The sequence below is a fragment of the Streptomyces sp. NBC_01546 genome (assembly GCF_045208355.1).
Taxonomy (GTDB): Bacteria; Actinomycetota; Actinomycetes; order Streptomycetales; family Streptomycetaceae; genus Streptomyces.
Genome location: NZ_CP109379.1, coordinates 5,151,374 through 5,206,857 on the forward strand (window position 1 = coordinate 5,151,374; position 55,484 = coordinate 5,206,857).

General features: G+C 71.4%; 53 protein-coding genes, 3 tRNA genes and 2 pseudogenes (2 of these 58 running past the window's edge). 28 read left to right on the forward strand and 30 right to left on the reverse strand.

All coding sequences use genetic code 11. The features are described from left to right. The 3 genes from OHA89_RS23565 to OHA89_RS23575 form a co-directional block, all read left to right on the forward strand. Positions 1–557, forward strand: the 3' portion of a protein-coding gene (locus OHA89_RS23565; protein WP_215147630.1) for a lytic polysaccharide monooxygenase. 37 nt of this gene lie to the left of the window's left edge; only the last 557 of its 594 coding nucleotides appear in the window; its start codon lies beyond the left edge, outside the window; the stop codon is at positions 555–557. A 26-nt stretch (positions 558–583) separates the two neighbouring features. Beyond that, a complete protein-coding gene (locus tag OHA89_RS23570; RefSeq protein WP_406367035.1) occupies positions 584–2,263 on the forward strand; it encodes an AMP-binding protein in 1,680 nt (559 codons plus the stop codon). A 70-nt stretch (positions 2,264–2,333) separates the two neighbouring features. After that, positions 2,334–2,407 (forward strand) — tRNA-Lys (locus tag OHA89_RS23575). A gap of 73 nt (positions 2,408–2,480) precedes the next feature. On the opposite strand, the gene OHA89_RS23580 is transcribed toward OHA89_RS23575, so the two are convergent. Beyond that, on the reverse strand, positions 2,481–3,239 hold the full coding sequence (locus OHA89_RS23580) for an IclR family transcriptional regulator (protein WP_266609609.1): 759 nt from the start codon (positions 3,237–3,239) through the stop codon (positions 2,481–2,483). 251 nt (positions 3,240–3,490) lie between these two features. On the opposite strand from OHA89_RS23580, the gene OHA89_RS23585 reads away from it, so the two are divergent. The 4 genes from OHA89_RS23585 (at position 3,491) to OHA89_RS23600 (ending at position 7,697) form a co-directional block, all read left to right on the forward strand. Beyond that, complete coding sequence (locus tag OHA89_RS23585; RefSeq protein ID WP_266609610.1) at positions 3,491–4,603, forward strand: LLM class flavin-dependent oxidoreductase; 1,113 nt, start codon at positions 3,491–3,493, stop codon at positions 4,601–4,603. 255 nt (positions 4,604–4,858) lie between these two features. After that, positions 4,859–6,541, forward strand: a complete 1,683-nt coding sequence (locus OHA89_RS23590; RefSeq protein WP_406367036.1) for a glycosyl hydrolase family 18 protein — start codon at positions 4,859–4,861, stop codon at positions 6,539–6,541. Between the two features lie 159 nt (positions 6,542–6,700). After that, the gene (locus OHA89_RS23595; protein WP_406367037.1) at positions 6,701–7,561 is read left to right on the forward strand and encodes a helix-turn-helix transcriptional regulator; all 861 of its coding nucleotides are present in this window, start codon (positions 6,701–6,703) and stop codon (positions 7,559–7,561) included. Further along, positions 7,509–7,697: a DUF397 domain-containing protein gene (locus OHA89_RS23600; RefSeq protein WP_406367038.1), complete on the forward strand. Its 189-nt coding sequence runs from the start codon at positions 7,509–7,511 to the stop codon at positions 7,695–7,697. Before OHA89_RS23595 ends, OHA89_RS23600 begins: the two co-directional genes overlap by 53 nt. Here the strand turns inward: OHA89_RS23600 and OHA89_RS23605 are convergent. Then, a complete protein-coding gene (locus tag OHA89_RS23605; RefSeq protein WP_266609614.1) occupies positions 7,694–8,680 on the reverse strand; it encodes a helix-turn-helix transcriptional regulator in 987 nt (328 codons plus the stop codon). The genes OHA89_RS23600 and OHA89_RS23605 overlap by 4 nt on opposite strands. A gap of 266 nt (positions 8,681–8,946) precedes the next feature. Between OHA89_RS23605 and OHA89_RS23610 the strand changes: the two genes are divergently transcribed. The 4 genes from OHA89_RS23610 to OHA89_RS23625 all read left to right on the forward strand — a co-directional run bounded on the left by OHA89_RS23610 (position 8,947) and on the right by OHA89_RS23625 (position 12,061). Further along, positions 8,947–9,132, forward strand: a complete 186-nt coding sequence (locus OHA89_RS23610; protein ID WP_266609615.1) for a hypothetical protein — start codon at positions 8,947–8,949, stop codon at positions 9,130–9,132. A gap of 5 nt (positions 9,133–9,137) precedes the next feature. Further along, a complete protein-coding gene (locus tag OHA89_RS23615) occupies positions 9,138–9,413 on the forward strand; it encodes a hypothetical protein (RefSeq protein WP_266609616.1) in 276 nt (91 codons plus the stop codon). Between the two features lie 25 nt (positions 9,414–9,438). Next, entirely contained in the window at positions 9,439–10,644 is a 1,206-nt protein-coding gene (locus OHA89_RS23620) for a peptidase S1 and S6 (RefSeq protein ID WP_266609617.1), read from the forward strand. Between the two features lie 106 nt (positions 10,645–10,750). After that, positions 10,751–12,061, forward strand: coding sequence for a tachylectin-related carbohydrate-binding protein (locus OHA89_RS23625; protein WP_266609618.1), 1,311 nt, complete (start codon positions 10,751–10,753; stop codon positions 12,059–12,061). A 51-nt stretch (positions 12,062–12,112) separates the two neighbouring features. Here the strand turns inward: OHA89_RS23625 and OHA89_RS23630 are convergent, their stop codons facing one another. After that, complete coding sequence (locus OHA89_RS23630) at positions 12,113–14,041, reverse strand: bifunctional diguanylate cyclase/phosphodiesterase (RefSeq protein ID WP_266612389.1); 1,929 nt, start codon at positions 14,039–14,041, stop codon at positions 12,113–12,115. A 310-nt stretch (positions 14,042–14,351) separates the two neighbouring features. Between OHA89_RS23630 and OHA89_RS23635 the strand changes: the two genes are divergently transcribed. Then, positions 14,352–15,587: a M6 family metalloprotease domain-containing protein gene (locus tag OHA89_RS23635; RefSeq protein ID WP_266609619.1), complete on the forward strand. Its 1,236-nt coding sequence runs from the start codon at positions 14,352–14,354 to the stop codon at positions 15,585–15,587. 61 nt (positions 15,588–15,648) lie between these two features. Here the strand turns inward: OHA89_RS23635 and OHA89_RS23640 are convergent. From OHA89_RS23640 to OHA89_RS23655, 4 genes and pseudogenes are all read right to left on the reverse strand, one after another. Further along, a tRNA-Lys gene (locus tag OHA89_RS23640) sits at positions 15,649–15,722 on the reverse strand. Beyond that, positions 15,713–16,304, reverse strand: a pseudogene (locus OHA89_RS23645) (hypothetical protein). The gene OHA89_RS23640 and the pseudogene OHA89_RS23645 overlap by 10 nt, the downstream one beginning before the upstream one ends. Before the next feature lie 110 nt (positions 16,305–16,414). Beyond that, positions 16,415–16,762: a hypothetical protein gene (locus OHA89_RS23650; protein ID WP_266609620.1), complete on the reverse strand. Its 348-nt coding sequence runs from the start codon at positions 16,760–16,762 to the stop codon at positions 16,415–16,417. A gap of 84 nt (positions 16,763–16,846) precedes the next feature. Next, positions 16,847–17,416: an NADPH-dependent FMN reductase gene (locus OHA89_RS23655; protein WP_257556210.1), complete on the reverse strand. Its 570-nt coding sequence runs from the start codon at positions 17,414–17,416 to the stop codon at positions 16,847–16,849. Positions 17,417–17,532: 116 nt separating this feature from the next. Here OHA89_RS23655 and OHA89_RS23660 point away from each other — a divergent pair, with 116 nt between their 5' ends. Further along, the gene (locus OHA89_RS23660; RefSeq protein ID WP_215147462.1) at positions 17,533–18,012 is read left to right on the forward strand and encodes a MarR family winged helix-turn-helix transcriptional regulator; all 480 of its coding nucleotides are present in this window, start codon (positions 17,533–17,535) and stop codon (positions 18,010–18,012) included. 6 nt (positions 18,013–18,018) lie between these two features. Here the strand turns inward: OHA89_RS23660 and OHA89_RS23665 are convergent, their stop codons facing one another. From OHA89_RS23665 to OHA89_RS23675, 3 genes are read right to left on the reverse strand one after another with little or no spacing between them, the layout of a single operon-like run. Then, positions 18,019–19,353 carry an AAA domain-containing protein gene (locus tag OHA89_RS23665; RefSeq protein WP_257556211.1) on the reverse strand — a complete coding sequence of 445 codons (1,335 nt, stop codon included), beginning with the start codon at positions 19,351–19,353 and terminating at the stop codon, positions 18,019–18,021. Next, positions 19,350–20,924, reverse strand: a complete 1,575-nt coding sequence (locus tag OHA89_RS23670) for a hypothetical protein (protein ID WP_266609621.1) — start codon at positions 20,922–20,924, stop codon at positions 19,350–19,352. The genes OHA89_RS23665 and OHA89_RS23670 overlap by 4 nt, the downstream gene beginning before the upstream one ends. Then, positions 20,921–22,054 (reverse strand): hypothetical protein, encoded by a 1,134-nt coding sequence (locus OHA89_RS23675; RefSeq protein WP_266944767.1) that lies wholly within the window; start codon positions 22,052–22,054, stop codon positions 20,921–20,923. Before OHA89_RS23675 ends, OHA89_RS23670 begins: the two co-directional genes overlap by 4 nt. A gap of 169 nt (positions 22,055–22,223) precedes the next feature. Here OHA89_RS23675 and OHA89_RS23680 point away from each other — a divergent pair, with 169 nt between their 5' ends. After that, positions 22,224–22,820 carry a histidine phosphatase family protein gene (locus OHA89_RS23680; protein ID WP_215147455.1) on the forward strand — a complete coding sequence of 199 codons (597 nt, stop codon included), beginning with the start codon at positions 22,224–22,226 and terminating at the stop codon, positions 22,818–22,820. A gap of 114 nt (positions 22,821–22,934) precedes the next feature. Further along, positions 22,935–23,276: a VOC family protein gene (locus OHA89_RS23685; RefSeq protein WP_257556215.1), complete on the forward strand. Its 342-nt coding sequence runs from the start codon at positions 22,935–22,937 to the stop codon at positions 23,274–23,276. Between the two features lie 12 nt (positions 23,277–23,288). On the opposite strand, the gene OHA89_RS23690 is transcribed toward OHA89_RS23685, so the two are convergent. Beyond that, positions 23,289–24,614, reverse strand: coding sequence for a tetratricopeptide repeat protein (locus tag OHA89_RS23690; RefSeq protein WP_215147451.1), 1,326 nt, complete (start codon positions 24,612–24,614; stop codon positions 23,289–23,291). Positions 24,615–24,893: 279 nt separating this feature from the next. On the opposite strand from OHA89_RS23690, the gene OHA89_RS23695 reads away from it, so the two are divergent. Beyond that, on the forward strand, positions 24,894–25,346 hold the full coding sequence (locus OHA89_RS23695; protein WP_257556217.1) for a hypothetical protein: 453 nt from the start codon (positions 24,894–24,896) through the stop codon (positions 25,344–25,346). A 17-nt stretch (positions 25,347–25,363) separates the two neighbouring features. Beyond that, the gene (locus OHA89_RS23700; RefSeq protein WP_215147447.1) at positions 25,364–26,257 is read left to right on the forward strand and encodes a fused MFS/spermidine synthase; all 894 of its coding nucleotides are present in this window, start codon (positions 25,364–25,366) and stop codon (positions 26,255–26,257) included. Between the two features lies 1 nt (position 26,258). On the opposite strand, the gene OHA89_RS23705 is transcribed toward OHA89_RS23700, so the two are convergent. Continuing rightward, positions 26,259–26,774, reverse strand: a complete 516-nt coding sequence (locus OHA89_RS23705; RefSeq protein WP_257556219.1) for a hypothetical protein — start codon at positions 26,772–26,774, stop codon at positions 26,259–26,261. A gap of 79 nt (positions 26,775–26,853) precedes the next feature. On the opposite strand from OHA89_RS23705, the gene OHA89_RS23710 reads away from it, so the two are divergent. From OHA89_RS23710 to OHA89_RS23730, 5 genes are all read left to right on the forward strand, one after another. Further along, complete coding sequence (locus tag OHA89_RS23710; protein ID WP_215147444.1) at positions 26,854–27,543, forward strand: response regulator transcription factor; 690 nt, start codon at positions 26,854–26,856, stop codon at positions 27,541–27,543. Positions 27,544–27,550: 7 nt separating this feature from the next. Then, positions 27,551–28,933, forward strand: a complete 1,383-nt coding sequence (locus tag OHA89_RS23715; protein WP_257556222.1) for a HAMP domain-containing sensor histidine kinase — start codon at positions 27,551–27,553, stop codon at positions 28,931–28,933. A gap of 67 nt (positions 28,934–29,000) precedes the next feature. After that, positions 29,001–29,165 carry a DUF5993 family protein gene (locus OHA89_RS23720; RefSeq protein WP_215147440.1) on the forward strand — a complete coding sequence of 55 codons (165 nt, stop codon included), beginning with the start codon at positions 29,001–29,003 and terminating at the stop codon, positions 29,163–29,165. An 11-nt stretch (positions 29,166–29,176) separates the two neighbouring features. Beyond that, positions 29,177–29,818: a disulfide bond formation protein B gene (locus OHA89_RS23725; protein WP_406367040.1), complete on the forward strand. Its 642-nt coding sequence runs from the start codon at positions 29,177–29,179 to the stop codon at positions 29,816–29,818. 96 nt (positions 29,819–29,914) lie between these two features. Then, positions 29,915–30,214, forward strand: coding sequence for a DUF3303 family protein (locus OHA89_RS23730; protein ID WP_257556224.1), 300 nt, complete (start codon positions 29,915–29,917; stop codon positions 30,212–30,214). Here OHA89_RS23730 and OHA89_RS23735 read toward each other — a convergent pair. Then, positions 30,159–31,421: an MFS transporter gene (locus OHA89_RS23735; RefSeq protein WP_406367041.1), complete on the reverse strand. Its 1,263-nt coding sequence runs from the start codon at positions 31,419–31,421 to the stop codon at positions 30,159–30,161. The genes OHA89_RS23730 and OHA89_RS23735 overlap by 56 nt on opposite strands. Positions 31,422–31,566: 145 nt before the next feature. Continuing rightward, positions 31,567–32,067 carry a MarR family winged helix-turn-helix transcriptional regulator gene (locus tag OHA89_RS23740; protein WP_257556226.1) on the reverse strand — a complete coding sequence of 167 codons (501 nt, stop codon included), beginning with the start codon at positions 32,065–32,067 and terminating at the stop codon, positions 31,567–31,569. Between the two features lie 94 nt (positions 32,068–32,161). Between OHA89_RS23740 and OHA89_RS23745 the strand changes: the two genes are divergently transcribed. Beyond that, a complete protein-coding gene (locus OHA89_RS23745; protein ID WP_406367042.1) occupies positions 32,162–32,992 on the forward strand; it encodes an NAD(P)H-binding protein in 831 nt (276 codons plus the stop codon). Between the two features lie 16 nt (positions 32,993–33,008). On the opposite strand, the gene OHA89_RS23750 is transcribed toward OHA89_RS23745, so the two are convergent. Further along, positions 33,009–34,343: a GH1 family beta-glucosidase gene (locus OHA89_RS23750; RefSeq protein ID WP_266609627.1), complete on the reverse strand. Its 1,335-nt coding sequence runs from the start codon at positions 34,341–34,343 to the stop codon at positions 33,009–33,011. Between the two features lie 142 nt (positions 34,344–34,485). Here OHA89_RS23750 and OHA89_RS23755 point away from each other — a divergent pair. After that, positions 34,486–35,703: pseudogene (locus tag OHA89_RS23755) on the forward strand (RNA-guided endonuclease InsQ/TnpB family protein). A gap of 13 nt (positions 35,704–35,716) precedes the next feature. Here the strand turns inward: OHA89_RS23755 and OHA89_RS23760 are convergent. The 3 genes from OHA89_RS23760 to OHA89_RS23770 are packed head-to-tail and all read right to left on the reverse strand — an operon-like array spanning position 35,717 to position 38,881. Further along, positions 35,717–36,541, reverse strand: coding sequence for a carbohydrate ABC transporter permease (locus OHA89_RS23760; RefSeq protein ID WP_215147426.1), 825 nt, complete (start codon positions 36,539–36,541; stop codon positions 35,717–35,719). Further along, the gene (locus OHA89_RS23765) at positions 36,538–37,524 is read right to left on the reverse strand and encodes a carbohydrate ABC transporter permease (RefSeq protein ID WP_406367043.1); all 987 of its coding nucleotides are present in this window, start codon (positions 37,522–37,524) and stop codon (positions 36,538–36,540) included. The genes OHA89_RS23760 and OHA89_RS23765 overlap by 4 nt, the downstream gene beginning before the upstream one ends. 7 nt (positions 37,525–37,531) lie before the next feature. Next, entirely contained in the window at positions 37,532–38,881 is a 1,350-nt protein-coding gene (locus OHA89_RS23770; protein WP_266609628.1) for an ABC transporter substrate-binding protein, read from the reverse strand. Between the two features lie 102 nt (positions 38,882–38,983). Here OHA89_RS23770 and OHA89_RS23775 point away from each other — a divergent pair, with 102 nt between their 5' ends. Next, on the forward strand, positions 38,984–40,012 hold the full coding sequence (locus tag OHA89_RS23775) for a LacI family DNA-binding transcriptional regulator (protein ID WP_266609629.1): 1,029 nt from the start codon (positions 38,984–38,986) through the stop codon (positions 40,010–40,012). A 62-nt stretch (positions 40,013–40,074) separates the two neighbouring features. On the opposite strand, the gene OHA89_RS23780 is transcribed toward OHA89_RS23775, so the two are convergent. The 4 genes from OHA89_RS23780 to OHA89_RS23795 all read right to left on the reverse strand — a co-directional run bounded on the left by OHA89_RS23780 (position 40,075) and on the right by OHA89_RS23795 (position 42,947). Further along, positions 40,075–40,147 (reverse strand) — tRNA-His (locus OHA89_RS23780). A 95-nt stretch (positions 40,148–40,242) separates the two neighbouring features. Next, positions 40,243–40,845 (reverse strand): oligoribonuclease, encoded by a 603-nt coding sequence (gene orn / locus OHA89_RS23785; RefSeq protein ID WP_406367045.1) that lies wholly within the window; start codon positions 40,843–40,845, stop codon positions 40,243–40,245. A 106-nt stretch (positions 40,846–40,951) separates the two neighbouring features. After that, a complete protein-coding gene (locus tag OHA89_RS23790; protein WP_215147416.1) occupies positions 40,952–42,124 on the reverse strand; it encodes a helix-turn-helix domain-containing protein in 1,173 nt (390 codons plus the stop codon). A 376-nt stretch (positions 42,125–42,500) separates the two neighbouring features. Further along, positions 42,501–42,947, reverse strand: coding sequence for a hypothetical protein (locus OHA89_RS23795; protein ID WP_323186017.1), 447 nt, complete (start codon positions 42,945–42,947; stop codon positions 42,501–42,503). A gap of 323 nt (positions 42,948–43,270) precedes the next feature. Between OHA89_RS23795 and OHA89_RS23800 the strand changes: the two genes are divergently transcribed. Together OHA89_RS23800 and OHA89_RS23805 are read left to right on the forward strand one after the other, a co-directional pair. Further along, positions 43,271–43,804: a universal stress protein gene (locus tag OHA89_RS23800; RefSeq protein ID WP_215147414.1), complete on the forward strand. Its 534-nt coding sequence runs from the start codon at positions 43,271–43,273 to the stop codon at positions 43,802–43,804. 98 nt (positions 43,805–43,902) lie between these two features. Next, positions 43,903–44,472 carry an acetate uptake transporter gene (locus OHA89_RS23805; RefSeq protein WP_215147412.1) on the forward strand — a complete coding sequence of 190 codons (570 nt, stop codon included), beginning with the start codon at positions 43,903–43,905 and terminating at the stop codon, positions 44,470–44,472. 73 nt (positions 44,473–44,545) lie between these two features. Here the strand turns inward: OHA89_RS23805 and glmS are convergent, their stop codons facing one another. From glmS to OHA89_RS23820, 3 genes are all read right to left on the reverse strand, one after another. Then, entirely contained in the window at positions 44,546–46,363 is a 1,818-nt protein-coding gene (gene glmS, locus OHA89_RS23810) for a glutamine--fructose-6-phosphate transaminase (isomerizing) (protein ID WP_215147410.1), read from the reverse strand. A gap of 73 nt (positions 46,364–46,436) precedes the next feature. Further along, entirely contained in the window at positions 46,437–46,712 is a 276-nt protein-coding gene (locus tag OHA89_RS23815; RefSeq protein WP_069920372.1) for a hypothetical protein, read from the reverse strand. A gap of 97 nt (positions 46,713–46,809) precedes the next feature. Next, positions 46,810–47,712, reverse strand: coding sequence for a DUF4429 domain-containing protein (locus OHA89_RS23820; RefSeq protein WP_266609630.1), 903 nt, complete (start codon positions 47,710–47,712; stop codon positions 46,810–46,812). 51 nt (positions 47,713–47,763) lie between these two features. Between OHA89_RS23820 and OHA89_RS23825 the strand changes: the two genes are divergently transcribed. After that, on the forward strand, positions 47,764–49,356 hold the full coding sequence (locus tag OHA89_RS23825; protein WP_266609631.1) for a beta-N-acetylhexosaminidase: 1,593 nt from the start codon (positions 47,764–47,766) through the stop codon (positions 49,354–49,356). Between the two features lie 127 nt (positions 49,357–49,483). Here OHA89_RS23825 and OHA89_RS23830 read toward each other — a convergent pair whose 3' ends face one another. The 5 genes from OHA89_RS23830 to OHA89_RS23850 form a co-directional block, all read right to left on the reverse strand. Beyond that, complete coding sequence (locus tag OHA89_RS23830; protein ID WP_406367046.1) at positions 49,484–51,268, reverse strand: IucA/IucC family protein; 1,785 nt, start codon at positions 51,266–51,268, stop codon at positions 49,484–49,486. Beyond that, on the reverse strand, positions 51,265–51,864 hold the full coding sequence (locus OHA89_RS23835) for a GNAT family N-acetyltransferase (RefSeq protein WP_266609633.1): 600 nt from the start codon (positions 51,862–51,864) through the stop codon (positions 51,265–51,267). The genes OHA89_RS23830 and OHA89_RS23835 overlap by 4 nt, the downstream gene beginning before the upstream one ends. Next, the gene (locus tag OHA89_RS23840) at positions 51,861–53,162 is read right to left on the reverse strand and encodes a lysine N(6)-hydroxylase/L-ornithine N(5)-oxygenase family protein (protein WP_266609634.1); all 1,302 of its coding nucleotides are present in this window, start codon (positions 53,160–53,162) and stop codon (positions 51,861–51,863) included. Before OHA89_RS23840 ends, OHA89_RS23835 begins: the two co-directional genes overlap by 4 nt. Next, on the reverse strand, positions 53,146–54,636 hold the full coding sequence (locus tag OHA89_RS23845) for a pyridoxal phosphate-dependent decarboxylase family protein (RefSeq protein ID WP_406367047.1): 1,491 nt from the start codon (positions 54,634–54,636) through the stop codon (positions 53,146–53,148). The genes OHA89_RS23840 and OHA89_RS23845 overlap by 17 nt, the downstream gene beginning before the upstream one ends. A 145-nt stretch (positions 54,637–54,781) precedes the next feature. Beyond that, positions 54,782–55,484: the 3' portion of a siderophore-interacting protein gene (locus OHA89_RS23850; RefSeq protein ID WP_266609636.1), read on the reverse strand. The gene runs 197 nt beyond the window's last position; the window shows 703 of its 900 coding nt (coding positions 198–900); its start codon lies off the right edge, out of view — the gene reads right to left on this strand; its stop codon occupies positions 54,782–54,784.

A 55,484-nucleotide genomic window follows, 5' to 3' on the forward strand; every position in this document is an offset into this window, starting at 1 on the left:
GCCTCGTCGCCGGAATCACCCTCCTCAGCGCCCCCAGTGCCAGCAGTCACGGCTACACCGACACCCCCATCAGCCGCCAGAAGCTCTGCGCCAACAAGACCGTCTCCGACTGCGGCGCCATCCAGTGGGAACCGCAGAGCGTCGAGGGCCTCAAGGGCTTCCCGGCCGCCGGGCCCGCCGACGGCAAGATATGTTCCGCCGGTCTCCCGCAGTTCGCGGAGCTGGACAACCCGCGCGGCGGCGCCTGGCCCACCACCAAGGTCACCAGCGGGCAGAGCTACAGCTTCCGGTGGCAGTTCACCGCCAACCACTCCACCACCGACTTCAAGTACTACGTCACCAAGAACGGCTGGAACGGCACCAAGGCACTCACCCGCGCCGACCTCGAACCCCAGCCCTTCCTCACCGTCGCCTACAACGGTGCCCGGCCCGCCATGACCACCGTCCACCAGGGCGCCATGCCGAGCGGCCGGACCGGCCGTCACATGATCCTGGCGGTCTGGACCGTCAACGACACGGCCAACGCCTTCTACGCCTGCTCCGACGTTCAGTTCTGACGTAACGTCAGCTAATCTCCGGCGGCATGCGGACGACGACTGCACCCGAGACCGTCGCGGAGCTCGTGGCGCGCCAATGGGGCGACCACCGGCCGGGGCTGAAGTACGAGGACACCGGACACACCGTCCTCAGCCACCACCGGACCGCCCAGGAGGCCGCCGCGCGCGCCGCGCTCCTCGTCGACCTGATGCCTCCGGGGGCCGAGCCGCACCTGGGGGTGCTGCTGGACAACACCCCCGAGTTCCCGTTCTGGCTCGGCGCGGCGGCCCTCGCGGGGGCCGCCGTCGCCGGGATCAACCCCACCCGGCGCGGTCCCGAGCTGGCGCGCGACATCCTGCACACCGACTGCCGGATCCTGGTCACCGAGCCCGCCCACCTGCCGCTGCTGCGCGGCCTCGACCTGCCGGGCGTACGCCTCCTGGTCACGGGCACCGAGGAGTACGAGGCCCTGCTCGCCCCCTATGCCGCCGCCAAGCCCGGCGAGGCGACGCTGGGCACCCCCGGCCCGTCCTCCCGGCTGCTCCTCTACTTCACCTCCGGCTCCACCGGCGCCCCCAAGGCCGCCATCTGCACCCAGGGCCGGCTCGCGGCGGCCGGGTCCGCGCTGGCCCGGCGCTTCTCGGTCACCCCGCAGGACGTCCACTACGTCTGCATGCCGCTCTTCCACGGCAACGCGGTCATCGCCGACTGGCTCCCGGCCCTCGCGGGCGGGGCGTCGGTGGCGCTGCGCCGGCGCTTCTCCGCCTCCGCGTTCCTGGACGACGTGCGGGCGTACGGAGTGACGTACTTCACCTACGTCGGGCGGGCCGTCCAGTACCTGCTGGCCACCGAGCCCCGCCCCGACGACCGCGAGCACACCCTGCGGCTCGGCTTCGGCACCGAGGCCGGGGCGGTGGACGCGGCGCGCTTCGCCGAGCGGTTCGGCGTCCCGCTGGTGGAGGGCTACGGGGCCACCGAGGGCGGCGCTTCCGTCCAGCACACGCCGGACACCCCGCCGGGCGCGCTGGGCCGGGCGGGGGAGGGGGACGACCTGGCGGTGATCGACCCGGAGACGGGCGCCGAATGCCCGGCCGCGGTCCTGGACGCGGAGGGCCGCCTGCTGAACGGCTCGGCCGCCATCGGCGAACTGGTCAACCGGGGCCGCAGCCTGTTCGAGGGGTACTGGCGCAACCCGGACGCGGAGGCCGCCCGTACGCGGGAGGGCTGGTACTGGACGGGCGACCTCTTCTTCCGCGACGCGGCGGGCTTCCTGTACTTCGCGGGCCGTACGGACGACCGGCTGCGGGTCGACAGCGAGAACCTGGCCGCGGCGATGATCGAGAACATCCTGGCGCGCTGGGCCGACGCGGCGGCGGTCGCGGTGTACGCGGTCCCGGACGAGGTCGCCGGGGATCAGGTGATGGCCGCCGTCGCCCTCCGCGAGGGGGCCGGCTTCAACCCCGACGCCTTCGCGGCGTTCCTGGCCGCGCAGCCGGACCTGGGCACGAAGATGTCCCCGCGGTACGTCAGGATCGTGCAGGCCATGCCGGTCACGGCGACGAACAAGGTCCACCGCGTGGCCCTGCGCCGCGCCGGTTTCCTCTGCCCCGACCCGGTCTGGCACCGCCTCCCGACCGGGCGATACCGCCCCCTGTCCGAGCCCGACCGCGCCGCACTCCTGGCCGCGTACGAGGCCCAGGGCCGGGCGGACCTGCTGGAACGCTAGGCGCGGCGCCGCTGCCGGGTAATGGTTTTGAGCACCCCTGAGGAGCAGGTAGTATTTTCTCTGTCAGCAGGCGCCGCTAGCTCAGTTGGTTAGAGCAGCTGACTCTTAATCAGCGGGTCCGGGGTTCGAGTCCCTGGCGGCGCACCTGTCCTTCGGGCGGTTTCCGGTTCACCGGGAACCGCCCGAAGTGTTTTCCGGCACCCCTCGCCGGAGAGTGCTAGAGGGTGAGCGACAGCAGCAGCGGCGCGGCCTTCCGGTTCAAGGTGTCCGCCGCGGCCCGCAGCCGGTGCGCGTGCTCGACCGGCATCGACAGGGCCAGGCAGCCCACCGAGGCCCCGGCCGTGATCGGTACCGCCGCGCAGACGGTGCCCACGGCGTACTCCTGGAGATCCAGTACGGGCACGGTGGCCGGCTGGGCGTCCAGCTTGGAGAACAGGATCCGCTCGTTCACGATCGTCTTCGACGTGAGCCGCGCGATCTTGTGGCGGGACAGGTGGTCGCGCCGCCCGTTCAGGTCGAGCTGGGTCAGCAGGCACTTGCCGACCGCGCTGGCGTGCGCGGCGGAGCGGAAGTCGACCCACTCGTGGACCTTCGGGGTGCGCGGGCTGTCCGCGAACTGCGTGATTCTGACCTCGCCGTCCACGTACCGGCTGATGTAGACCGCCGCCCCCACGGAGTCCCGCAGCCGGTCCAGGGTCTCCTGGAGCTTGTCCGTCAGGGCTTGCTGGCGGTCGACGCCGGAGCCGAGCAGAACGAGGGAATCCCCTATGGCATAGGCGCCGTCGGACACCTGCAGGACATATCCCTCCCGGCGCAGCATGAGCAGCATCGGGGCGAGATGGACTGCGGGCAGGCCGGTCTCACGCGCGATCTGCACATCGGTCACACCACCGGTGTGCCGTGCGATCGTTTCGAGTACGCGTAGTGCGTACTGCACCGAGTGGAACGGCGCGGTCGGCTCGGGCTTCAGCGCCACGGTTTCCCCCTACCAGGTTGTTACCGCTTGCCCTACCACGATAGCCATCAAGAGGCCCATGTGGAGCGCCTGTTGAAGAGATTGATGGCTCAATCACGTCGCCCTGCCAGGATCTACTCCATTGGCATATGCCACGGGCATGCCCACTGCCCCGGTGGGCCGGGAATGCCCAGGCTCCGCCGACGGTTCGAGTTCTTCGTACGGATGTCGTACGGATGTCGTACGGACGAGGAACCGAGACGGGAGCGACGATGAGTGACACCGGGGACGCGTATCGACAGGAGGGCGGCGACGCCATCCACGGCACGGCCCGGGGTAGCGCACCCGTACCGCTCTCGGTCCTGGACCTCGTCACCGTGGGCGCCGGCAGCACCGCCCACGCCTCCCTGCGCACCAGCGTGGACATCGCCCGGCTCGCCGAGTCCCGCGGCTACCACCGGCACTGGGTCGCCGAGCACCACTCCATGCCCGGGGTCGCCAGCTCCTCCCCGGCCGTGATCCTGGCCCACCTCGCCGCGCACACCTCCCGCATCCGGCTCGGTTCGGGCGGGGTCATGCTGCCCAACCACGCCCCGCTCGCCATCGCCGAGCAGTTCGGCACCCTGGAGGCGCTCGCGCCGGGGCGGATCGACCTCGGCCTCGGCCGGGCTCCCGGCACCGACGGGCGCACGGCCGCCGCACTGCGCGGGCCCGGCCGCCTCGACGAGGCCGCGGAGGAGTTCCCCCGGCAGCTCGCGGAGCTCACCCGCTTCCTCGACGACGACTTCCCCGACGGGCACCCGTACGCCCGCGTGCACGCGGTGCCGGGCCCCGTGCAGGGGCCCGCCGGGCGGCCGCCGCTGTGGCTGCTCGGCTCCTCCGGCTTCAGCGCCCGCCTCGCCGGACAGCTCGGCCTGCCCTTCGCGTACGCCCACCACTTCTCGGCGGCCGGCACCCTGCCCGCGCTCGACCTCTACCGGCAGAGCTTCCGCCCCTCGGCCGTCCTGGACGCCCCGTACGCCCTCATAGGTGTCTCGGCGCTGGCCGCGGACACCGAGGCGGAGGCCCGCGCCCAGGTGCTGACGGGCGCCCTGTCGATGCTGCGGCTGCGCAGCGGGCGGCCCGGACTGGTCCCGACGCCCGAGGAGGCGGCGGCGTACCCGTTCTCCCCGCTGGAGCGGGAGTTCGTGGACGGCTGGCTGGCGAACATCGTGCACGGCACCCCCGACGAGGTGCGCGACGGGCTCGACGGCCTCGCCAAGCGGACGGGCGCGGACGAGCTGATGCTGACTGCCAACGCCCACAGCGGAGCGGCCCGGTTGCGTTCTTATGCACTCGTCGCAGATGCGTACGGGCTGCCGGCGGAGGGCTCGGTCCAGGTGTGACCGCAGGCGAACGGGGTTCGGCTGGTTTGTTGCCGAAACCTTGCCGGAGGGTGTCCTAAGGCACCCTTAAACCGCTCGTCACCCGGGGTGGCGAGCGGTTTCTGATGTGTGCTCAGGGCTCTGACGAGCAGGTTTGGTTGCTCAGTGGTCTAGTCCTTCTTTGGTCCAAACCATTGACTGGGGCACGGAGCGATCGCTATCACTTCTCTCACCCGAAGCTGATGCTCTTCCCTCCCACCCCCACGGAGCATGTTCATGCACATCCGTAAACCTCTCATCGCGGCCGCCGCCACGGCCGCGCTGGCAGCCGGTGCGCTCGCCTCCTTCGCGGGGCTCGGTACGGCCCAGGCCGCCGACGCCTCCGTCACCGCCTCGGCCGGCGGCGTCCGCATCGCCTACTACGACCAGTGGAGCGTGTACGGGAACGCCTTCTACCCCAAGCACCTCGATACGCGGGGGATAGCGGGCAAGCTGGACGTGATCAACTACTCGTTCGGCAACATCCACCCCACCAACCTCACCTGTTTCGAGGCGAACAAGGCGGCGGGCGACGACAACAACCCCAACGCCGGTGACGGCGCGGGCGACTCGTACGCCGACTACCAGAAGTCCTTCAGTGCGGCGGACAGCGTCAGCGGGGTCGCCGACAAGTGGGACCAGCCGATCGTCGGCGTCTTCAACCAGTTCAAGCAGTTGAAGGCCAAGTACCCCCATCTGAAGATCAACATTTCGATCGGCGGCTGGACGTACTCGAAGTTCTTCAGCGACGCGGCGAAGACCGACGCCTCCCGCAAGAAGCTCGTCTCCTCCTGCATCGACCAGTACATCAAGGGCAACCTGCCGGTCGAGGGCGGCTACGGCGGCGCGGGCGCGGCGGCCGGCATCTTCGACGGCATCGACATCGACTGGGAGTACCCGGGCTCGTCCGGCGGCCACCTCGGCAACCACTACGCCCCCGAGGACAAGCAGAACTTCACGCTCCTGCTCAAGGAGTTCCGTGAGCAGCTCGACGCCTACGGCACGGCCAACGGCGGCAAGAAGTACCTGCTGACCTCCGCCCTCCCGGCCGGCCAGGACAAGATCAAGTACATCGAGACGGACAAGATCGGCGCGTACCTCGACTACGCGAACATCATGACGTACGACATGCACGGCGCCTGGGACGGCGACGGCCCGACGTACCACCAGTCCCCGCTCTACTCCCCGGCGGGCGACCCCACCGACCCGATCGCGCCCGGCACCCAGAAGTACAGCATCGACAACGCGATCGATTCCTGGATCGACGGCAACCCGGCCTACGGGATCACGGGCGGCTTCCCCGCCGGCAAGCTGACCCTGGGCTACGAGTTCTACTACCGCGGCTGGAAGGGCGTCCCCGCCGGGGCGAACAACGGCCTCGCCCAGAGCGCGACCGGCGCCTCCGCCGCCCGTCCCACCAGCCAGCAGGCCGGCATCGCCAACTACAAGGAGCTCGGCGGCATCGTCGACAACTCGGCGAGCACCTTCTGGGACGACCAGGCCAAGGCCTCGTACTTCTACAAGGACGGCGAGTTCTTCACCGGCCTCAACCAGAAGTCCATCCAGGCCCGGGTCGACTACGGCAAGCAGCGCGGCCTGGCCGGCGCGATGATGTACTCCCTGCTCGGCCTGGACAACAACACCACGCTGCTGAACCAGATCTCGGACGCGCTCGGCGGGACCACGCAGCCGCCGGTCACCACGCCTCCGACGACCACCCCGCCGACCACGACGCCTCCGACGACCCAGCCGCCCACCGGCTGCGGCTCGACCCCGGCGTACGTCGCGGGCACGGTCTACACCGCCGGCAACGAGGTCTCCTACAACGGCCGCAAGTACAAGGCCCAGTGGTGGACGCAGAACGAGACGCCGGGCACCACCGGTGAATGGGGTGTCTGGAAGGACCTCGGCGCCTGCTGATCTCCCCCCACCCCGCGCCGAGCGACGCCTCCGCCCCGCCCCCGCCTCCCGGGTGCGGGGCGGAGGTGTGTCACATGGTTGCCGGATTCCCGACACCGCTGCGTGTCGATATCGCTACGCTCGGCGACAAGTTCGTTCTCCGCTTGGGGGTGCCGTCTCATGGTTCAGGCCCGTGAAATCGATCCCAGCGCCTCGCCGCTGGACTACTACGGCTACGAACTGCGCCGCCTGAGAGAAGGGGCGGGGCTGAAGCAGTCGCAGCTGGGCGACATCATCTACTGCACGGGCTCCCTGATCGGCATGGTCGAGAACGGCCGCAGGGTCCCCACGCGCGACTTCTCGGAACGCGTGGACGCGGCGCTCGGCACGGACGGGCACTTCTCCCGACTGGTGGGGCTGGTCCTGCGGAGCGTCTTGCCGACGTGGTTCCAGCCGTTCGCGGAGATGGAAGCCCGGGCGGCGTACATCTCTACGTACCAGGCCCAGCTGGTGTATGGGCTCCTCCAGACGGAAGCCTATGCCCGCGCGGTGCTGGCGACGGGACTGCCAGACAGCGTGGATGATCTGGTGGCAGCCCGCCTGGACCGTCAGCGAATCCTGGGCCGGGACAATCCGCCCATGGTGTGGGTAGTGCTAGACGAAGCCGCCCTGTATCGGCCGATCGGCGGTCGGGAGACCATGCGGAATCAACTTGCTCACCTCTTGAGCTTCCGCGACAGGCGTTGGGTCAGGATCCAGGTGCTCCCGTTCTCAGCTGGTGAACACGCCAGTCTGATCGGTTCGTTCACAACCATGCGGTTCGATGACGACCCGGACATCGTCTACTCGGAGGACCTGATCTCCGGACACATGACGGCCAACCCTGACACGGTCAAGGAAGGCGCCCTTCGTTACGCTCACTTGCAGGCCGCTGCTCTCTCGGTGGAGGACTCGGCGGCATTGATCATCCGCGTAATGGAGGAACGTTATGGGCACCAGCCAGAACCTGACCAACGCGGTGTGGCGCAAGTCGAGCTATAGCGGTAACACGGGCGGCGAGTGCGTTGAGGTGGCCGCCCAGCCCTGCCTCGTGGCGGTTCGGGACTCCAAGAACCCCGACGGGCCGGTCTTCACGGTCACGGCAGAAACGTTCGGCACCTTCGTGCGGAGCCTTTAGAGCCAGCCCTGCTGCGCGGCTTTGAGGCCGGCTTCGAAGCGGCTCGTCGCGTGGAGGCGTTCCATCAGGGCGGACATCTGGCGCCTGACGGTACGCAAGGACACCCCGAGGCGCTTACCGGCCGCCTCGTCGGTCATGCCGGAGGCCAGGAGCTTCAGCAGCTCGAGTTCCGTCGCGGTGGGGCGGGTGTCGCTGGGGCGGGGGCGGTCGGCTCCGAGGGGTACGGCGGCCGCCCACGTCTGCTCGAACAGGGTGGCCAGGGAGGCCACGATCCCCGGCGCGCTGGTGCACAGGGCGCCCAGCCGGGAGTGGTCGGGGTCGATCGGGACGACCGCCACGGTGCGGTCGAATATCAGCAGGCGTGGCGGAAGGAGCGGGCTGGTGCGGACCTGGCCGCCCTGCTCGGTCAGCCACCGGGCGTAGGCCAGCGTCGTCGGATCGTTGCGGGCGCTGTCCTGGTACACCGAGCGCATCTCGATGCCGCGGGCCAGCGCACGCTGGTCCAGCGGCCGGGAGGACTCCAGGCTCGCCTCGGACAGCGCGCCGCCCGGCAGGATCGCCAGGCATTCGCGGGTCAGTCCATGGGCGAGCTGCTCCAGTCGGCTTTGGATGGCGTCCATGCCCACGAGCCGTTCCGCGCCGTCGACCTCGGTGTTCGGGCTGAGGTCCGCGAACTCGGAGACCACCTGCGCCGCGGCGGCCTTGCTGCGGGCCAGCTCCTGCTGCTGCCGGGCCAGCTCCTCCTCCTGGCGGCGCAGCAGCAGTTCCAGGCCCAGTTCGGGTCTCACCGCGCGCAGCGCGCCCGGGCTGTCCCGTGACGGTCTGAGCAGGTCGAGGTCGACGAGCCGGTCCAGGCCCTCGCGGACCTGCGCCTGGGTGAGGCCGAGGCGGGTGCTCAGCTCGGCGATGCCTCCCGAAGGGTCGGCCAGCATGCCCCGGTACACGGCTTCCACTTCGGCTCCGAGACCCAGCGTCTGCAGCATGTCCCAGCCCCCCGGCTGTAGTTGGGCCGCCCCCGGCGAGCGTCGCCTCCGTGATCGTAGGCGAAGTCTGGCACCAAGGTGCCAGGCCTGTTGGTGACAGCCGGAACCTCTTCTTCGCAGGGTCCGGGGGCAGCAACATGGTGTTCACCGGGACGGCGGGGACGAAAGTCCCCGACTCAGGCCAGAGCCGCAAGGACGATCCGGATCAGCGCGCAGCACACCGCACCGAACGCATCGCATCCGAGCCTGTGACCTTGGGGGAAACCATGTCCCGCACTGCCCGCTTCGCCGCTGTCGCCGCCGTCTTCACCGCCCTCTGCGCCGGCGCCGTCACCACCATCACCTCGGTGACCGCCTCCGCCGAAAGCCACCACATCAGCGCCTCCGGTGACGGCAGCATCAACTGGGACACGGCGCCCACGTCCGTCGCGGACAGCATCAACTGGGACTAGCCGGCATGCGCGTCATCCGGGCCTCCCTCTCAGGGCCTTGTCATGACCCTGACGAGAAGGCGGTGCTCGCGCTCGTCTCCGATCTGATCTGGGCCCACACTCCCGCGGCGCACGGACTCGAGCACTTGCGGGCCAAATCCGCCGCCGACGGCGTGGACGTCTACCTCTTCCTGCGCGCCGCCTCGGAAGCCGCAGCCCTCACCCAGGCCCACGCCATCCTCGACGGCGCCCGCGCCCCGCTGCGGGCGCACGGCTTCAGCACCACCGAGCCGCACCACTGACCGCCGTTCCCCCAAGGAGAACGCAGTGACCACCACCCTCCGTCAGGCTGCCCGCAAGAGCGCGGTCGCCGCCCTCTCCAGCGTCATCGGTGCCGGGCTGCTGACCGCCGCGTCCGTCGCCGCCGCCCCGGCCGCACTGGCCGCGACCACCTGTAGCGGGACCGCCTCGATCTACGGCGTCCTTCCCGACGGCCGTCTCACCTTCAGCACCATCACCCCGGCCACCGGCGAGTTGAAGAAGGTGCGCATCGGAGCGGCCCTGGGGTTCGAGCCCAAGGCGATGGCCACCCTCAACTTCAATACGGTGCTGGTGACGTCGACGAGCGGCGCGCTCTATCGCCTCGACGTCCTCACCAACAACGAGTCCCTCGTCCTGGAGCGCCCGCCCGTCAAGATCTTCGACAGCGGTTGGACCCACGACAAGCTCACCTATGACGGGCACGGGCATCTGTACGGCACGGCGGGCGGCCTCCTCCTCCAGTACCTGGTCTCGCAGCCCAAGCCGACCGGCTCGGCGCACATCGGCCAGCGCAGGGAGATCGGCAGCGGCTTCGTCCTGAAGACCCTGACGGCCGCCGGCGACGACCGGCTGCTCGCCACCACATCGGCCGGCGCGCTCTACTCCTACAAGATCGGCAGCGACGGCAGCTGGGACCGCGACGACCTCAAGACCTCCGGCTGGTCCGGCTTCGACCAGGTCGTATCGCCCGGTGGGGGTCTCTACTACGGCCGGATCGAAACCACGGGCGCCATGTACTGGTACAAGGACGCCAACCCGGCCGACGGCACCGGCGCCGACATCGCCTACCACAACGACACACCCGTCAACACCGGCGGCTGGACGCAGGAGTTGCTGTCCGCCCAGCCGGAGACGTTCAGCTGCACCACCACCGCGGACCCGCTCGACGGTACCGACATACCCGCGGTGAAGGCGGCCGGCCGCGATCTGATGAACAAGCACGACGGCGGTGCCTGGAACAGCACCACCCAGTGGAACTGCCTGGAGCAGCTCTGGGACAAGGAGAGCGGCTGGCGCTACTGGGCCGACAACCCGGGCTCCACGGCGTACGGCATCCCCCAGGCCCTGCCCGGTTCCAAGATGGACGCCTTCGGCGATGACTGGCGCACCAACCCCATCACGCAGATCAAGTGGGGCCTGTCCTACATCGACGGCCGGTACAACACGCCCTGCGGCGCCTGGAACCACTTCCTGAACAACAACTGGTACTGAGCCGCCCCCGCGTCGCTCCCGCTCTCCCTTCGCCCTCCCTCTTCTCCCCCCTCATGCCCCGGCCCGGCGCGCGTACGTCAGGGCTGCCCAGAACCCGGAGACACCCATGTTCTCGTCGTCCCTCAAGCGCCGCCTCGCCGCCACCCTGGCCGTATCCGCCACCACCCTCGGCATGGTCACCCTCACCTCGGCGCCGGCCCAGGCCGCCGCGATCTGCGGCGGCAACGTGTCGATCTACGGCACCCTCCCCGACGGACGCCTCACCTACACGGCGATAGCCCCCAACACCGGCGACCGCGTCAAGACCCTGATCGGCGCGAACCTCGGCTTCACGCCCAAGGCGATGGCCACCCTCAACTTCAACACCGTCCTGGTGACGTCGACGGCCGGCGAGCTGTACCGCGTCGACATCCAGACCAACGACAGCGCCCTGGCACTGGCCGGAGTCACCAAGATCTGGGACAGCGGCTGGACCTTCGACAAGCTGACCTACGACGGCGCCGGTCACCTCTACGGCACGGTCGCCGGTGAGCTCCACCGCTACAACGTCTCCCAGGCCAAGCCCAGCGGGCCCGCCCACATCGCCAAGCACGCGGTGATCGACACGGGCTTCGTCCTCAAGACGCTGGCCGCCGCCGGCGACGACGTCCTCATCGCCAGCACGGCCGACGGCCGGCTGCTCTCCTACCAGATCAACGGCGTCGGGGACTGGGAGAGCTCGGAGCTCAAGAGCTCCGGCTGGTCGGCGGTCGACAACCTGGTCTCGCCCGGCGGCGGCCTCTACTACGGCCGTACGAACGGCGGGATGTACTGGTACCACGACGCCGACCCCACCGACGGCAAGGGCGACGACATCGCCTACCACCCCGCCGACCCGGTCGACGCGAGCGGCTGGACGCAGACCCTGCTCTCCGCCTTCGCCAACGACTGCACCTACCAGCCGCCGGCGCCCCCCACCCCCACCCCCTCCACCAAGGGCGGGCAGATCGCGCGCAGCGAGATCATGAGCCGCGCCGTGAACTGGCTGGGCCGTGACATCCCGTACAACCAGGGCGCTTACGCCACCGACCCGGACGGCGACCACACCTACCGCACCGACTGCTCCGGCTTCGTCTCCATGGCCTGGCACGCCGCCAGCAGCTACACGACCTACAGCCTGCCGAGCGTCAGCACCACCATCTCCAAGTCCGACCTCCTGCCCGGTGACGCGCTGAACACCCAGGACGGGCACGTGGTGCTCTTCGAGAAGTGGGTCGACAAGGCCGCCGGCAAGTTCTCGTACATCCACGAGGCCAACACCAACGACGACATGATGCGCGGTCAGGACTACCTCAACGGCGGCAGCGACGGACGCATCGCCGGCCACGCCGCCTCCGGCTACGTCGCCCTGCGCTACGACAAGGTCGTCAACGGATAGAACGTGTCCGGGCGGCCCTGAGCGGAGCCCGTCCCGTACCCCTCCCGGTTCTCAGACGAGGGGGTGCGGGGCGGGCTCGTCGGGCTGTGCGGCGGCCGCCTCGGCCGCCGCCGCTGCGGCCGCCGTCTGGTTGCCGATCATGCGGGCGATCACGTCCGGGGCCACCGCACGGGAGTACAGCCAGCCCTGACCCGTGTCGCAGCCGACGCGGCGCAGCCGGGCCGCCTGCCCCGCGGTCTCCACGCACTCCGCCGTGACCGTCAGGCCCAGCCGGTGCGCGAGCTGGACCAGGGCCTCGACGATCGTCTCGTCCGCCGGGTTCGGGTGGGTGCCCTCCTCGTAGCGGAAGCCCCGTACGAAGGACCCGTCCAGCTTCAGCACCGACACCGGCAGGCGGCTGAGGTAGGCCAGGTTCGAGTACCCGGTGCCGAAGTCGTCGATCGCGATGCGCACGCCCATGTCGCTGAGCGCCTGGAGGGCCTGGAGCGGCCGCCCCGCCGAGCCCATCACGGCCGACTCGGTCAGCTCCAGCTGGAGCAGCTGCGGCGCGAGCCCCGTCTCGGCCAGGATCTCCGCGACGTCGCCGACCAGGTCCGAGTCCCACACCTGCCGCACGGCCACGTTGACCGACACGAAGACCGGGGAGTCGCTGGGCTGCTCGATCTGCCAGCGCCGAGCCTGGCGGCAGGCCGTACGCAGCACCCACTGCCCCAACTGGACGATGGATCCGTCCTCTTCGGCGATGCCGATGAACCGATTCGGCGTCAATGTCCCGAACTGCGGATGGTTCCAGCGCACCAGGGCCTCGACCCCGCGCACCGTCCCGCTCTCCAGGTCCACCAGCGGCTGGTACTCCAGCTCGAACTCCCCCCGCTCCACGGCCGGCCGGAGCGTCGAGGACAGGGCCTGCCTCGTCATCCGGTGCGCGTTGCGCTCGGGGTCGAAGAGGGTCCAGCGGGCCTTTCCGTCCGCCTTCGCCCAGTACAGCGTCGTGTCCGCGGCCTGCATCAGCCCCGTCGCCGAGGTGCCGGCCGTCGACCGCTCCACCACCCCGATCGACGCGGAGACCGACAGCCGCTGCCCGGCCAGGTCGAACGGCTCCTGGACGGCGGCCAGTACGCTCCGCGCCAGGTCGGCGAGCTGCTCCGTGCCCGTGGAGTCCTCGACCAGCAGGGCGAACTCGTCGCCCCCGAGCCGCGCGACCAGGTGCCCGCTCGTGCGTCCGTATCCGGACTGGTCGGCGCACTGGGTCAGCCGGGCGGCGACGGCGGTCAGCAGCCGGTCGCCGACCCGGTGGCCGAGGGTGTCGTTGACCGCCTTGAACCCGTCGAGGTCCAGGTAGCACAGCCCGATCCGGCCGGTGCCGCCGCCGTGATCGTACGAGGAGGCCTCCAGCGCGGCGGAGAGCCGCTCGAAGAACAGCGCCCGGTTGGGCAGCCTGGTGACGGGGTCGTGCATCTGGAGGTGGCGCAGCCGCGCCTGGAGGTCGCGCCGGTCGCTGATGTCGGCGACGGACAGCAGGACGTCGCCGGTCCCGGGTACCGGCCCCAGAGTCACCTCGGTCCACAGCGAGTGCCCGTCCGGGTGTTTGAGGCGGCGGGTGCAGCGCAGCCGGGCCTGCCGCCCGCGGAGCACCTCCTGGTAGGCGGCCCAGGTGCGGGCCTCCGCGGCCAGGTCCACCAGGTCGGCGGCGCACCGGTGGACCAGTGCGTGCGGTTCGGCGCCGAGCAGGCCGGCGAAGGCCTCGTTGGCGGTGACGACGTATCCGTCGCGGTCGACGACGGCCATGGGGAGGTGGGCCGCGTTGAAGGCGGCCCGGTAGTCGCGCCGCTCGGACTCGGCGCGCGGCGGAACTGCCGTTGCCGACACTGTCGCGTGACGCTCCGTAATGGCCGATCGGATGCTGTCGGCCGCCGAACCGGTTCCTTCTGAGGTTCCGCTCACCGTTCGCTCCCGCAGTGCTCGTGAGTGTCCGTGCAGGAAAGTGTGCCGATCATAGAGGCTGCCGGGAGGCCCTATCCAGCGGCGTCGCCGTGCGGGGGGCGGGAGTTCGGCGTGATGACGGAGTGACGGCCGAATCCCGGGCGATCGTTTCTGCGCGGCTGTGAGCATGCGGAGCCCCCTGCTGATCTCGCGTGATCGGACGTGACGTTCTGTAGGCAGGTGCGTGAAGGCCGAGGGTCACTGGCTTGCCGGATTGCTCACTCGTGTGGGGCAGCGGAACAGGGCATTGGTAAGACAAGCGCCTCAAGGTGGATGAACAGGTACGAATCCACCACGGGAGGTCGATGTGGCGCGACAGCTGACACCCGGGGGAGTGGACCGTTCCCGCATCCGAAGTACGGCGGCAGCCCTCACCTCCCTGACGGCGCTCGCCGCCATGTCGCTCGTCGCGGGGCCCGCGGTGGCCGTTTCCGGGGCCGGTCCCTGCGCGCTGACCCGTACGGCCGCACACCATTCACTGGGCCTGGACACCTGGAACGGCGCCTACCCGCGGCCCGAGCGCACCCTCAACGCGGTCATGGTCTTCCTCTCCTTCCCCGACCACCGGACCGCCCTCGCCCCCGAGGAGATCGCCGGCGACTACTTCCCCGCCACCAGCGACTTCTTCGAGCGGGCCTCGTACGGCCGGTTCCGCCTGGTCCCGCATCCGCAGAAGCAGTGGATCCGGATGCCCAAGCCGTCCACCGCGTACGGGATACAGCGCGACTGGGCCCCGGAGGACCGGGCGGCCTACCTGCGGGACGCGGTCAGGACCGCCGACCCCGAGGTGGACTTCGGCAAGTACGACGTCGTCTACTTCGTCGCCGACCCGGACGCGCCCGGGGTGGACTCCGATGCCACGAAGGTCGTCAACTTCGACCGCCCGATCCGCGCGGACGGCACGGACCTGCGGCGGATCGTCACCGTCTTCGAGCGGCACCCGCCGGACCGCAACGTGCTCGCCCACGAGACCGGGCACGTCTTCGACCTGCCCGACCTCTACCACCGGCCGACGGACGGCAAGGGCGACTGGGACACCTACGTCGGGGACTGGGACGTGATGGGCAGCCAGTTCGGGATGGCCCCGGACCTCTTCGCCTGGCACAAGTGGAAGCTCGGCTGGCTGGACCCCGCCCAGGTGGACTGCGTCCAGTCGGGCTCCTCGCTGCACACCCTCCAGCCGCTGGCCGAGGTCCCGGTGCGGGGCGGCACGGGAGGGACCCGGCTCGCCGTGATCCGTACGGGCCCCGGCAGCGCGATCGCCGTCGAGGCGCGGGGCTCCGCCGGCAACGACGGGGACACCTGCACGGAAGGGGTCCTGGTCTACCGGGTGCGCAACGAGGCGTCGTCGGGCGGCGGCCCGATCGAGGTCCTGGACGCGCATCCGTCGACGGAGGCGTGCTGGGACCGCTCGGTGTACCCGCCGCTCGCGGACGCGCCGCTGGAGGTGGGCGAGACGTACACCGTGCCGGGGGAGCGGATCAAAATCGAGGTGGCCGACCGGACCCAGTCGGGCGCGTACACGGTGAAGATCACGACGTAGCCGGCCGTGCCCGGAACGAAGAAGGCCCCCACTCCGAGGAGTGGGGGCCTTCTTCCGTCTGTGCGCCGCCAGGGACTCGAACCCCGGACCCGCTGATTAAGAGTCAGCTGCTCTAACCAACTGAGCTAGCGGCGCCTGCTGACGTCGTAGACATTACCAGGAGGTTCCGTGGAACTAAAAATTGATATCCGCAGCTCGGGCGGCGCGGACGAACGCCCACAGCAGGGCCTCGGGCCCGGGGAGCCAGGGCGTGCGCGCGTCGGGCGCCACCAGCCAGCGGGACGGGCCCGGGACGCCGGCCAGCGGCGGCACGGTGACGGCGTCGCCGTGCCCGTGGCACAGCGGCGCCGGGGCGGTACGGGAACCTCCCCACTCCTCCCACGCCAGCAGGGCGGGGAGCCGGTGGGCGGTACCGGTGGCGGCGAAGAGCAGCATCCGGCCGCGGTGCACGGCGACCGGGCCGGACCCGGGGCCCTCGGCCCAGAGCAGGTCCAGGATCCGGCGCCCGAACACGACCGGGACGTTGACGACGTCGAAGGCGTTCCCGCAGGGCAGCGCGGCGGGCGCAGTGGGCCGGGCCTTCCAGGCCGCGAGGGTGCTGTGCGGGTGGGCGCACGCGGAGACGAGCCAGGCGGCGCCCTGCGGGGTGACGTGGGTGGCGGGTGCGGTGCGTGTGTCGAGGGCGGGGCATCCGGGGGCCGTCGTCAGCGTCGTCATACTCCAGGTCTACCCGCCGTAACGTTCCGGTTTCCAGGAGTTACCGGAAACCGGGACAGGGCGGGCTTCACTGGAGTATGTTGCGCCCCGCATATGCCAGCCGCCGGGCCTCAGGTGGATTCCGGGCCCGCGTCGCGCTGGAGGGATTCACCGAACTCGATCATCTTGCGGGCGTAGTCCTCGGTCCACTCCGCCTGCTCCGCGATCAGCGCAGGCGACAGCCGGTCGAACCGCCGCGGGTCCGCCAGCTGCGCCGCCGCCAGGGCCTGGAACTCCACCGCCCGCTCCTGCGCGGCCCGGAAGGCCAACGTCAGCTCCGTCGCGCGGGCCAGCAGCTCACGAGGGTCCTCGATCGACTCCAGGTCGAAGAAGTGCTCCGGGTCCGTGGCGGCCTCGGAGGGCTCGAACAGCAGTGGTGCGGGCCGAAGCCTCCGCTCGGTCCGCTCGGGCTCTGCCATGCCTGTCCTCCTGCTGCGCGTGCGAAATGCTTCCGGGCCACCGTCCATTGTCCAACGCCCCGCAAGACCGCACCGAGACGGGGCTCACACGGTGAGGGCCTCGGCTGCGCGCTCCGCCGCCAGTCCCGCCACGTCGTCGAGGACGCCGGCCAGCTCGTCCGCGAGCCCCTCCGGCGCCGCGAACCCCTCGGGACCGACCAGGCCCGGGATGCCGGGGACCGCGAGGGACCGTTCGGCGGGCCGCATGCCGACCCGGGTGAGGACCGGGAGCAGCATCTCGGCGGCCGGGGCGCCGCCCGTGGGGCCGGCGCTGTAGCTGACGATGCCGACCGGCTTGCCCTGCCACTCGCGGTAGAGGAAGTCGATCGCGTTCTTGAAGGGGGCGGTGAAGCCGCCGTTGTACATCGGCAGCACGAAGAGGACGGCGTCCGCCGCGTCGATCAGCGCGCTCCAGTCCCGGGTGTGCTGATGTGTGTAGACACCGCTGGAGGCGTACTCGGGCTCGTCCAGGAAGGGCAGTGCGATCTCGGCGAGGTCGACGGGGGTGACCTCGAAGCCGCCGCGGGCGCGGGCCTGCTCGACGACCCACCGGGCGAGCGGGCGGCCGGAGGAGGTGGGGCGGGTGGCGGCGGAGATGACGTGGAGACGGGTCACGGTGTGGACTCCCGATCGGTGCGCGTGGTTGTTGACGTGTCACCTATAAAACCCAGGATATGTGTGACATGTCAACCAGCTAGGTGATGTGTCACCGACCTGGCTAGAGTTCCGGCATGACCCCCGCATCCGAGCCCCGCTGGCTCACGGAGCCCGAACAGGACGCCTGGTACGCCTGGCGGCGGATGTTTCCGCTGGTCAACGCAGAGATCGCACGGGACCTCGGCCAGGACAGCGGCCTCTCCGAAGCGGACTACGACGTCCTGTCGGTGCTCGGCTCCACCGACGGCCACCGCATGCGGATCAGCGCGCTGGCCGGCCTGATGCACTGGTCCCGCAGTCGGCTGTCCCACCAGCTCACCCGCATGGAACAGCGCGGCATCGTCCGCCGCGAGGAGGTCGCCGGCGACGGCCGCGGCGCGGAGGTGGTCCTCACCGAGACCGGCGTGGACACGATCATGACCGCGGCCCCGCTCCACGTGGAGTCCGTACGCCGCCACCTGATCGACGTCCTGACGCCGCAGCAGCTCCGCACCCTGGCCGAGGTCGGCGAGGTGCTCCGCCTGCGGATGGGCGCCGAGCGCAAGCGCGGCTAACTGGGGTTAGGGCTTCCAGCGCACCCGGTGTTCCGCCAGGTGGGCCAGGACCGAGTGGTTCGCCTCCCAGCCGTCCGGGAACTTCACCGTCACGCCCAGCTGCACCGGCTCCGTCGAGGGGTGGTCGTCCAGGAGCTCCGCTATGCCCGCCCGGGCCACCACCACGCAGGCGTGCCGGTGCCGGGAGGCCAGTACGCACAGGCGGCCCGTCTCCAGGTGGAAGGCCGTCGCGTCGGGGCGGCCCGACAGCGGGTGGAGGATCACCGTGAGGTCGTACTCCCGCCCCTGGAGGCGGTTCGCGGTGTCCACCGTGACCCCGGTGACCCCGAGCGAGGCCAGCGCCGCCCGGATCGCCGACGCCTGGTCGCGGTGCGCGGTGCCCACCGCGACGCGGTCCGCGGTGAGCGGCGCCGGTCCCGCCGACTGCTCGTCGGAGGTCACCGCCCCGCGGTCCAGGGCCCGGCGCACCACCAGGGCCACCGCGGCCACCGCCTCCGGGTCGGTGCGCGGGGTGTGCCGCGCGGGCAGTTCCAGCAGGCCCCAGCCCGACTCGGCGGCCTCGTCCAGCACCCGGTCCGGACCCGACCCGTCCGAGGGGACCCCGTAGGACAGCCGCCGCTCGCCCGGGCCCGTACCGCTGCGGAACTGCGTGTACGGGTAGAACGCCCGGGAGACCAGCGGCGCGGCCGTCGCCGGGAGCCGCCACGACACCGGCAGCCGGTGCTGCGGCAGGTGCGGGTTGTGGGCGAGCAGGGTGCTGACCGCCGAGGCGGAGGGGTCGTAGGACAGGCCCGCCCACTGCTCCGCGCCCACCACGCTGAAGGGGTCCAGCTGCCCCGGATCGCCCACGAACAGCGCCCGGTCGAACAGCCCGGCCACGGCCAGCAGCGCGTCGGAACGCATCTGGTACGCCTCGTCCACGATGGCGTGCTCCCAGGGCTCCACGTCCTTGACGTACGCCCACTTCGCCGCCGTGGAGATGGTGATCGGCAGCTCCGCGAGGTCTCCCGGCTTGGCGGAGAGCGTGACCGAGGGCAGCTCGCGCAGCGCGGGGTCGTAGGCGTCGCCGTCGCTGCTGTGCAGCCGGCCGACCTTCAGCTCCGGATCCTTGTCGGCGAGCCGCAGCACCAGATCGTCGACCTGCGCGTTCGTCTGCGCCACCACCATCAGCCGGCGCCCGGCCGCGGCCAGTTCCCGGGCCGCCCGGACGACGAGCGTGGACTTGCCGGCCCCGGGCGGGGAGTCGACGACCACGCCCCGCTCGGTCCCGTGCAGGGTGTCGTGCAGGATGGCGGCGGTCGCCCGCGAGGCGGCGGCCCCCGGGTCGAAGGCGGTGGTCACAGGATGTCCTCGTCGGTCACGGCGTCGGGCAGCGTGGGGGCGGCAGCGGATCCCGGCGGGCCGCCGTGGGTCCACGGGGTCCGTTCCGGATCCGGCAGCTTCGGGCCGCCGCGGGCGTCGTGCTCGAAGAGCGTCCAGCACACCCGGTCGCCCTTCTCCGGCACCGAGCCCGGCTCCGGTTCCCGGCCGCGGCCCATCTTGTCCAGCAGGCGCAGCACCAGCCGCCCGTCCTCCTCGAAACGTACGAACTGCGCGCTCTGCGGCCGCCCGTCCAGCGAGCGGTAGACCTTCCCGCCGCCCCCGTCCGAGAGCTGCGGCCGGTCCTCGGTGGCCACCGTCACCAGCGGGCGCGGGCTCGGCCGCTTCGACTCCGTCCACTCCATCACCACCTCGGTGACCTCACCTGCGAAGGCCTCGCCCGCCAGGCGGCGGCCCGCCATCACCAGGGGGTCGTCCAGCGCCTCCTGGGCGTCGAGCCGCACCTGCTCGGTCTCCCGCGTGGCCAGTTTCTGCGCCGCCGTCACCGCGTCGTCGCGGCGCGGCTGCGGCGGCTCGCCCGCCCGCACCCGGTCCCGGTGGCCGGTGTAGGACCAGCGGTCGCGCGTCCAGCGCTCCTCCGCCCGCTCCCCGGCGGGCAGGGCGCGCAGCAGATCCAGGGACTGCCACACCGCCTCCCAGGTGGGCCGCATCTGGTCCACGACCAGCGTCCGCACCGCCCGCTCGGCCCGCTCCGTGCGCTCCGCCGCGTCCGGGCCGTCCGAGGTGCGCGCCGCGTCGAAGCGGGCGATCGCAGGGGCGAGCAGCCGGTTGTCGAAGGCCGGGTCGGTGGCCGGCCCGGCGGGCGGGACCAGCAACTGGCCGTCCCGGTCCCGGGCCAGCTCGGCCCGCAGCGCGGCCTCGGCCCCGGATCCGCCCTCCGGCGGATCCATCCAGGCCAGCAGCGCGCCCAGGTGCTGGTCCTCCAGATTGCTCTGGCCGCTCGCCCAGTGCCGCCCGAGCAGGTCCGTCGCCGACAGGAGCATCGAGGAGCCGGGGACCCGCGCGCGCTCGCCGAGGTGGGTGAACCAGCGGCCCAGCAGCGGCACCTTCGCGGGCGCCGGATACGGATTCTCCGGATCCTCCTCGGCCGTCCGGCGGAACCGCATCGACCGGCCCAGCAGCCGTACGTACTCCACGCCCGCCCGGCTCGGCACGATCAGCTGCGGCGCGTCCAGGCACAGCTCGGCCTCGACCTTGGACTTCCGGCCCGTCTCCGGGTCGGTCTCGCTGCGCTCCACGAGCTCGACCGCGTCGCCGTACGAGTCCACGTACGGCAGCACCTCGCCCGCGAGCTCCGCCAGGAAGGCCCACCGCAGGTCCCGGTCGCGCGGCTGCGGCACGACCAGCAGCCGCGGCTCCGCGCGGTCCGTGCCGACCAGCGCGCCGAGCGGAGCCCCGGCCTCACCCGCGGTCGTCAGCGGTACGAGGACCAGCGGGCGCTCGCTCAGATGCCGGTGCCGTACGGTCGCCAGCGGCTGGGCCCGGCCAGCCCGGAGGGCATCCAGCCGGGCCAGGGTCGTCAGCAGGCTCATCCGGACGCCTCCAGCGCCTCGGCGCGCAGCCGGGCCGCCCGCAGCAGCGCCTCGGAGGTGGGATCGCCGGCGGGGCCCTGCCCGGCGGCCGCCGCCAGGGCCTGCTCGACGGTGGTCAGCGCGCCCAGCTCGCCCCGTACGGAACGGCCCAGCGCGGTCACCTCGTCGCTCGCGCGGGCCCGCTCCCGGCAGTGGAAGGCCAGCTCGCAGGCGGCCAGGCACTCGGGGGCGTAGGAGGCGTCCACTGCGGCCACGGCATCGGCCAGCTCCTCGGCGGTGCGCGCCGGGTCGAAGCTGAGCCCCGCGGGCAGCGCCGCGGCCAGCTCCTCGACCCGGGTCAGCCGCTCCAGCTGGCGCCGGGTCACGGAGCGCTCGCGGCGGACGTCGACGGGCGAGGCGGTGGGCAGGTTGGAGAAGTCCTTGGGGCAGACCAGCAGCACGGTGTGCCCGACCTCGGCGCCGGCCAGCTTCTCGGCGGTCTTCTCCAGGGCCAGCACGTAGACGGCGGCCTGGCGGGCGGCGGCGCCCACCTTCGCGGCGTCGGCGGCCCCGTCGATCATCGGGAACGACTTGATCTCCACGACGGTCCAGCGGCCGTCGGGATGCACGACGACGGCGTCCGGCTCCAGGTAGGCGGGGGTGCCCGCGACCTCCAGGGCCAGCATCGGGTGGTCGAGCAGCGTCCACGCCCCGGTGTCCCGCCCGGCGGCGGTGGCCTCGCGCAGGGCGAGCGCGGTCCGCGCGGCGCGGCCCTCGGGCCCGGCGGCGGTCAGGTCGGGGACGCGGGCGCGCGCACCGGGGGGCTCGGCCCCGCCGCCGAGGTGCCCGTGGACCAGCCGCAGCAGCTCGGCCCCGCCGTCCCCCTTGACCTTGGCCTCGAAGGAGTTCCCGCGGACGATGGCGAACTGCGACTGCCCGAAGGGCGCGGGGGAGCCGAGGGCCGAGGCGAGCGCGGTCTTGTCCACGCCGGCCCCGTCGAGCAGGGCGCGTCTGCCGCAGCCCGGATTGGCGGCGAGCGCGGCCAGGGCCCGGGCGTCGAGCGGGCGGGGCGGCACGGCCGGGCCGCGCAGGCCGGCGAGCCGCTGCCGCAGTGTCGTCTGCGGAGCGCTGCTGGGCGGGTAGGAGCTCACCCGCGGAAGTGTCCCATCCGCCACTGACAATCGTGCACTTACGGCAGAAAGGGGCTGTGGACTGCCGTGGGGTGGCCGCGGATGAGCCCGCCGGTCATGTGTTGGATGATGTACGGACGAAAGAATCGCCGTAAAAGCGCACGAACGCATATGTACCGGGAGAACTCACATGGCCCCCCGCATCCTGCTGGCCCGCCACGGCCAGACGGCGTGGTCCCAGCTCGGCAAGCACACCGGACGCACGGACGTGCCCCTGCTGGAGGAGGGCAAGCGGGGCGCCAAGCTCCTCGGCGAGCGGCTGGCCCGTGACCCGTGGAAGGGCCTGCCCGGCCTGGAGGTCCGCACCAGCCCGCTGGTCCGCGCGAGCGAGAGCTGCGACCTCGCGGGCTTCGGCGTCCGGGCCGAGCCGTGGGACGCGCTGATGGAGTGGGACTACGGGGACTACGAGGGCATGACCCCGGCCGAGATCCAGGCGGTCCGCCCCGGCTGGCTGATCTGGCGTGACGGCGTCCCGGGCGGCGAGTCCGTCGCCGATGTCGCGGCGCGCGCGGACGAGGTGGTCGCCTGGGCCCGCTCGGCCGAGCGGGACGTCCTGGTCTTCGCCCACGGGCACATCCTGCGCACCCTGGCCGCCCGCTGGCTCGGCTTCGAGGCCTCCTTCGGCGCCCGGATCCGCCTGGAACCCACCTCGCTGTCGGTCCTCGGCTGGGCGTACGGGGCTCCCGCGCTGGAGCGCTGGAACGACACCGGGCACTTGGACTCGTAGCCTCCCAGGCTCCGTCCGGGGCTGGGCAGTTGGCCGGGTAGTTGGCCGACGATTCGCCGAAAAGGCCACGGACGCAAGGGAGTTGGGTCCTCGCGCGGCTGCGAGGATGGGTCCATGACGATTACTTCCGTGGTGCTGCGGCGGCGCGTGGACGATCTCGGCCCGGCCCTGGACTTCTACGTACGGCTGACCGGTCAGCCGGCGACCCGGTTCGAGTTCGCCGGCCTGGACCTGGCGACCGTCGGGCCGTTCCTGCTGTTCAGCGGGCCCGACGCGATCGCCGAGCGGTTCGCGGGCGTGGCGGCCACGCTGGCCGTGGCCGACCTGGACGCGGCGGTCGCGCACTGCGCGGCCGCCGGGGGCGAGGTGATCGCCGCCCCCGCGCCCACGCCCAACGGGCGCCGCGCGGTGGTCCGCCATCCCGACGGCGGGGTCTACGAGTACCTCGGCGGCTGACGCGGAAGCGGGTCAGACGGCGGCGTGCCGGGTCAGGAAGGCGCCCACGCGCGGCGAGCGCTGGTGCGGGACCAGGGTGCGGGCCGTCTCCGAGAGCAGGGACCGGACCCGGGTGGACTGGACCTCGGCCAGCAGGTCCAGCACCCGGCCGCCCGCCCAGGCGGCCTCGTCGGGGGCTCCCGCGTGGGCCAGGTCACCGGCCAGCTCGGCGGTGTAGAGGGCCACGTTCCGGGCGAAGTGCGGATCCTGGAGGTCGGCGGCGCGCCGGGCGTGCCGGGCCGCACGGGCGTGCTCGCCCAGCGTCGCCCAGCACCTGGCCTCCAGGGACTCCAGCTCGGCCTCGCCGAAGAAGGACATCCACTCAGGGTCGGCGCCCGCCCCGCCCCGGGAGAACTCCGTGTGGGCCCGGGCCAGCGCCTCCTCGCAGGCCTTGCGGTCGGCCAGGCCCGCCCAGCCGCCCGCCTCCCGCAGCGCGAGCAGTGACAGCAGCCGCGGGGAACCGAGGGAGCGGGCTGCGCGGCGGCCCGCCTGGGCCGCCCGTACCGCCTCGCGGGAGCGGCCGCAGTCCCGGGCCAGGAAGGCCATGTTGCTGAACGCGTGCGCCTCCAGGCCCGCGTCCCCCGACACCCGGGCCGTCGCCAGGGCTTCCGCGTAGTGCGAGCGGGCGTCGTCGAAGCGGCCCGAATCGTGGGCGAGCCAGCCGACGGAGACGGCCAGTTCACCGGCGCCCGCGTGCAGCCGGTCCTCGGTGGACTGCCGGGCGGCCCCCGCGTCGAGCAGCGCGTACGCGGCGCGCAGGGGCTCGGCGGCCCTGCGGTACAGCGCGTCGGCCCCGTGCCGGTCGTCCAGCAGCCGGATCTGGCGTACGGCGTCCTCGACGGCCGCGGCCTCGGACTCTCCGGCGCGGTACGGGAGTCGGCGGGTGTCGCCGAGCAGGGTGAGGCTGAGCGTCGCGGCCGCCACGGTCGCGGAGCCGCCCGCCATGAACGCGCGACGCAGCACGTCGCTCTCCTTGGAACGGGAAGGGGAAGGGGACGGGTGGGGGGAAGGGGCGGACGGGTCGCGCAGGGCGGAACGGCCGCGGACGGCCTCGCGCGGTGAGAAGCCCAGGTCGGCCAGGGTGCGACCGGGGAACATGTGGAGGAAGACCCGCTCGTACGCGTAGTTGGGGCAGCGGATCTCGCCGGACTCGACCCGGCCGACATAGCGGGCGTCGCAGGAAACCGTTTCGCCGATCTCCTTCGCGGCCCGGCGCACCAGCGCCGCGAACTCGGCCGGGGAGTGCTGCCCGCGCAGCCGCCGGAACGTGGAGTTGGGTGAGTGGGGGGACGCCGCCATGGACGTGGCCTCTCTGGCAAGGAACGCAGCGCCGGTACGGTGAGGTGCGAGGGTGTGCCCGGCGCGCATGAACGTACCGCCAGTGAGGGTCCCTTCATGCGATGTTTGTTTACAAAACGGATATCTCACCCGCGATCTGCCATGAACTGCCATCCTTTGCAGCGTCTTGCCACCGCACCCGTTGACGTTCCGGGGCGTTGAACCCATGCGGAGTGGGAGGCGACTCCCGCTCCCCGCTCGTACGCGGATCGAGGAGGGGTTCCCTTGGTGGAGGCCGGCATGGAGAGCACTGGAACGAACACCGCGCCCGAGCCCGGTGTGACCGCGACCGTGACCGCGACCGTGATTGCGACGGTGCCCGCGACGGTGACCGCGATCGACGCCCCGGACCTGGTGACCGTGCCCACCCGGCAGGGGCTGGAGGCGGTGGACATCATCCGCCGTGCCAGCCGGGCCGGCGGCGTGGGACCCGTCCTGCACGACGGATCGGGCGACACCCTCGGCTTCCTCGTCCCGCCCGGCACCGCCGACGCCTGGGACATGCCGGGCAGCGCGTGTACGCAGACCAACGGGCGCGGGATGCGCTTCGGCGACGCGGTCCCGCCCGCCACCGGGGCCACCGGCTGGCTGCTCCCGCCCGAGGCCGTCGGGCCGGTCACCGACCCCGCGGTGCTGCGCGAGGCGCTCGGGGAGGCGGCCCGGCTGATCGAGGCCGCCGACAACTGCCGCTGACCGGCCACAATGGGGTGGTGGCAGGCAAAGACAGAGGCAAGGGCCGGAACAAGGGCGAGCAGCAGCGCGGACGCGGCGGCGCCGAGCCGGTCGTCGGGCAGGTGGCCGGCGGGCGGGCGGAGCTGGCGCCCGACCGCGAGCGCGCGGACGCCTGGACCCTGCTGATCGACGGCGCCCCGCAGTCGCACGTGGACCTGGCCGACCCCGGGTACCTGGACTTCGCGTACCAGCGGCGGATCGGCCACCTGATCGACCTCGCCGCGCCCGCCCGGCAGCCCCTGAACGTGGTGCACCTGGGCGGCGGCGCCTTCACCCTCGCCCGCTACACCGCCGCCTCCCGCCCCCGCTCCACCCAGCAGATCGTGGAGATCGACGCCGCGCTGGTGGCCTTCGTACGGGAACACCTGCCGCTGGACCCGCAGGCGCGGATCCGGGTCCGCGCGGTGGACGCCAGGGCGGGCCTGGCCAAGGTGCCGGACGGCTGGGCGGACCTGGTGATCGCGGACGTGTTCAGCGGTGCGCGCACCCCGGCGCACCTGACGAGCGCCGAGTTCCTGGATGACGTACGCCGCGCGCTCGCGCCGGGCGGGTGGTACGTGGCCAACCTCGCGGACGGTCCGCCCCTGGCTCATCTGCGGGGCCAGATCGCGACGGCCGCGTCCCGGTTCGCCGAGCTGGCGCTGGCGGCCGATCCCGTGGTCTGGCGGGGGAAACGCTTCGGCAACGCCGTCCTGGTGGCCGCCGACCGCGAACTGCCCGTCGCGGAATTCACCCGCCGGGTCGCGAGCGATCCGCATCCGGGCCGGGTGGAGCACGGCCGGGCCCTGGCGGACTTCGCGGGCGGCGCCGTGCCCGTGGCGGACGCCTCGGCGGTGGCCTCGCCGCAGCCGCCGCCCTCGGTCTTCCGTTAGATCAGGGATCGACGATCTCGACGACCGGCGGGTGGTCGTGCCAGGTGCAGAAGACCGACACCTCACGGCCGTCCCGCGTGAAGGTGACCCGGATCCAGTAGTCCTGCTTCCACACCTGCATCCGCCAGTCGGCGGCCGGGGTCGCGGAGACCAGTTCGGCCGAGGAAGCGCCCAGGTCGAAGACCACCCGGCCGCCCGAGACCGGGTAGGCCTTCACATTGCCCCCGCGCGCGGACGGCTTCGGCGAGGGCTTGGCGGAGGATGCCTCGGCGGAGGGCGACGAGGCGGACGCCGACGCCGATGCCTGCGGGCTCGGCGAGGCGGACGGGGAGCCCTCCGGTGAGGGGGACTTCGAGTGCTGCGTCGAGGACGACAGCGGCTGTGTGGCCAGCGGGACCGCGAGCGGGCGGTCGTAGGCCGTGCCGGACATGACGGTGTGCACGCCCCACCACGACAGCGTCACCGCTGCTCCGGTCGCCAGCGTCCAAGCCATGGCATGTACAAGACCTCGCTGCATCAGGGGACATACTGCACCACCCGTCACAGAGGTGGCCCGGCACCTCCCCGGGTCCCCCGAATGGACTACGGTGCGGGCCATGGCAAGTGTGCTCGTGGTCGAGGACGACCAGTTCGTACGTTCCGCCCTCATCCGGCACCTGACCGAGGCCTCGCACACCGTGCGGAGCGTCGGCACGGCCCTCGAGGCACTGCGCGAGGTCGCCCACCACCGCTTCGACGTGGTCATCCTCGACCTCGGGCTGCCCGACCTCGACGGGTCGGAAGCGCTCAAGATGCTGCGCGGCATCACCGACGTGCCGGTGATCATCGCGACCGCGCGCGACGACGAGGCGGAGATCGTCCGGCTGCTCAACGACGGCGCCGACGACTACCTGACCAAACCTTTCTCCGTGGAGCACCTCTCGGCCCGGATGGCCGCCGTCCTGCGCCGCGCCCGCGCCGCCACCGGGGCCGAACCGCCCTCCCGCGTACTGCGCGTCGGCGGGCTGGCCATCGACCCGCTGCGCCGCCAGGCCGAACTCGACGGGACGGTACTGGACCTCACCCGCCGGGAGTTCGACCTGCTGGCCTTCCTCGCCGGGCGGCCCGGGGTGGTCGTGGCCCGGCGCGAGCTGCTCGCCGAGGTCTGGCAGCAGTCGTACGGGGACGACCAGACCATCGACGTCCACCTCTCCTGGCTGCGCCGCAAGCTCGGCGAAACCGCCGCCCGGCCGCGTTACCTGCACACGCTGCGGGGTGTCGGGGTCAAGCTCGAGCCGCCGCGGTGATGCCGCGATGAGATGGGCGCTGGTCAAGGTGTGCCTCGCGGTCACCGCCATGGTGGTCGTGGCCTTCGCCGTACCGCTGGGGCTGGTGGTGCAGGAGATGGCCAGCGACCGGGCGTTCTCCAACGCCGAGCGGCAGGCCGCGACCATCGGGCCGACCCTGTCCATCACCACCGACCCGGTGCAGCTGCGCAGGGCCGTGGAGTCCACGCAGATGGGCGCGGCCCGGCGGATGGCCGTCCACGTGCCCGCGATCGGCGACAGCCCGCCGGTGGACATCGGCGAGGGCCGGGCGGGCGCGCACGCCGTCGCGGAGACCCGGCGGATCGGCCGGGCCACGACGGCCTCGGTGCCCGGCGGGGGTTCGGCGCTGCTCCAGCCGACCGCGCTCGGGTCCGGTGACATCGCGGTGGTGGAGGTCTTCGTACCGGAGAGCGAGGTCAGCAACGGCGTCACGACCGCCTGGATGGTCCTCGCGGGCGTCGGGCTGGCGCTGATCGTGGGCTCGGTCGGGGTAGCCGACCGGCTCGGCGCCCGGCTGGTACGGCCGGCCGAGCGGCTTGCGGACGCGGCGCACCAGCTCGGCGAGGGTCGGCTCGGGGCGCGGGTGCCGGAGGACGGCCCGAAGGAACTCCGCTCGGCGGCCGCCGCGTTCAACGCGATGGCGGACCAGGTGGTGGAACTCCTCGCCAACGAGCGGGAACTGGCCGCCGACCTGTCGCACCGGCTGCGGACGCCGCTGACGGTGCTGCGGCTCAACGCGGCCTCGCTCGGGGACGGCCCGGCCGCCGAGCAGACCCGCGAGGCCGTGGAGCAGCTGGAAAGGGAGGTCGACACGATCATCCGTACGGCCCGCGAGCAGCGCGCGACCGCCGCCGGGGCCGGGGTCGGCGCCGGCTGCGACGCCTCCGAGGTCATCCGCGACCGGATGGCCTTCTGGTCGGCGCTCGCGGAGGACGAGGGCCGCGAGGTACGGCTCGCGGGAGTGGACCGTACGGTACGGATCCCCGTGGCGCGGCCCGAACTCGCCGCTGCCGTGGACGCCATGCTCGGCAACGTCTTCCGGCACACCCCCGAGGGCACCCCCTTCGCGGTCGACGTCCACGACGCCTCGGACGCGGTCATCGTGCTCGTCTCCGACGCGGGCCCCGGCATCGCCGACCCGGACGCCGCCCTGCGCCGCGGCAACGACGGCGGACGCGACGGCTCGACCGGCCTCGGCCTGGACATCGTGCGCAGGGTCGCGGAGTCGACGGGCGGCGACGTCCGGCTGGGGCGCTCTATGCTCGGCGGCACCGAGGTACGGGTCTGGATCGGCCTGGACGGGCGGACCCGCGGCGGCTCGGGCGGGGTGCGGACCCGGCGCGGCCGGCGCAAGCGGCGCAGCAACTGACGTAACGAGGATGGGGCGGGGGCGCGCCTCGCGGGTGGTATGTCCGTGGATCGATACGGTCCGCGGCATGGACACCCTCATCTTCGGCGGCCTCCTCGCCACGCTGATCGCCATGTACCGGGAGTCGTCCCGGACGGTCGTGCTCGGAGCGTGGTGGGTCATGCTGCTCGCCGTGATCCTGCTGATGGCGCACCACATCACCAGCAGCCTCGCCCTGACCTTGAGCTACTGACCGTGGCCGTCATGCACAGCCTCCTCCCGGAGGAGACGCCGACGGGCGGGCTGCTGGGGCGGGTCCAGTTCTGGTTCGCCTGCTTCTTCGCCATCGGCTGGACGGGTGTGGTCTGCGGTGGCCTCTTCTACCAGTTCGGGCTGTGGGAGTACCCGTGCCCGCTCTGCATCGTGCAGCGGATGTTCATGCTGCTGGCGGCGATGGGCGCGGCGTACATCGTCCGGACGGCGCTCTCGTACGGCACGGTGACCGGCCGGGACTACATGACGGGCTGGGGCCTGTCCCTGGTGGCGGTGATCGCCGGCTCCTTCGCGTCCTGGCGGCAGACGATGCTGCACGTCCTGCCGGGTGACAAGGGGTACGGGAGCGAGGTGTTCGGCCTGCACCTGTACGTGTGGGCCTGGATCCTCTTCCAGGCCTCGGTGGTGGCCATCGGCATCGCCCTGGCCTTCGCCCACTCGACGGCCGACCAGTCCGTACCGGCGACCGGGCCCGGCCCGCTGCGGGCGGTGGGGACGTTCGCGCTCGGGTTCCTGGGGCTGGTCATCGCCGTCAACATCGTGGCCGTGTTCTTCGAGCAGGGCTTCCACTGGTTCCTGCCGGACGACCCGAGCCGGTACCAGTTCTTCTACGACGTGGGGTTCCTGGGCTAGGCGTGCGGTACGCAGTCCTCCGCACCCCGGACGGTGGCCGAGATGTTGCCGCCTCCGTCCGGGCCGCACAGGGTGGGCGTGACGGAAGGAGTCAGCATGAGAGTCATGCTCCGCGCCCACCTCGACACGGCTGCCACCAACGAGGGCATCAAGACCGGCGCCCTGCCCCAGGCCATCAAGTCGCTGATGGACAAGGTGAAGCCGGAGGCCGCCTACTTCGGACTGCACGAGGGCGTGCGCTCCTGCTGGATGGTCTTCGACCTCCAGGACAGTGCGCAGATGCCGTCGCTGATGGAGGACCTGTTCACGCAGTTCAACGCCGAGCTCGAGGTCGGTCCGGTCATGAACGCCGAGGACCTGGCGAAGGGACTGGCGGCGATGGGGTCCTCGGCGTAGCCGGTCGCGGGCCGAGCCGGCCCTTTCCGGTGGCCGTCAGGGCCACCACGGCGGAGGCGGCGGCCGCCGCGCAGGACACGGCGAACGCCGCCCGGTACCCGTACGCCTGAGCCAGCGGCCCCGCGGCCAGCGCTGCCGCCGCCTGGCCGAGGATCAGGCCGCTGCCGACCACGGTCATGGCCTCGCCCATCCGCTCGGCGGGCCCGGTCCGTTCCACCAGCCCGAACAGGGCGATCAGGTGCGGGGCCACGGCCAGCCCGATGCCCGCGACGGCGAGGGTGGCGCCGGTCAGTCCCGACACCGCGAGCAGGGGCAGCGTCAGCACCGCCTGGACGGCGATCGTCCACCGCAGCCGTACGGGCAGGTCCGCAGCCCCCGGCCGGGCCACCGTCACGAAGCCGGCGACCGAGCTGGTCACGGCCATGGCGGCCCACACCAGCCCGGCCGCGCCCGCCTCGTCCAGCGAGTCGGCGAGCGCGTTGACCCCGGTGTTGGCCCCGCTCCAGGCGGCCCCCTGGAGCACGGCCATTGCGAACAGCAGAACCAGCCCTGGCGACCACAGCCGTACGGCGGCCCGCGCGCCGGGGGCGGTGAGCGTCGGGCCCGGCGCGGTCGGATGCACGGCGAACAGGGTCCCGAAGACGAGGATCAGTGCGGCGGCGAGGAGCAGCGCCGAGGCGGGATGCACGGTCACGGCCAGGATCCCGGCCAGCGCGGGCCCGACCATGAACCCGACCTCGTCCAGGGTGGTGTCGAAGGACAGGGCGGAGCCCAGCAGTTTCTTGTCCTCGCCGGCCAGCCGCGCCCAGCGGGCCCTGGCCAGCGGTCCGACCTGCGGGACGGTGAGCCCGGCGGCGACGGCGAGTGTGATGCGTGCGGCCGGCGGCAGCCCGCCGAGGACGGTCGCCACGAGGGCGAGGAGCACGGCGGCGTTGGCGGCGCAGGCGAGGAGCAGGACGGGGCGGTGGCCGCGCCGGTCGGCGAGCCGGCCGATGACGGGGCCGCCGAGGGCCTGGCCCAGCCAGAGGGCGGCGGCGACGGCGGCGGCGTCGCCGATGCCGTCGCGCTCATTGATGAGCAGGAGCGTTCCGATGGGGCACAGCGCTGCGGGCAGGCGGGCGAGGAACGCGTAGAGGGGGAGGGCGGGGCCGCCGAGGGCGAGCACCCCGCGGAAGCCGGGTCGGGTGGGGCGGGCGGATCGGGTCACGGACAACCTCCATCCGCACGCCGACCCTCCCGTTTCTCCGGCGCGCGCCGTTGCCCGTTGCCCGGGACCGTATCCGGCGCGGCCGGTGCCGCGGAAGCCCCTGTCCGGTCGCGGCCCGGTCGCGGTCCGGTCGCCGGACGGGTCCTCAGCCGGCTTCGCCCGAGGCCAGCCTCTTGGCCTGGGCCCGGCCGACCTCGGCGGCGCGGTGCAGGTAGTCGCCGATGACGGCGAGTTCCGCGTCGGAGTAGCCCTCCAGTACGGCGCCGAAGGCCCGGCCGGGGGTGTCCCAGGCCTTGCCGATCCGCTCGCGGGCCTCGGGGGAGAGGGAGACCAGGGAGCGGCGGCGGTCGTGCGGGTCGGCATGCCGCTCCACGATGCCCGCCTTGACCAGCCGGTCGACGAGGCGGGTCGCGGAGCCGGAGGTCAGGCCGGTGAGGCGGGCGATGTCGCCGGTGCTGACCGGGCCTGGCTCCATGTCGAGGAGGGCGACGCACTGCATGTCGGTGGGGTGCAGCCCGACGTGGTCGGCCATGGCCTGGTTGAAGAGGGAGTAGTCGGCGTAATGGCGCTGGCTCTCGGTGACGATGCGCGCGAGCAGCTCGGCGCGGCTCCACTCATCACCCGTACGAGGGGAATCGGTTGACATCGGCTTCTCCATGCTCCAAATTTATCTGTGTGACGCAGAGAATGCGACGCGCAGAATCTGTGTCACGTGTCCATCCTATGAAAAGGAGCCAGTCATGTCGATCCTCGTCACCGGCGGCCGCGGCGCCGTTGCCCGCGGCCTCTCCGCCCTCCTCACCTCCCACGGCCTCCCGCACCGGCTCGGATCCCGGGAGCCGGACCGTCCCGGTACCGTCCGCTGCGACCTCACCGACCCGGCGACCTTCCCCGGCGCCCTTGCCGGGGTCCGCTCCGTCTTCCTCTACGCCGAGGCGTCCGGTGTCGAGGCCTTCGTCAAGGAGGCCGTCACCGCCGGAGTCGAGCACGTCGTGCTCCTGTCCTCCTCTTCGGTGCTGAGCCCCGGCGCCGCCGACAGCCCGCTGTCCGCGTCCCATCTCGCCGTCGAGCAGGCCCTGTCGGCCTCTCCGCTGCACACCACCCTGCTGCGCCCGGGGTCCTTCGCGAGCAACGCCCTGGGCTGGGCCTGGTCGCTGAAGTCCGGCCGCCCGGTCCACCTGCCCTACCCCGGCTCGTACTGCGACCCCGTCCACGAGGCGGACCTCGCCGAGGCCGCCTTCGCGGTCCTCAGTGACCCGGCTCTCGGCGGGCGCGCCTACACCCTGACCGGACCGCAGTCGCTGACGTTCGCGGCCCAGCTCGGCATACTCGGCGAGGTCCTCGGCCGGCCCCTGCCGTTCGAGGCCGTCTCCGCCGAGCAGTGGAAGGCCGAGGTCGACGGCTACATACCCGGGCCGTATGCCGATGCGCTCCTCGAGTACTGGGCCTCCACCGACGGCCTCCCGGTCGAGATCACCGACGCCGTCGAGCGGCTCACCGGCCACCCGGCCCGCACCTTCGGGCGGTGGGCCGAGGACCACGCCGGCGCCTTCGCCGCCCCGGTTGTATAGCCGAGCTGCGCAGCGGTCAGAAGGACCCTGTCCGGGCCACTTGCGCGTACCAGTGGGCGCTGGAGCGCGGGGTGCGGGTCTGGGTCTCGTAGTCCACGTGGACGATGCCGAAGCGTTTGCTGTAGCCGTAGGACCATTCGAAGTTGTCCAGCAGCGACCAGAGGAAGTAGCCCTTCACCGGGGCGCCGTCCGCCAGGGCCTGGTGGACGGCGGTCAGATGGGCTTCCAGATATCCGATCCGCGCCGGGTCGTGCAGGTCGGGGGCGTATGCCGCGCCGTTCTCGGTGACCAGCAGGGGCAGGTTCGGCGCCTCCCGGGAGAAGCGCATCAGCAGGTCGTACAGGCCCGTCGGGTCGATCGACCAGCCCATGTCGGTCCGCTCGCCCGGGGGTTGGTGGAAGGCCACCGTGTCGGCGCCCGGCCAGGGGGAGTGGCCCGTGGCCCCGTGGCCGTCCGCGCGGGGGCCGGAGCCGGCGGGAGCCGCCGAAACCACCGCCGGGGTGTAGTAGTTCACGCCGAGGAAGTCCAGCGGCTGGTGGATCAGCGCCTCGTCGCCGGGGCGGACGAAGGACCAGTCCGTCAGAGCGGCGGTGTCCGCGAGCAGGTCCTGCGGATAGGCCCCGCTCAGCAGCGGTCCGGTGAAGATCCGGTTGGCCAGGGCGTCGATGCGGCGCTGGGCGTCCAGGTCGGCCGCCGAGCCGGTCAGCGGCCGCACCGCGCTCGGGTTGAGCGCGATCCCGACCCGCGCCGAGGCGGGCAGGGCGGCGGCGGCCAGGCCGTGGGCCAGGTTGAGGTGGTGGGCGGCGCGCAGGGAATCGGCGGGGGAGGTGCGGCCGGGGGCGTGGACCCCGGAGGCGTAGCCGAGGAAGGCGCTGCACCAGGGCTCGTTGAGGGTGGTCCACAGCTCCACCCGGTCACCCAGGGCCTTCGAGACCTGCTCGGCGTATGCGGCGAAGGCGTAGGCCGTCTCCCGTTCGGGCCAGCCGCCCTCGTCCTCCAGCTCCTGCGGCAGGTCCCAGTGGTACAGGGTCACGCTGGGCTGGATCCCGTACGAGAGCAGCTCGTCCACCAGGGCGTCGTAGAAGCCGATCCCCCCGGAGAGCACCCGCGGCCAGGACACCGAGAAGCGGTAGGCCCCGAGCCCCAGTTCGCCCATCAGCCGCACGTCATCCCGCCACAGCCGGTGGTGGTCGACCGCCACCTCGCCCGTGTGGCCGCCGTACACCTTGCCCGGCGTACGGCAGAAGGTGTCCCAGATCGAGGGCCCGCGCAGGGCGGCCCCGCCCTCGATCTGGAAGGCCGCCGTGGCCGCACCCCACAGGAACCCGTCCGGGAAGCGGATATCCGTCATCTCAATCTCCTTGCGGGGAAACCCAGGCTTCAGCTGGGGGAGGAAACGCACCCTTGGGTGGGAGTGCGGCAGGGAGTGTCACTGGGCGATCCGCTGGCCCAACCTTGTATTCGGATCGTGACCGCCCTTAACGTCCCGGGGCGTGGGGACTTTTTGTGTAAAGCGGGCGTTCAAGTACCGCTTCTATCCGAGCGATGCGCAGGTAGCTGAGCTGTCGCGGACGTTCGGGTGTGTGCGGAAGGTCTACAACCTTGGCCTTGCTGCCCGCGCCGAGGCCTGGGCTGTGGGCGGGCGTCGTGTGAACTATGAGCAGACGTCGGCGATGCTCACGGCGTGGAAGAGGACAGAAGAACTCGCCTACCTCGCAGAGGTGTCCTGTGTTCCGTTGCAGCAGGCGCTCAGACATTTGCAGAGTGCGTTCGCGGGGTTCTGGGGGAAGCGGGCGAAGTACCCGCGCTTCAAGTCGTAGCGGAAGTCCCGGGCCTCGGCCGAGTACACACGAAACGCGTTCCGATATGCCGACGGTCGGCTCAGTCTGGCAAAAATGGCAGAGCCATTGGATGTCGTGTGGTCCCGTCCGCTGCCCGCCGGTGCGAAGCCGACCACGGTCACGGTGTCCCGCGACAGTGCCGGGCGCTGGTTCGTGTCCCTGCTCTGCGAGGACACCCCCGCCCCCTTGCCGCGCACCACGAACGCGGTCGGCATCGACGCCGGGCTGACAACCCTGGTCACCCTGTCCACCGGGGAGAAGATCGCCAACCCGAAGCACGAACGCAAGGACCGGAGTCGGCTCGCCAAAGCCCAGCGCGCGCTCTCCCGGAAGGAGAAGGGCAGTGAGAACCGGGCCAAGGCCCGCACCCGCGTGGCCAGGATCCACGCCCGGATCGCCGACCGCCGCCAGGATCACCTGCACAAGCTGACGACTCGACTCGTGCGCGAAAACCAAACGCTCGTGATCGAGGATCTCACCGTCCGCAACATGATCAAGAACCACCGTCTCGCCAGCGCCATCTCGGATGCGGGCTGGCGGGAACTGCGGAGCATGCTGGAGTACAAGACGGCTTGGTACGGGCGCCAACTCATCGTCGTCGACCGATGGTTCCCCAGCACACACCTGTGTTCTGCCTGTGGTGCCCTCGCTGAGAGGATGCCCCTCAACGTCCGTGAATGGACGTGCGACACCTGCGGGACGACCCACGATCGGGACGCCAACGCAGCGATCAATCTCCTGGCCGCCGGGCTGGCGGCTACTGCCTGTGGAGCGGGCGTAAGACCTCAAGGGGAGTCCTCCTCCCTGCCGGGGCAGCGCGCGGTGAAGCAGGAAGTCCCACCCGTGAGGGTGGGAATCTCCTCCCGATAGGGAGGAAAGGAGGTCAACCCTTGACCGCTCCCTGCATGATGCCGCCGACGATCTGGCGGCCGAAGACGAGGAACACCAGAAGCAGCGGGAGCGTGCCCAGCAGCGCACCCGCCATGATCACCGACTGGTCGGGGATGTAGCCCCGGCCCAGCCCGGTCAGGGCCACCTGCACCGTCGGGCTGCCGTTCTGGGTCAGCGCGACGATCGGCCAGAAGAAGTCGTTCCAGGCCATGACGAAGGTCAGCATGGCCAGCACCGCCATCGCGGGCCGGGCCACCGGGAACACCACGTGCCACACGATCCGCAGCGAACTCGCCCCGTCCGTGCGTGCCGCCTCCACCAGTTCCATCGGCAGGGCCTGGGCCAGGTACTGCCGCATGAAGAAGACGCCGAACGCGGACACCAGGGTCGGCAGGATCACCGCCTGGAGCCGGTCGGTCCACGACAGCTCCGCGATCAGCATGTACAGCGGGACCACGCTCAGCTGCGGCGGGATCAGCATCGTCCCGATCACCAGCCCGAGCAGCAGCCGGCTGCCGCGGAAGCGGAGCTTGGCGAAGGCGAAGCCCGCCAGGGTGGAGAACACCACCGTTCCCGCGGCGACGGTGCCGGCCACGACCACGGTGTTCAGCAGGGCGGTGCCCATGTTCGCGTCGGTCCACGCGACCTGGAGGTTGCGGCCCAGGTTCCCGCCGAACCAGAACGGCGGCGGGGTCTGCGCAAGCCGCGTATTGCTCCGGGAGGCCGCGATCGCCGTCCACACCAGCGGGAAGAGGGAGCCGACGGTGAACAGGGCCAGCACCACGTAGGTGAGCCTGCCCGCACGCAGCGATCTCATCGGGAAGCCCCCCGTCCGCGCAGCAGCCGTGCCGCGCCCGCGATGACCAACAGGATCAGGAACATCGCCCACGCGATGGCCGAGGCCCGCCCCAGGTGCAGGTTCACCCAGCCCTGCTCGTACAGATACAGCCCGAGCGTCTGGAACTGGTGCTCCGAGCCGCCCGTCGCGCCCGCCCCGCCGTTGAACAGCAAAGGCTCGCCGAACAGCTGGGTCGCCCCGATCGTCGAGACGACGCACGTGAAGAGGATCGTCGGCCGCAGCGAGGGCACGGTCACGTGGAGGAACTGCTGCCAGCGCGACGCCCCGTCCAGCGCGGCCGACTCGTACAGCTCGCCCGGCACGGCCTGCATCGCCGCCAGGTAGATCAGCGCGTTGTAGCCGGTCCACCGCCAGATCACGATGGTGGAGACCGCCAGCTGGGAGGCGAAGGTGCCGTTCTGCCAGTCCACCGCCCCCAGACCGACCGCCGACAGCGCCCAGTTGACCATCCCGTAGTCCCGGCCGAAGAGCAGCACGAACACAAGGGTGGCCGCCGCCACCGACGTCGCGTACGGGGTGAGGACGGCGACCCGGAAGAAGGCGGAGCCGCGCATCTTGTAGTTGAGCAGATGGGCCAGACCGAGCGCGATCGCCAGCTGCGGCACCGTGGACAGCAGCCCGATGGTGACCGTGTTGCGCAGCGCGTTCCAGAAGAACTCGTCCTCCCACAGCCGGGTGAAGTTCTTCAGCCCCACCCACGTCATGGAATCCGGATCGGTCAGCTCCACCTGGTGCAGCGCCGCCCAGCCCGTGTACAGCAACGGGAACAGCCCGAAGACGGCGAAGAAGAGGAAGAAGGGCGCCACGAAGGCGTACGGGCTCCAGCGCAGGTCCCACCGGTAGCGGCGTGAGCGCCATATCTGGCCCCGGGCGCCCCCCTCCGCCGCCGGCTCCTTCGAGCCGGCGGCGGAGGGGGACAGAACAGCCGTCTCGTCCGTCACCTGAGCCTCACTGGTCCAAGGCGTTGTCGATCGCCTTCACCGCGGCCTCCCAGCCCTCCTGGGGACTGCGGCCCTTCTGGTCGACCTGGAGCATCCCGATGTCCGCCAGGTTCTGTGAGATCACCAGGTCCTTCGGACCGACCACAGTCACCGGCACCCCCTCCGCCGCCTTCGCGAAGATCTCGCCGATCGGGGCCCCTCCGAAGTACGCGTGCTGCGCGCCCGACACCGTCGGCAGCTTGTAGGCGGCGCTCGCGCTCGGGAAACTGCCCCGCTTCTCGAAGAGCTTCGCCTGCTGCGCCGGAGCCGTCAGCCAGGCCGCCAGCTTCGCCGCCTCCTGGGCGTGCTTGCCGGCCTTCGGCACCACCAGGAAGGAGCCGCCCCAGTTGCTCGGCTTCGGCGCCTGCGCCACGTCCCACTTGTCCTTGCCCGCCGGGCCCGCCTTGTCCTGGATGTAGCCGAGCATCCAGGCCGGGCAGGAGACCGTGGCGAAGGACCCGTTGGCGAAGCCCTGGTCCCAGGCCGGGGTGAACTGCTGGAGCTTGGCGCTCAGCCCCTCGGTGGCGAAGGAGGCCGCCAGGTCGAAGGCCCCGCGCACCGCGGGGTTGGTCTTGTAGACGACCTTGCCCTGCTCGTCGTAGAAGCGCTGCGCGCTGCTGCCGGTCACCGCCGCCATCACGCCCGATGCGGAGTCCACGAAGGCCTTGCCCTCGCCCGCCTTCGCCTTGTACGCCTTGCCCGCCTCCAGGTACTTGTTCCAGTCGCCCGCCCACAGCGCCCCGACCGCCGCCCGGTCGCTGGGCAGCCCGGCCGCCTCGAAGAGGTCCTTGCGGTAGCAGATCCCCTGCGGCCCGATGTCGGTGCCCAGGCCGACCGTGGCCCCGCCCTTCGCCGCGCTCGCCGTGCCCTGCGCCCACTTCCAGGGCAGGTACGCGGCCTTGTCCACCCCCGGCGCCTTGCCCAGGTCGACGAGCTTGTCGGCCTGGGTGGCGGTGATCTCGGCGATGTTGTTGACCTCGACGGCCTGGATGTCGGCGAGCCCGCTCCCGGTCCCCAGGTGGGTGAGGAGCTGGGGGTAGTAGTTCTCGTTCCGCTCGATCGAGGTCTGCTCGATGCGGATCCCGGGATTCTGGGCCATGTACTCGTCGTAGAGGCCGGCCTCCTGGAGGCCGAAGGCCCCGAAGACCCCGACGGTGAGGGTGGTCTTCCCCTTGTCGCCGGCCGGGGCGCCGCTTTCGGACTTCTCGGCCGGATCCTGCGCGCACCCCGCGAGCAGCAGGGCCGCCGCTCCCACCGCGGTGACTGCCGTGGCAAGGGTTCTTCGGGCTCGGACGGGGACTCGGGCTGGGGCTCGCATGTGCATCCTCCTTGAAGGACGGGACGTGCCGGGTGTCGTGTGCCACAGTGTGGGAGCGCTCCCACAGCCGTCAAGGGGTAGATTCACAGCCGGGAGGAAGCCATGAAGGGGCAAGGGCGCAAAAGGGGACGGCCGACCCTGGAGGAGGTCGCGGTGCGCGCCGGAGTCGGGCGCGGCACGGTCTCCCGGGTGATCAACGGTTCCTCCAAGGTCAGCGACCACACCAGGACCGCCGTGGAGGCGGCCGTCGCCGAGCTGGGCTACGTGCCCAACCGCGCGGCCCGCGCCCTCGCGGCCAACCGTACCGACGCCATCGCTCTCGTGATTCCCGAGCCGGAGGCCCGCTTCTTCGCCGAGCCGTACTTCTCCGACGTGGTCCGCGGGGTCGGCTCCGCCCTCGCCGAGACCGACGTCCAGCTCGTCCTCACCCTGGCCGGCAGCGACCGCGAGCGCCGCCGCCTCTCCCAGTACCTGTCGGGGCACCGCGTCGACGGGGTGCTCCTCGTCTCCGTCCACGCCGGGGATCCGCTGCCGGAGCTGCTGGCCGAGCTCGGCATCCCGACGGTGATCAGCGGCCGCCGCTCCGCCGCCGAGACGCTGCCCTCGGTGGATTCGGACAACCTGGGGGGCGCGGCCGAGGCCGTACGCCACCTCGTCGGCCGGGGCCGCCGCGCGATCGCCACGATCACCGGACCGCTGGACGTGTACGGGGCCCAGTGCCGCCTCGACGGCTACCGGCAGGCCCTGGCCGCCGCCGGGCACCTGGCCGACGAGGGGCTGATCTCGGTCGGCGACTTCACCGAGGAGGGCGGCCGCCGGGCCATGCGCGAGCTGCTGGAGCGCCGCCCGGCGCTCGACGCGGTCTTCGCGGCCTCGGACGTCATGGCGGCGGGCGCCCGGCGGGAGCTGCGCGCGGCCGGCCGCCGGATTCCGCAGGACGTGGCGCTGGTCGGCTTCGACGACTCGGTGGTGGCCCGGCACATGGACCCGCCGCTGACCAGCGTCCGGCAGCCGATCGAGGAGATGGGCCGGACCATGGCGCGGGTGCTGCTGGCCGGGATCGCCGGGGAACCGGGGGGAGACGCGGCCGTCGTGCTCCCGAACCGGCTGGTGGTCCGGGAGTCCTCGTGAAGCAGTCCTCGTGAACGCAGAAGGTCCCGGTCCGCTTTCGCGGACCGGGACCTTCTCATCAGGGTGAGTGACGGGACTTGAACCCGCGGCCACCTGGACCACAACCAGGTGCTCTACCAACTGAGCTACACCCACCATGTCCGGTCGGAGAACCGACCGGCCGAAGAAAAGGGTACAGGGTCCGGGAGGGTGCTCGCTCCCCCCTTATCGCGCCCCTCGCTCCGGGTCGGCTATTCGGCGGGCAGGACGTGCTTGGCGGCGATGCTCCGAGCCGTGTCCGAGTCGGGCCCGGGCTGCGGAACGAAGACCGCCTCCCGGTAGTAGCGCAGCTCGGCGATGGACTCCTTGATGTCCGCGAGCGCCCGGTGGTTGCCGTTCTTGGGCGGGCTGTTGAAGTACACCCGCGGGTACCAGCGGCGCGCCAGCTCCTTGACCGAGGACACGTCCACGATCCGGTAGTGCATGTAGCTCTCCAGCGCCGCCATGTCACGCAGCAGGAACCCGCGGTCGGTGCCGACCGAGTTTCCGCAGAGGGGCGCCTTGCGGGGCTCCTTCACGTGCTCCCGTACGTATGCCAGGACCTGCGCCTCGGCATCCGCCAGGGTGGTCCCGCCGGCCAGCTCTTCGAGCAGTCCGGAGGAGGTGTGCATCTCGCGCACCACGTCGGGCATGGTCTCCAGGGCCGCGTCCGGCGGGCGGATCACGATGTCCACGCCTTCGCCGAGCACGTTGAGCTCCGAGTCGGTGACCAGTGCGGCCACCTCGATAAGTGCGTCGTCCGTCAACGAGAGCCCGGTCATCTCGCAGTCGATCCACACCATGCGATCGTTCATGTGTCCCACCTTATGCGGTCCCCTCGGGCCCGGACCGCATATGCGGAAGGTCCCCCATCGGCGGTGACCGATGGAGGACCTTCGCTTGCCGTACCCGTTGTGTGGGTTACGCGTGTTCCCGCAGGACCCGGCCGGGGGCGTACAGCTCCGTCACCGTCGGGCCCGCCGCGGCCAGGGCCGCCGCCGCCCGCTGGGGCTGCGGAGTGCGCTGGTGCGGAACCGGGCTCTCCTGGAGCTGGGACACCTGAGCCACGTCGGCCTGCGGCCGTCGTGCCCGGTAGGCGGAGCGGTAGGCGGCCGGGGAGGACCCCAGCTGCCGCCGGAAGTGCCCGCGCAGGGCGACCGGCGAACGGAACCCGCAGCGACCGGCGACCTCGTCGACCGAGTAGTCGGAGGTCTCCAGCAGCCGCTGTGCCTGGAGCACCCGCTGGGTGATCAGCCACTGGAGCGGCGCGCTGCCGGTCAGCGAGCGGAACCGGCGGTCGAAGGTGCGCCTGCTCATGTAGGCGCGGGCCGCCAGGGTCTCCACGTCGAACTGCTCGTGGAGGTGTTCCAGCGCCCAGGCGACGACCTCGGCCAGCGGGTCGGCGCCGATCTCCTCCGGCAGCGACCGGTCGAGATAGCGCTCCTGTCCGCCCGTACGGCGCGGCGGGACGACGAGCCTGCGGGCCAGGGCCCCGGCCGCCTCACTGCCGTGGTCCGTGCGCACGATGTGCAGGCACAGGTCGATTCCGGCCGCCGTGCCCGCGGACGTGAGCACGTCTCCGTCGTCGACGAACAGCTCGCGCGGATCGACATGGACGGACGGGTACCGCTTGGCCAGCGTCGGCGCGTACATCCAGTGCGTCGTCGCGGGCCGGCCGTCCAGCAGACCGGCGGCGGCGAGCACGAAGGCTCCCGTGCACAGTCCGACGATCCGGGCTCCCTCCTCGTGCGCCAGACGCAGTGCGTCGAGCGCCTCCGGAGGGGGTGGTGAAGTGATGGAACGCCATGCGGGCACGACGACCGTGCCTGCCCGGGCGATCGCCTCCAACCCGTATGGCGCGGTCAGTTCGAGTCCGCCGGTGGTCCTGAGCGGACCGTCCTCACCGGCGCACACGAGCAATCGGTAGCGTGGAACTCCCGCGTCCTGCCGGTCAATGCCGAACACGGAAAGTGGAATGGAGCTCTCGAAGATCGGTCCGCCGCTGAAGAGCAGCACCGCGACAATCTCCCTGCGGCGACGCCCCGCGAGCTTCCGGCCGGCGTCCGCGACGACGGCGGTGGAATCCTGGCTCATGGCGCTAAGCCCCCCTTGGGTGTCGCGACTCCTTGGTCTGGTCGCACCTGCACGTTTCCCCTCGGCCTTGCACGTGGATCCCCCGCCGTAAATACATGATCGAATCTACTGCGTCCCGTGGTGTCGGCGTGACAAGTTCAGCACGCAGCGCTATGTCGACTTCTCAACTTGGCGAAAAGCATTCGATCAGGAAGCGTTCCACTCCGCTACCTGGGTGGGAGGCGTCCGGTCCGCTCGTGGCCAGTACCCGTAGGGTCGAAGCGCCCCCCGGCGTCTGTCGTCGCTGGTGGTAGGGGGGTTGGGGGGACATTCCGGCAAGAAGGCCACTCTGCTGGGAAGTTGGCTGAAAACATGCGGGTGTGGGTGTGCGAATGAGTCAGTCGTGCGGGGACGGCGCCGCGCGCGGGGCGGAACCGCCGCAGACGCGATGTCCACCGGAGCCGCCGCGCGAGTGCCGGCCGCGGGGGGCGGGCCCGAGCCGTTCCTCCACCGGAACTCGAGCCGTGGCCCGCTCCGCCCTCTCCGAGTAGCGCAGCAGCACCCGGCACGCGGCCGTCACCGCCAACAGGCCGAGGGTGGCGACCGCGGCCCCGCCGAAGGAGGTTCCGTAGACGACGAGGACCACGGGGACGAGCAGGCAGCTGAAGGCGGCCCAGCGCACGACGTCACCCGCGGGGTCGTCGTGACGACGTCCGGCGGGGTGCACGGACGAGTGAAGAGCGGAACGGTGGGAAGGGGCGTGGAGCGGGGCGGTGTGGGCGTACTGGTGGACGGACTGTGTCGGCTGAGCTGGCTGGACGGGGTGTACCGGATGGCCGGGCACGGCGTGCTCCCTGCGGGCTCTTCCTGGACGGTCGGACCCATGCCCAACGCGGCTCGGCCGGGCTCGGTCACTGCGCGCACGGGTGGCGCCGGGCCCGATCGTCACTGGCTGTAGGGGACAGCGGGCATTGCCAAGGCGGGCTCGCTCCGGCATGCTCCCTGGGACGCTCTCCAAGGGCGGCAAGCCCTGTGCAGGACAGGAGTGTCGCCGTACCCTGGTGGGTATGGGCTTGGGAAGATGCTTCCCGGACAGAGCCCCGTTACCCAGCGTCGCCGAATTTCGCCCCTGTTGCTTCCTCCAAGGACCTCTTCGCCGAGATACCGATGGCCGGTCACGAATTCTCCGAACCCGCGGACCGCAAGCGCAAACGCGTCGCCGACCCCGCGTCGGCCGCCGATCTGCGCGCGGTGGAACAGACACGCCTACCCTGCGATCCGGCCTTCCGGCACGGGGTCGTTGTGGGATTCGACGGATCCACGTCCAGTGAGCGCGCACTCGCGTACGCGATCGGCATGGCCCGTCGCTCCGGCTCCGGTCTGATCATCGTCCATGTCGCCAACCGGCTGCCCACCACCGTCTGGGCCGGCTGTGAGCCCCCCGTCTTCGTGGACGTGCCGGACCACCGCACCGAGGTGCTGGGGCTGGAGCTCGCCTGCGCGGATTATCTGGCCGAGGTGCCCTGGATCCTGGTCGAGCGGGGCGGGGACATCTGCCACGAGCTGGAGGAGGTCGGCCGGGAGTATTCGGCCGACGCCATCGTGGTCGGCTCCACGCACGGCATCGTGGGCCGGATCTTCGGGTCCGTGGCGGGCAGGCTGGCCAAGCGCGCACAGCGACCGGTCGTTGTCATTCCGTGACCGTCTGTTAAGCCGATTGTGCGGTTGTGCACCCGTGTAAAGGGTAGATAAATGCTGCTGGGACGCAGCAAACAACTGCAGATCGAAGGGAGCCCGCCGTGGACAATGGTGTCTCTGCGGGAAGCACGGCCTCGACTTCGACCCTCGGGAACATCGCCCTGGGTCTCACCCTTCTCGCGTTCGGTATCGGCCACACCGGTGTCATCGACGGAGTGACCGCCGCCAATTCCGTGTCGCTCGCGATGTACGTCGGCGGCGCGGCCCTTTTCCTCCTCGGGCTCCTCGAGTACCGCGGCGGCAACGGGTTCAACGGCACCGCGTTCGCGGGCCTCGGCGTCTTCTGGTTCACCTGGGCCAAGGGAGCCGGGGCGTCGGTCTCCGACGAAGCCGCCGGAACGTTTCTGGTCCTCTTCGCCCTGCTCGCGCTGACCCTCACGGTCGCCGCGGCGAGCGGTCTGTTCAGCCAGGGCGTCTATGCCCTGCTGACCCTGTCCCTCCTCCTGTTGGCCATAGGCTCGTTCGCGGGCAGCGATGGCCTCGCCAAGGCCGGCGGCTGGGTCGCCGCCGTGTCCGGGCTGCTGGCCTGGTACGGAGCCACCGCGGCACTGGCGCACTGGCCGATGGCGGTGGGCAAGGGCTCGAGGCGCGGCGCGGTCGCCGCAGGCTGAACACCCTGTGCGAAGACCCCCGTGCGCGGTGCGCACGGGGGTCTTCGCATGTCTCAGGCCAACAGGCCGCCGGCTACTCGACCGTGACCGACTTCGCCAGGTTGCGCGGCTTGTCGATGTCCCGGCCCATGGCCAGGGCCGTGTGGTACGCCAGCAGCTGGAGCGGGATGCCCATCAGGATCGGGTCCAGCTCGTCCTCGTTCTTGGGGACCACGATGGTGTGGTCCGCCTTCTCCTGCTCGCGGTGCGCGACCGCCAGGATCCGGCCGCTGCGCGCCTTGATCTCCTCGAGCGCCGCGCGGTTCTTCTCCAGCAGGTCGTCGTCCGGGACGATCGCGACGGTCGGCAGCGAGGGCTCGATCAGCGCCAGCGGACCGTGCTTGAGCTCGGAGGCCGGGTAGGCCTCGGCGTGGATGTAGGAGATCTCCTTCAGCTTGAGGGAGGCCTCCAGGGCCACCGGGTAACCGCGCACCCGGCCGATGAACATCATCGACTTGGCCTCGGCGAACTCGGCCGCCAGCTTCTTGATGTCGTCCTCGCCGTCGAGGATCTCCTGGATCTGCGCGGGCAGCTTGCGCAGGCCCTCGATGATCCGCTTGCCGTCGGTGACCGACAGGTCCCGGATGCGGCCCAGGTGCACGGCCAGCAGCGCGAAGGCGACGACCGTGTTGGTGAAGCACTTGGTGGAGACGACGCAGACCTCGGGGCCGGCGTGCACGTACACGCCGCCGTCCGCCTCGCGGGCGATCGCGGAGCCGACCACGTTGACCACGCCGAGGACGCGGGCGCCCTTGCGCTTGAGCTCCTGCACCGCCGCGAGCACGTCGTACGTCTCACCGGACTGGGACACCGCGATGTAGAGGGTGTCGGGGTCCACGACCGGGTTGCGGTAGCGGAACTCGGAGGCCGGCTCGGCGTCCGCGGGGATCCGGGCCATGCCCTCGATGAGGCCGGCGCCGATGAGGCCCGCGTGGTACGAGGTGCCGCAGCCCAGGATCTTGACCCGGCGGATGCCGCGCGCCTCGCGCGGGTCCAGGTTCAGGCCGCCCAGGTGCACCGTGTTGAAACGGTCGTCGATCCGGCCGCGCAGCACGCGGTCGACCGCGTCGGGCTGCTCGGAGATCTCCTTGTGCATGTAGGTGTCGTGACCGCCCATGTCGTAGGAGGCGGCCTCCCACTCCACGGTCTCCGGGGTGGCGGTGGTGGTGGCACCGCTGGTGGTGTAGGTGCGGAAGTCGTCGGCCTTCAGGGTGGCCATCTCGCCGTCGTCGAGGGTGACGACCTGGCGGGTGTGGGCGACCAGGGCGGCGACGTCCGAGGCGACGAACATCTCCTTCTCGCCGATGCCCAGGACGACGGGGGAGCCGTTGCGGGCGACGACGATGCGGTCGGCGAAGTCGGCGTGCATGACGGCGATGCCGTAGGTGCCCTCGATCGCCTTGACGGCCTCGCGGACCTTCTCCTCGAGGGAGTCGGCCAGGGAGCGGGCGATCAGGTGGACGATCACCTCGGTGTCGGTCTCCGAGACGAAGACGACGCCCTCGGCCTCGAGCTTGGCGCGCAGCTCGGAGGCGTTGTCGACGATGCCGTTGTGGACGACGGCCACCTTGTTCTCGGCGTCGAGGTGGGGGTGGGAGTTGATGTCGCTCGGGGCGCCGTGCGTGGCCCAGCGGGTGTGGGCGATGCCGGTGGTGCCGGCGAAGCGCTTGGGGACGCGGGACTCCAGCTCGCGGACCCGGCCCTTGGCCTTGACGACCTTCAGGGCCGCGGCCTTCGGGCTGTTGACGACGATGCCCGCGGAGTCGTATCCGCGGTACTCGAGGCGCTGCAGGCCTTCCAGCAGCAGTGGTGCAACGTCACGCTTGCCGATGTAACCGACGATTCCGCACATACGGTTATGCCCCTCCTGAAGTTCGGTACGTGTGCTCGGGTGGCTGGGTCTCAGCCGGTGTCGCAGCCGTGCGTCAGCCGTAGACGATGCGGCGCAGCTGCCGGAGCGAGAGCTCCGGAGGCGCCACGGCGCGGTGCGGCAGCTCGGCCGCGATCCGCTCGAAGATCTCCGCGTTGACCGCTCCGCCGGACTGCAGTTCCCGGTGGCGGCGGCGGACGAACTCCTCGGTCGTCTCGTCGAAGTACGCGAGCACGTCGAGCACCACCCGGGCGGCCTCACCCCGCTGCAGCGAGGTGCTGCGCACCAGGTGGTCGACGAGGTCGTCATGCGACGGGCGGCGATCGAGCACCCGTAGATACTGGCGGGTCAGGGCGCCGAACGCAAAGATCCTGCCCGAAATCGGGCAGGATCCTTCTGGTCTGGACCAGTGGAATGGATGGATCCGGTCAGAAACGCCGCAAAACGGCCTGCTTGGCCGCCGCGAACTCGTCGGCCGTGAGGATCCCCGACTGGTGCAGCTCGCCGAGCTCGCGCAGGCGGCGCAGGAGGGTGTCGTGGTCCGCCGCTGAATCCTCCGCCGACCCCGCCGGCCGCGCGGCCGGGCCGGCGCCCAGGGCCCCGGCGGGGGCGGCCGGATCGGCCGGAGCAGCCGCCGGGTGGGGCATCCGGGCCGCCACCGCCGCCGCGACCAGCGCCATCAGCGGGTCGTTCTTGAAACCGAAGAGCTCCACCGTGAAGGGGTCGTACTTGGGCGACGCGGGCGCCGCGGTGCCCGCCTGGAGGAAGCGCAGCCAGCCGCTCGTCAGCCCCTTGGACGGGGACCACTCCACCGACCGCAGGTCCGCCACCCGGAACGCCCGCGTCCCGCCGGATCGCTTGGCCTCCTCGGCCGTCCAGTTCCACTCCAGGGACACCCGGTCCCCGTCGAAGGCCACGGTCCCGTCGCCCGCGCCCGCCGTGATCGGCACCGCGGGGCCCGGCAGCAGGTACTCGCGCGTGGGCCCGGTCTCCACCTGGTCCAGCAGGAGCGCTCCCCGCACCTCGTCCACGAAGTACTCCGCCACCCCGGTCCGGTCCGTCTCCACGGTCAGCCGGTACGGGTCGGAGGCGTCCGGCAGCCGCCCGCCGGTCACCTGGAGCAGCGGGTCCGCGCCGTCACGCAGCCGCAGCCGCAACCGGCCCGCCTTGCGCCCCGGTTCGAAGCTGATCCCGGCCAGCGCGCGCAGCGGGACGGCCACTTCGCCGAGCGTCTGGCGCAGCAGGCCCACCCCCTTGTCGCGGCCCGGCACGATGCGCACCGTGTCCCCGTCGAAGCTCCAAGTGCCGTCCTTCTGGATGATTTCCGCCATCCGACGATTCTCGCACCGGCCGTGGCGGCCCAATTGGCCTATACCTGAGCCATGAGAGTCCTGCGACGCACGCTCGGCACCCTCCTCGTCCTCTCCGTGCTCGGCGCGGCAACGTCCTGTACGACCGCCCGGGGTGACGACGCCAGCCCCGGCGACGACGCCCCCGCCGCCGCCCTGACCCCCTTCGAACGGCTCCTTCCGGCGCCCGTCTCCGCACGAGCCGAAGGCCCCGGGTATTCCTTCGGGGCGGGCACGGTCATCCGTACCGGCCCGGGACCCGACGAGGAGGTCCGGCGGGTCGGCGAGCTCCTCGCCGAGCAGCTGCGCGGCCCGAGCGGGCTCCCGCTGCCGGTGGTCGACGGGGCCGAGGGGGACGGGATCCGGCTCCGCGTCGACGAGGAGGCCGAGGGGGTCGGGGACGAGGGGTACCGGCTGGAGTCCGGACCGGACGGGATCACCCTCACCGCACGGACCCCGGCCGGCCTGTTCCACGCCGGGCAGACGCTGCGGCAGCTGGTACCGGTGACCGGGCCCGGGACGGTGCCCGGCGGGACCGTCTCCGACCGGCCGCGCTTCGCGTACCGGGGCGCGATGATCGACATCGCGCGGCACTTCTTCACGGTGGAGCAGGTGAAGAGGTACGTCGACCAGCTCGCCCAGTACAAGGTCAACACCCTGCACGTGCACCTGACCGACGACCAGGGGTGGCGTCTCGCGATCGACTCCTGGCCGCGGCTGGCGGAGTACGGGGGCGGCAGCGAGGTCGGCGGCGGACCCGGCGGCCACTGGACGAAGGACGAGTACCGGGAGCTCGTCGCGTACGCGGGGGAGCGGTACGTGGACGTGGTCCCGGAGATCGACATGCCGGGGCACACGAACGCGGCGCTCGCCTCGTACGCGGAGCTGAACTGCGACGGGAAGGCCCCGGCGCGGTACACCGGGATCAAGGTGGGCTTCAGCTCGCTGTGCGTCGCCAAGGAGCGGACCTACGAGTTCATCGACGAGGTGCTCGGCGAGCTGGCGGAGCTGACGCCGGGCCGCTACCTGCACATCGGCGGCGACGAGGCGCACTCGACGCCGGCGGCGGACTACGCGGCCTTCATGGACCGGGCGCAGGCGGTGGTGGGCCGGTACGGCAAGACGGTGGTCGCCTGGCACCAGCTCGCGGCGGCGCGGCCGGCGGCGGGGGCGGTGCTGCAGTACTGGGGGCACGACCGGACCCCGGCCGCGGAGAAGGCTCGGGTCGTCGCGGCCGCGAAGGCCGGGCACCCGCTGATCCTGTCGCCGGCGGACCGGCTGTACCTGGACATGAAGTACGACCTGGCGACGAAGCCGGGCCTGGCGTGGGCCGGGTTCGTCCCGGTGAAGAGGTCGTACTCGTGGAACCCGGGGGCCTACCTGGCCGGGGTCCCGGAGTCGGCCGTCCTGGGGGTGGAGGCGCCGCTGTGGACGGAGACGATCGCCACGCGGGCGGACTGGGAGCTGATGGCGTTTCCGCGGGTGCTGGGGCTGGCGGAGCTGGGCTGGTCGCCCGCCGGTGCGCTCGACTGGGCGTCGTACAGCCTGCGCCTGGCCGCGCAGGGGCCGCGCATGGATGCGCAGGACATCGCGTACTACCGGGCGCCGGACGTGCCGTGGTCTTAGCGGTGCGGCGCCGTTGCCGGGGCTCCGCCCCAGACCCCGCGCCTCAAACGCCGGCGGGGCTGATATTGCCCTGCGGGCAATCGGGCGGGCTGCCGAGGGACCGTATCGGCAGCCCGCCCGGGCCTGGTTACCGCCGCGCAGCGAACCGCGCGAGGGGGTTCTTGAGGGTGCCGATCAGTTGGAGTGCGGCGGAGGGGTCGGCGAGGTCGACCATCTGCTTGTTGTTGCGCAGCTGGAGGCGGTTGAGGCAGGACAGCTGGAACTCCTCGGCGAACAGGTCGTAGCGCTCGAAGCGGTCCGACAGGGCCGGCAGGGAGTCCTGGTACTCGTGGGCGCAGTCCGCGACCGCCCGCCAGAAGGTGTCCTCCTCGCAGATGCCCTCCGTCGTCAGGATCGAGCCGAGGAAGCGGAAGAAGCAGTCGAAGACGTCCGTGAAGATCGACAGCAGCTTCATGTCCTCCGGGACGTCCGCCCGGACCCGCTCGACCGCGGGCGGCAGCACCGCGTCCGGGTCCATGACCACGATCTCCTCGGCGATGTCCTTGAAGATCGCCCGCTTCACCACGCCGCCCTCGATGACGAGGATCGTGTTCTCGCCGTGCGGCATGTAGGCGAGGTCGTACTGGTAGAAGCAGTGCAGGAGCGGGACCAGGTAGGCCCGCAGGTACGAACGCAGCCACTCGGCGGGGGTCAGTCCCGATTCCGCGATCAGGGCGCCGACGAAGGACTTGCCCTCGGCGTCGACGTGGAGGAGCGAGGCCATCGTGGCCAGGCGCTCGTCGCCCTGGAGGGAGTTCACCGGGGACTCGCGCCAGAGCGCTGCCAGCATCTTGCGGTACGGGGAGTACCGGTCGGTGGCGCGCTCGTACTGGCGGTGGTGGTAGCCGATCGCCGCGCGCTCGCGGATGATCGAGAAGTCGACGGACTGCAGCACGGAGTCCGACTCGATCAGCTGGTGGAGCCAGTCGTTGATGGCCGGGGTGGCCTCCATGTACGCGGCCGACAGGCCCCGCATGAAGCCCATGTTCAACACCGAGATCGCCGTTTTGACGTAGTGCTTCTCGGGGGCGCTGGTGTTGAAGAAGGTGCGGATCGACTGCTGAGCCAGGTACGCGTCCGTGCCCTCGCCCAGCAGGACCAGGCGGCGGTTGGCGATCTCGGCGGCGAAGGTGATCGTGGTCTTGTTCCACCACTGCCAGGGGTGGACCGGGAAGAGGTGGTAGTCCGCCAGGTCCAGGCCGAGGGCGGTCATCTTGGCGGAGAAGGCCGAGAGCGTCTCGTCGCCCAGTTCGGCGCGCATGAAGGAGTCGTGGTCCAGGCCCGCGCCCGCGGTGAAGGTGGAGACGTCCTTGCGGGCCGCCACCCACACCAGGTGGACCGGGCTCGCGGTCTCCGGGGCGTACGAGAGGTACTCGTGCACGCCGAAGCCGAGGCGGCCGTTGTTCGCGACGAAGCAGGGGTGGCCCTCGGTCATGCCGGTCTCGATGTCCTGGAAGGAGGACTTGGCGAGGACGGCGGAGGAGATCTGCGGCTTCGTGTACTTGAAGCCCGAACCGGCCAGGGTGGAGGAGATCTCCTCCAGGTAGACGGGAAGGACTTCGGCGCTGAGACCCAGGGACTGCTGCAGCTCGATGTGGAAGTCCAGGGCGTCCAGCGGAAGCTCGGTACCGTCCTGGTGGCGGGTGATGGACGACTCGTCCACCGACCAGTGGTCCAGGGCGTGGTGCGTGGCCGCGAAGCGGTACTCCACCGAGGAGTCCTCGCTCAGGACCGAGTAGAGACCGGAGTCCAGCGGCTTCGGGGTCAGCAGGCGCTCGTGGGAGAACTCCGCGAGGGCCTTGCGGACCAGGGCGCGGTTGGCGCGGGCCCACAGCTCGGGGGAGAGGTGGGAGACGGCGTCGGCGAGGCTCATATCGAGAGCTCCTTGATGAGGCCGGTGGCCGACTCGAACTGGGCGCGGGTGCAGAAGCTGAGGAGGGCTTCCTTCTCCGGCTTGGTGACCGGGCCGTCGGGCACGAAGCCGACCGCCTCGTTCAGGGCGTGGACGGCGGTGTTGCGGACGTCGGGCTCGACCACGACGCGCTGCGCCTCCGGGTCGGCGAACACGGCCGTCATGACGGTGGTGATGACCGCGCGGGTGAACCCGTGCAGCGGCTGCTCGCTCGGCGCGACGAGGAAGTGCATGCCGACATCGCCGGGCTGGGCCTCGTACAGGCCGACGAGCTCCAGGCGGGCCGGGTCGTACGTCTCCATCAGGAAGGCGGGACGGCCCTCGTGGAGGCCGATGAAGGCCTGGTGGTGCTCGGCCGCGGCGATCTTCATGTACTCGCGCTCGACGTCCGGCAGCGAGGCGTCCTGCATCATCCAGAACGAGGCCTTGGGGTGCGTGACCCAGCCGTGCAGGAGCTCCGCGTCGGCGAAGGGGTCCAGCGGGCGGACGGCGAAGGTGCCGAGGGCCGCGTCGGTGCGGGAGTACAGGATCTCGGTGGTGGAGCCGGTGGTGCTCATGCGTGCATGCCTTCCGGGACTGCGAACTGCTGGAACGCGATGGACTTCTCGACCTTGTAGTACTCGCGGCCGAGGAGCTCGCCGATGATGTACGCGTTGCGGTACGCGGCCATGCCCAGGTCGGGCGAGGTGAGGGAGTGGTTGTGGGTCGTGCCGTTCTGGAGGTAGACCCCGCGGCCGGTGCTGTCGACGCTGTAGTTGCGGGCGGCGTCCAGCCGGCCTCGGCCGTCGAAGTTCAGCCGGTCGCGCACGGGGGCGAGGAACTCCGGGACCGTGTACTTGTAGCCGGTGGCCAGGACCAGGCCCTCGGAGGCGAGGGAGAAGTCCCGCTCCTGCTCCTCGTGGCGAAGGCCCAGGGTGTACGTGCCCGTGGTGGTGTCGTAGGCCGTGCTGTTCAGCGAGGTGTTCGTCAGCAGGGTCGTGGGGACCGGGCCCGGCATGGTGATCCTCTTCTGGTAGAGCAGGTCGAAGATGGCGTTGATCAGATCGCCGTCGATGCCCTTGAAGAGGTTCTTCTGCTGGGTCTCCAGCCGGTAGCGGGTGTCCTCGGGGAGGGCGTGGAAGTAGTCCACGTACTCGGGGGAGGTCATCTCCAGCGTCAGCTTCGTGTACTCCAGCGGGAAGAACCGCGGTGAGCGCGTGACCCAGTTGAGCTGGTAGCCGTACACGTCGATCTCGGCGAGGAGGTCGTAGTAGATCTCGGCGGCGCTCTGGCCCGAGCCGACCAGAGTGATCGACTTCTTCTTCTGGAGCTCTGCCTTGTTCTGCATGTAGGCGGAGTTGTGCAGGAAGTCGCCGCCGAGACCGGCGCAGGCTTCCGGGACGAAGGGCGGGGTGCCGGTGCCCAGGACCAGGCGGCGGGCCAGGTGGGTCTCGCCCTTGTCGGTGCGGACCTGGTAGAGACCGGCCTGCTCGTCGTAGGTGACCTCGGTGACGGAGGTGGACCACAGGACGTTGTCGAGGCGGTCGGCGGCCCAGCGGCAGTAGTCGTTGTACTCGGCCCGCAGCGGGTAGAAGTTCTCCCGGATGTAGAAGGAGTACAGCCGGTCCTGGTCCTTCAGGTAGTTCAGGAAGGAGAACGGCGAGGTCGGGTCGGCGAGGGTGACCAGGTCCGACATGAACGGCGTCTGCAGGTGCGCGCCGTCCAGGAACATTCCGGCGTGCCACTCGAAGTGCGGCTTCGACTCGATGAACAGCCCGTCGAGCTCGTCGATCGGCGCGGTCAGGCAGGCGAGTCCCAGGTTGAAGGGACCGAGGCCGATGCCGATGAAGTCACGGGGCTTAACGGTGGACGGCAAGGGATTCTCCCAGGAACTGCGCGGCGTGTGCGGCAAGAAGGTCGAGGACGGCAGAGATGTCGGCCGTCGTGGTCTGAGGGTTGAGAAGCGTGAACTTCAGGTACTGGTCCCCGTCCACCTTGGTGCCGGCGACGACGGCCTCACCCGAGGCGAACAGGGCCTTGCGGGCGTGCAGGTTGGCCTCGTCGACCAGGTCCCCGCGGACATCGCCCTCCGGCACGTAGCGGAAGACGAGGGTGGAGATCTGGGGCTTGACGACGACCTCGAAGCGCGGGTCGGCGTCGATGATGTCCCAGCCCGCGGCGGCCAGGTCGATGACCTCGTCGAAGAGGGCGCCGACACCGTCGGCGCCCATGACGCGCAGGGTCATCCAGAGCTTGAGCGCGTCGAAGCGGCGCGTGGTCTGGATGGACTTGTCCACCTGGTTGGGGATGCGCTCCTCGGCCATGCGGCGCGGGTTGAGGTAGTCCGCGTGGTACGTGGCGTGCTTCAGCGTGTCGCGGTCGCGGACCAGCATGGCGCTGGAACTGACGGGCTGGAAGAACGACTTGTGGTAGTCGACGGTGACGGAGTCGGCGTGCTCGATGCCGTCGAGGAGGTGCCGGCGGGTGGGGGAGACCAGCAGTCCGCAGCCGTAGGCGGCGTCCACGTGCATCCACGCGGAGTGCTCGGCGGTCAGGCGGGCGATCTCGGGGAGCGGGTCGATGGACCCGAAGTCGGTGGTGCCGGCGGTGGCGACGACGGCCATCGGGAAGAGGCCCTCGGTGGCGCACTCCTCGAGCTCCAGGGCGAGCACCGCGGTGTCCATCCGGCGGTTGCGGTCGACCGGGACGGCGATGACGGCCTCGTAGCCGAGTCCGAGCATGGCGGCCGACTTCTTCACGCTGAAGTGGCTGGCCTCGGAGGTGAAGATGCGCAGCTTGGGGAGGACCTCGGACTTCGCCAGCTCGCGCCCCTCGTCCAGCGCGCGCTTCATCACGATGCGGCAGGCCTCGTCGCGGGCCAGCAGCAGGGCGTGGAAGTTGGACTGGCTGCCGCCGGAGGTGAAGATGCCGTCCGCGTCGGGGCCGAGGCCGATGCGCTGCGCGGTCCAGTCGATGAGGCGGCGCTCGATGAGCGTGCCGCCGATGGACTGGTCCCAGGTGTCGAGCGAGGAGTTGACGGCCGAGATGATCGCCTCGCCGAGCACCGCCGGGATGACGACCGGGCAGTTGAGGTGGCCCAGGTAGCGCGGGTGGTGGAAGTACACCGCGTCGCGCAGGTAGACGTCCTCCAGCTCGTCCAGGACGGCGGCGGGGTCCTCGAGCGGCTTGTCCAGGTCGATCCCGTTGATGACCGGGGCGAGTTCGGCGACGGAAATACCGGTGTGGGGCCGTTCCGTGGTCGCGAGTTTGGCGGCGACACGTTCGACGCCCTCGGTGACGGAGCGCCGGTAGAGGTCCGCGGTCGTCTCGTTCAGCAGATGCGAGCGCATCAACTTTCCTCCGGGCAGGGGGAGAAGGGGGGGGTGGGGTGTGTTGCTTAGGTTAGCCTAACCTAAGTTTCAAGCCAAATGGAGATGGGCCCCGGCCGGAAGCCGGGGCCCATCTCTGAAGTTCCCTGTGACGTACGGGGGTTGGCTACAGCTCGGAAGCGGGGTCCTCACTGGGGGCCTTGCCCGCGTACGCCTCGGCGAGGAGCTGCTCCTCGCTCGCGCCGAGCCGCCAGTAGCCGGTGAAACTCACCGAGCGGCGGTCGACGGAGCGTTCCTGCACGAAGTGGCGGCGCGTCGCGCGCACGGTGCCCGCCTCGCCCGCCAGCCACACGTACGGGGCTTCGGCGGCAAGCGACCCGGCCGAGCGCAGCGCGCCCAGCACCTGCTCGGTGCGCTCATGGCCGTCGCCCTCGCGGACGATCCAGGTGATGTCCGCTTCGGCGAGCGTCGACAGCGCGAGCCGGTCGTCCTCGTGCGGGACCTCGAACCAGGCGCGGACCCGCGTCCCGGCCGGCAGCCGGTCCAGGATCGCGGCCGCAGCCGGCAGGGCGGTCTCGTCCGCGTACATCCAGACCGCGTCGGCGCCCGCCGGCCGGCGGAAACGTACGGACTTGTTCTCCGCGACGGCCGGGCCGATCGCCAGGATCCGGCGGCCGGTCACCGCCCGGCCCGCCCAGTGGGAGGCGGGGCTCGAGTCCCCGTGCAGGACGAAGTCGATGTCGACCTCGTCCACGCCCTCGGCCGTACGGCGCTGTTCGCGCACGGTGTAGGAGCGCATCACCGGCCGTTCCTCGTCCGGCATCCCGCGCCAGGCGGCGAACCAGGTGTCCTCGTCCGTGGACGGGAGC

Coding starts and splice junctions, on each gene's coding strand:
- OHA89_RS23790 (WP_215147416.1), bottom strand. CDS start 42,124: ATGAGCCAGGATTCCACCGCCGTCGTCGCGGACGCCGGCCGGAAGCTC.
- OHA89_RS23750 (WP_266609627.1), bottom strand. CDS start 34,343: ATGACGGATATCCGCTTCCCGGACGGGTTCCTGTGGGGTGCGGCCACG.
- OHA89_RS23845 (WP_406367047.1), bottom strand. CDS start 54,636: ATGCGCTCGCATCTGCTGAACGAGACGACCGCGGACCTCTACCGGCGC.
- OHA89_RS23760 (WP_215147426.1), bottom strand. CDS start 36,541: ATGAGATCGCTGCGTGCGGGCAGGCTCACCTACGTGGTGCTGGCCCTG.
- OHA89_RS23685 (WP_257556215.1), top strand. CDS start 22,935: ATGACGATTACTTCCGTGGTGCTGCGGCGGCGCGTGGACGATCTCGGC.
- OHA89_RS23820 (WP_266609630.1), bottom strand. CDS start 47,712: ATGGCGGAAATCATCCAGAAGGACGGCACTTGGAGCTTCGACGGGGAC.
- OHA89_RS23585 (WP_266609610.1), top strand. CDS start 3,491: ATGAGTGACACCGGGGACGCGTATCGACAGGAGGGCGGCGACGCCATC.
- OHA89_RS23770 (WP_266609628.1), bottom strand. CDS start 38,881: ATGCGAGCCCCAGCCCGAGTCCCCGTCCGAGCCCGAAGAACCCTTGCC.
- OHA89_RS23720 (WP_215147440.1), top strand. CDS start 29,001: ATGGACACCCTCATCTTCGGCGGCCTCCTCGCCACGCTGATCGCCATG.
- OHA89_RS23745 (WP_406367042.1), top strand. CDS start 32,162: ATGTCGATCCTCGTCACCGGCGGCCGCGGCGCCGTTGCCCGCGGCCTC.
- OHA89_RS23715 (WP_257556222.1), top strand. CDS start 27,551: ATGAGATGGGCGCTGGTCAAGGTGTGCCTCGCGGTCACCGCCATGGTG.
- OHA89_RS23650 (WP_266609620.1), bottom strand. CDS start 16,762: ATGGCAGAGCCCGAGCGGACCGAGCGGAGGCTTCGGCCCGCACCACTG.
- OHA89_RS23800 (WP_215147414.1), top strand. CDS start 43,271: ATGGCCGGTCACGAATTCTCCGAACCCGCGGACCGCAAGCGCAAACGC.
- OHA89_RS23730 (WP_257556224.1), top strand. CDS start 29,915: ATGAGAGTCATGCTCCGCGCCCACCTCGACACGGCTGCCACCAACGAG.
- OHA89_RS23710 (WP_215147444.1), top strand. CDS start 26,854: ATGGCAAGTGTGCTCGTGGTCGAGGACGACCAGTTCGTACGTTCCGCC.
- OHA89_RS23775 (WP_266609629.1), top strand. CDS start 38,984: ATGAAGGGGCAAGGGCGCAAAAGGGGACGGCCGACCCTGGAGGAGGTC.
- OHA89_RS23690 (WP_215147451.1), bottom strand. CDS start 24,614: ATGGCGGCGTCCCCCCACTCACCCAACTCCACGTTCCGGCGGCTGCGC.
- OHA89_RS23595 (WP_406367037.1), top strand. CDS start 6,701: ATGGTTCAGGCCCGTGAAATCGATCCCAGCGCCTCGCCGCTGGACTAC.
- OHA89_RS23680 (WP_215147455.1), top strand. CDS start 22,224: ATGGCCCCCCGCATCCTGCTGGCCCGCCACGGCCAGACGGCGTGGTCC.
- glmS (WP_215147410.1), bottom strand. CDS start 46,363: ATGTGCGGAATCGTCGGTTACATCGGCAAGCGTGACGTTGCACCACTG.
- orn (WP_406367045.1), bottom strand. CDS start 40,845: ATGAACGATCGCATGGTGTGGATCGACTGCGAGATGACCGGGCTCTCG.
- OHA89_RS23835 (WP_266609633.1), bottom strand. CDS start 51,864: ATGAGCACCACCGGCTCCACCACCGAGATCCTGTACTCCCGCACCGAC.
- OHA89_RS23830 (WP_406367046.1), bottom strand. CDS start 51,268: ATGAGCCTCGCCGACGCCGTCTCCCACCTCTCCCCCGAGCTGTGGGCC.
- OHA89_RS23705 (WP_257556219.1), bottom strand. CDS start 26,774: ATGCAGCGAGGTCTTGTACATGCCATGGCTTGGACGCTGGCGACCGGA.
- OHA89_RS23740 (WP_257556226.1), bottom strand. CDS start 32,067: ATGTCAACCGATTCCCCTCGTACGGGTGATGAGTGGAGCCGCGCCGAG.
- OHA89_RS23695 (WP_257556217.1), top strand. CDS start 24,894: ATGGAGAGCACTGGAACGAACACCGCGCCCGAGCCCGGTGTGACCGCG.
- OHA89_RS23825 (WP_266609631.1), top strand. CDS start 47,764: ATGAGAGTCCTGCGACGCACGCTCGGCACCCTCCTCGTCCTCTCCGTG.
- OHA89_RS23615 (WP_266609616.1), top strand. CDS start 9,138: ATGCGCGTCATCCGGGCCTCCCTCTCAGGGCCTTGTCATGACCCTGAC.
- OHA89_RS23590 (WP_406367036.1), top strand. CDS start 4,859: ATGCACATCCGTAAACCTCTCATCGCGGCCGCCGCCACGGCCGCGCTG.
- OHA89_RS23600 (WP_406367038.1), top strand. CDS start 7,509: ATGGGCACCAGCCAGAACCTGACCAACGCGGTGTGGCGCAAGTCGAGC.
- OHA89_RS23570 (WP_406367035.1), top strand. CDS start 584: ATGCGGACGACGACTGCACCCGAGACCGTCGCGGAGCTCGTGGCGCGC.
- OHA89_RS23725 (WP_406367040.1), top strand. CDS start 29,177: ATGCACAGCCTCCTCCCGGAGGAGACGCCGACGGGCGGGCTGCTGGGG.
- OHA89_RS23625 (WP_266609618.1), top strand. CDS start 10,751: ATGTTCTCGTCGTCCCTCAAGCGCCGCCTCGCCGCCACCCTGGCCGTA.
- OHA89_RS23660 (WP_215147462.1), top strand. CDS start 17,533: ATGACCCCCGCATCCGAGCCCCGCTGGCTCACGGAGCCCGAACAGGAC.
- OHA89_RS23605 (WP_266609614.1), bottom strand. CDS start 8,680: ATGCTGCAGACGCTGGGTCTCGGAGCCGAAGTGGAAGCCGTGTACCGG.
- OHA89_RS23670 (WP_266609621.1), bottom strand. CDS start 20,924: ATGAGCCTGCTGACGACCCTGGCCCGGCTGGATGCCCTCCGGGCTGGC.
- OHA89_RS23610 (WP_266609615.1), top strand. CDS start 8,947: ATGTCCCGCACTGCCCGCTTCGCCGCTGTCGCCGCCGTCTTCACCGCC.